At 70.6% G+C, this 57312-nt stretch carries 51 protein-coding genes and 2 pseudogenes (1 of these 53 only partly in view); 32 read left to right on the top strand and 21 right to left on the bottom strand.

Annotated elements, in window-relative coordinates:
* The 10 genes from AB0D31_RS11375 to AB0D31_RS11330 form a co-directional block, all read left to right on the top strand.
* A protein-coding gene (locus tag AB0D31_RS11375) for a histidine kinase (RefSeq protein ID WP_362720228.1) crosses the window boundary here: on the top strand, positions 1–853 show its 3' portion. The gene continues 434 nt to the left of window position 1, outside the view; the window shows 853 of its 1287 coding nt (coding positions 435–1287); its start codon lies beyond the left edge, outside the window; its stop codon occupies positions 851–853.
* A 23-nt stretch (positions 854–876) separates the two neighbouring features.
* Positions 877–1806 carry a response regulator transcription factor gene (locus AB0D31_RS11370; RefSeq protein ID WP_362720226.1) on the top strand — a complete coding sequence of 310 codons (930 nt, stop codon included), beginning with the start codon at positions 877–879 and terminating at the stop codon, positions 1804–1806.
* A gap of 110 nt (positions 1807–1916) precedes the next feature.
* A complete protein-coding gene (locus AB0D31_RS11365; protein WP_362720224.1) occupies positions 1917–2171 on the top strand; it encodes a hypothetical protein in 255 nt (84 codons plus the stop codon).
* Entirely contained in the window at positions 2168–2785 is a 618-nt protein-coding gene (locus AB0D31_RS11360) for a pilus assembly protein TadG-related protein (protein WP_362720438.1), read from the top strand. Before AB0D31_RS11365 ends, AB0D31_RS11360 begins: the two co-directional genes overlap by 4 nt.
* 69 nt (positions 2786–2854) lie before the next feature.
* Positions 2855–3415: a hypothetical protein gene (locus AB0D31_RS11355; RefSeq protein ID WP_362720222.1), complete on the top strand. Its 561-nt coding sequence runs from the start codon at positions 2855–2857 to the stop codon at positions 3413–3415.
* A gap of 7 nt (positions 3416–3422) precedes the next feature.
* Entirely contained in the window at positions 3423–4043 is a 621-nt protein-coding gene (locus tag AB0D31_RS11350; protein WP_362720219.1) for an OmpA family protein, read from the top strand.
* 235 nt (positions 4044–4278) lie between these two features.
* Complete coding sequence (locus AB0D31_RS11345) at positions 4279–4710, top strand: hypothetical protein (protein WP_362720216.1); 432 nt, start codon at positions 4279–4281, stop codon at positions 4708–4710.
* A 6-nt stretch (positions 4711–4716) separates the two neighbouring features.
* Positions 4717–6501, top strand: coding sequence for an alpha/beta hydrolase (locus tag AB0D31_RS11340; RefSeq protein WP_362720213.1), 1785 nt, complete (start codon positions 4717–4719; stop codon positions 6499–6501).
* A gap of 99 nt (positions 6502–6600) precedes the next feature.
* A complete protein-coding gene (locus AB0D31_RS11335) occupies positions 6601–7077 on the top strand; it encodes a hypothetical protein (RefSeq protein WP_362720211.1) in 477 nt (158 codons plus the stop codon).
* A gap of 224 nt (positions 7078–7301) precedes the next feature.
* Positions 7302–8057: a hypothetical protein gene (locus tag AB0D31_RS11330; RefSeq protein WP_362720209.1), complete on the top strand. Its 756-nt coding sequence runs from the start codon at positions 7302–7304 to the stop codon at positions 8055–8057.
* Here AB0D31_RS11330 and AB0D31_RS11325 read toward each other — a convergent pair.
* Positions 8047–8421 (bottom strand): DUF192 domain-containing protein, encoded by a 375-nt coding sequence (locus tag AB0D31_RS11325; RefSeq protein WP_362720206.1) that lies wholly within the window; start codon positions 8419–8421, stop codon positions 8047–8049. The genes AB0D31_RS11330 and AB0D31_RS11325 overlap by 11 nt on opposite strands.
* Before the next feature lie 46 nt (positions 8422–8467).
* Here AB0D31_RS11325 and AB0D31_RS11320 point away from each other — a divergent pair, with 46 nt between their 5' ends.
* Entirely contained in the window at positions 8468–9271 is an 804-nt protein-coding gene (locus tag AB0D31_RS11320) for a class I SAM-dependent methyltransferase (protein WP_362720204.1), read from the top strand.
* A gap of 28 nt (positions 9272–9299) precedes the next feature.
* Positions 9300–10844 (top strand): DUF2079 domain-containing protein, encoded by a 1545-nt coding sequence (locus AB0D31_RS11315; protein WP_362720201.1) that lies wholly within the window; start codon positions 9300–9302, stop codon positions 10842–10844.
* A gap of 407 nt (positions 10845–11251) precedes the next feature.
* Here AB0D31_RS11315 and mgrA read toward each other — a convergent pair whose 3' ends face one another.
* Positions 11252–12289 (bottom strand): L-glyceraldehyde 3-phosphate reductase, encoded by a 1038-nt coding sequence (gene mgrA / locus AB0D31_RS11310; RefSeq protein ID WP_362720198.1) that lies wholly within the window; start codon positions 12287–12289, stop codon positions 11252–11254.
* Positions 12290–12425: 136 nt separating this feature from the next.
* Here mgrA and AB0D31_RS11305 point away from each other — a divergent pair, with 136 nt between their 5' ends.
* The 4 genes from AB0D31_RS11305 to AB0D31_RS11290 all read left to right on the top strand — a co-directional run bounded on the left by AB0D31_RS11305 (position 12426) and on the right by AB0D31_RS11290 (position 17878).
* On the top strand, positions 12426–13187 hold the full coding sequence (locus AB0D31_RS11305; protein WP_114037243.1) for an isoprenyl transferase: 762 nt from the start codon (positions 12426–12428) through the stop codon (positions 13185–13187).
* A gap of 561 nt (positions 13188–13748) precedes the next feature.
* Positions 13749–15071 carry a PhoH family protein gene (locus AB0D31_RS11300; protein WP_362720195.1) on the top strand — a complete coding sequence of 441 codons (1323 nt, stop codon included), beginning with the start codon at positions 13749–13751 and terminating at the stop codon, positions 15069–15071.
* A gap of 385 nt (positions 15072–15456) precedes the next feature.
* A complete protein-coding gene (locus AB0D31_RS11295) occupies positions 15457–16170 on the top strand; it encodes a transglycosylase SLT domain-containing protein (protein WP_362720192.1) in 714 nt (237 codons plus the stop codon).
* A gap of 169 nt (positions 16171–16339) precedes the next feature.
* Positions 16340–17878 carry an AI-2E family transporter gene (locus tag AB0D31_RS11290; protein ID WP_362720189.1) on the top strand — a complete coding sequence of 513 codons (1539 nt, stop codon included), beginning with the start codon at positions 16340–16342 and terminating at the stop codon, positions 17876–17878.
* Positions 17879–17965: 87 nt separating this feature from the next.
* On the opposite strand, the gene AB0D31_RS11285 is transcribed toward AB0D31_RS11290, so the two are convergent.
* Positions 17966–18499, bottom strand: a complete 534-nt coding sequence (locus AB0D31_RS11285) for an alkyl hydroperoxide reductase (RefSeq protein ID WP_345253202.1) — start codon at positions 18497–18499, stop codon at positions 17966–17968.
* Between the two features lie 3 nt (positions 18500–18502).
* Positions 18503–19057, bottom strand: a complete 555-nt coding sequence (locus tag AB0D31_RS11280; protein ID WP_328310379.1) for a peroxiredoxin — start codon at positions 19055–19057, stop codon at positions 18503–18505.
* 152 nt (positions 19058–19209) lie between these two features.
* Between AB0D31_RS11280 and AB0D31_RS11275 the strand changes: the two genes are divergently transcribed.
* On the top strand, positions 19210–20163 hold the full coding sequence (locus tag AB0D31_RS11275) for a LysR substrate-binding domain-containing protein (RefSeq protein ID WP_362720185.1): 954 nt from the start codon (positions 19210–19212) through the stop codon (positions 20161–20163).
* A gap of 561 nt (positions 20164–20724) precedes the next feature.
* On the opposite strand, the gene AB0D31_RS11270 is transcribed toward AB0D31_RS11275, so the two are convergent.
* From AB0D31_RS11270 to AB0D31_RS11255, 4 genes are all read right to left on the bottom strand, one after another.
* Complete coding sequence (locus tag AB0D31_RS11270; RefSeq protein ID WP_362720182.1) at positions 20725–23055, bottom strand: FtsX-like permease family protein; 2331 nt, start codon at positions 23053–23055, stop codon at positions 20725–20727.
* Positions 23052–23744 carry an ABC transporter ATP-binding protein gene (locus AB0D31_RS11265; RefSeq protein ID WP_362720179.1) on the bottom strand — a complete coding sequence of 231 codons (693 nt, stop codon included), beginning with the start codon at positions 23742–23744 and terminating at the stop codon, positions 23052–23054. The genes AB0D31_RS11270 and AB0D31_RS11265 overlap by 4 nt, the downstream gene beginning before the upstream one ends.
* Positions 23741–24265 (bottom strand): PadR family transcriptional regulator, encoded by a 525-nt coding sequence (locus AB0D31_RS11260; RefSeq protein ID WP_362720176.1) that lies wholly within the window; start codon positions 24263–24265, stop codon positions 23741–23743. The genes AB0D31_RS11265 and AB0D31_RS11260 overlap by 4 nt, the downstream gene beginning before the upstream one ends.
* Before the next feature lie 62 nt (positions 24266–24327).
* Positions 24328–26706, bottom strand: a complete 2379-nt coding sequence (locus AB0D31_RS11255; protein ID WP_362720173.1) for an FtsX-like permease family protein — start codon at positions 26704–26706, stop codon at positions 24328–24330.
* A gap of 270 nt (positions 26707–26976) precedes the next feature.
* On the opposite strand from AB0D31_RS11255, the gene AB0D31_RS11250 reads away from it, so the two are divergent.
* Positions 26977–29268 (top strand): transglycosylase domain-containing protein, encoded by a 2292-nt coding sequence (locus tag AB0D31_RS11250; RefSeq protein ID WP_362720170.1) that lies wholly within the window; start codon positions 26977–26979, stop codon positions 29266–29268.
* A gap of 91 nt (positions 29269–29359) precedes the next feature.
* Here the strand turns inward: AB0D31_RS11250 and AB0D31_RS11245 are convergent, their stop codons facing one another.
* From AB0D31_RS11245 to AB0D31_RS11235, 3 genes are all read right to left on the bottom strand, one after another.
* Positions 29360–31495 (bottom strand): ATP-binding SpoIIE family protein phosphatase, encoded by a 2136-nt coding sequence (locus AB0D31_RS11245; protein ID WP_362720167.1) that lies wholly within the window; start codon positions 31493–31495, stop codon positions 29360–29362.
* A 290-nt stretch (positions 31496–31785) separates the two neighbouring features.
* Positions 31786–32463, bottom strand: coding sequence for a DUF402 domain-containing protein (locus tag AB0D31_RS11240; RefSeq protein ID WP_362720164.1), 678 nt, complete (start codon positions 32461–32463; stop codon positions 31786–31788).
* 116 nt (positions 32464–32579) lie between these two features.
* Positions 32580–33971, bottom strand: coding sequence for a class II fumarate hydratase (locus tag AB0D31_RS11235; protein WP_362720161.1), 1392 nt, complete (start codon positions 33969–33971; stop codon positions 32580–32582).
* 141 nt (positions 33972–34112) lie between these two features.
* Here AB0D31_RS11235 and AB0D31_RS11230 point away from each other — a divergent pair, with 141 nt between their 5' ends.
* A complete protein-coding gene (locus AB0D31_RS11230; RefSeq protein ID WP_362720158.1) occupies positions 34113–35636 on the top strand; it encodes a ricin-type beta-trefoil lectin domain protein in 1524 nt (507 codons plus the stop codon).
* Between the two features lie 22 nt (positions 35637–35658).
* Here AB0D31_RS11230 and AB0D31_RS11225 read toward each other — a convergent pair whose 3' ends face one another.
* On the bottom strand, positions 35659–36027 hold the full coding sequence (locus tag AB0D31_RS11225) for a hypothetical protein (protein ID WP_362720155.1): 369 nt from the start codon (positions 36025–36027) through the stop codon (positions 35659–35661).
* A 229-nt stretch (positions 36028–36256) separates the two neighbouring features.
* The gene (locus tag AB0D31_RS11220) at positions 36257–37915 is read right to left on the bottom strand and encodes a fumarate hydratase (protein ID WP_362720152.1); all 1659 of its coding nucleotides are present in this window, start codon (positions 37913–37915) and stop codon (positions 36257–36259) included.
* A 197-nt stretch (positions 37916–38112) separates the two neighbouring features.
* Between AB0D31_RS11220 and AB0D31_RS11215 the strand changes: the two genes are divergently transcribed.
* Both AB0D31_RS11215 and AB0D31_RS11210 read left to right on the top strand, forming a co-directional pair.
* A complete protein-coding gene (locus AB0D31_RS11215; protein WP_362720435.1) occupies positions 38113–38787 on the top strand; it encodes a DUF1707 domain-containing protein in 675 nt (224 codons plus the stop codon).
* Between the two features lie 151 nt (positions 38788–38938).
* Entirely contained in the window at positions 38939–39292 is a 354-nt protein-coding gene (locus AB0D31_RS11210) for a WhiB family transcriptional regulator (protein ID WP_267056074.1), read from the top strand.
* A 112-nt stretch (positions 39293–39404) separates the two neighbouring features.
* Here AB0D31_RS11210 and glpX read toward each other — a convergent pair whose 3' ends face one another.
* Entirely contained in the window at positions 39405–40436 is a 1032-nt protein-coding gene (gene glpX, locus AB0D31_RS11205) for a class II fructose-bisphosphatase (RefSeq protein WP_362720149.1), read from the bottom strand.
* A 126-nt stretch (positions 40437–40562) separates the two neighbouring features.
* On the opposite strand from glpX, the gene AB0D31_RS11200 reads away from it, so the two are divergent.
* Positions 40563–41108 carry a DUF4245 domain-containing protein gene (locus AB0D31_RS11200; RefSeq protein ID WP_362720146.1) on the top strand — a complete coding sequence of 182 codons (546 nt, stop codon included), beginning with the start codon at positions 40563–40565 and terminating at the stop codon, positions 41106–41108.
* A gap of 184 nt (positions 41109–41292) precedes the next feature.
* Here the strand turns inward: AB0D31_RS11200 and AB0D31_RS11195 are convergent, their stop codons facing one another.
* The 4 genes from AB0D31_RS11195 to AB0D31_RS11180 form a co-directional block, all read right to left on the bottom strand.
* Positions 41293–41883 carry a malonic semialdehyde reductase gene (locus AB0D31_RS11195; protein WP_362720143.1) on the bottom strand — a complete coding sequence of 197 codons (591 nt, stop codon included), beginning with the start codon at positions 41881–41883 and terminating at the stop codon, positions 41293–41295.
* Between the two features lie 360 nt (positions 41884–42243).
* Positions 42244–42477 (bottom strand): exodeoxyribonuclease VII small subunit, encoded by a 234-nt coding sequence (locus AB0D31_RS11190; protein WP_362720140.1) that lies wholly within the window; start codon positions 42475–42477, stop codon positions 42244–42246.
* A gap of 10 nt (positions 42478–42487) precedes the next feature.
* Entirely contained in the window at positions 42488–43702 is a 1215-nt protein-coding gene (gene xseA, locus AB0D31_RS11185) for an exodeoxyribonuclease VII large subunit (protein ID WP_362720138.1), read from the bottom strand.
* A gap of 9 nt (positions 43703–43711) precedes the next feature.
* The gene (locus tag AB0D31_RS11180) at positions 43712–45160 is read right to left on the bottom strand and encodes an APC family permease (RefSeq protein WP_362720134.1); all 1449 of its coding nucleotides are present in this window, start codon (positions 45158–45160) and stop codon (positions 43712–43714) included.
* A gap of 170 nt (positions 45161–45330) precedes the next feature.
* On the opposite strand from AB0D31_RS11180, the gene AB0D31_RS11175 reads away from it, so the two are divergent.
* Together AB0D31_RS11175 and ppgK are read left to right on the top strand one after the other, a co-directional pair.
* Entirely contained in the window at positions 45331–46359 is a 1029-nt protein-coding gene (locus AB0D31_RS11175; RefSeq protein ID WP_362720132.1) for a 4-hydroxy-3-methylbut-2-enyl diphosphate reductase, read from the top strand.
* 39 nt (positions 46360–46398) lie between these two features.
* Entirely contained in the window at positions 46399–47151 is a 753-nt protein-coding gene (gene ppgK / locus AB0D31_RS11170; protein ID WP_362720129.1) for a polyphosphate--glucose phosphotransferase, read from the top strand.
* A gap of 150 nt (positions 47152–47301) precedes the next feature.
* On the opposite strand, the gene AB0D31_RS11165 is transcribed toward ppgK, so the two are convergent.
* Complete coding sequence (locus AB0D31_RS11165; protein ID WP_362720127.1) at positions 47302–47892, bottom strand: DUF6542 domain-containing protein; 591 nt, start codon at positions 47890–47892, stop codon at positions 47302–47304.
* A 310-nt stretch (positions 47893–48202) separates the two neighbouring features.
* On the opposite strand from AB0D31_RS11165, the gene ychF reads away from it, so the two are divergent.
* The 3 genes from ychF to AB0D31_RS11150 all read left to right on the top strand — a co-directional run bounded on the left by ychF (position 48203) and on the right by AB0D31_RS11150 (position 50021).
* The gene (ychF, locus tag AB0D31_RS11160) at positions 48203–49291 is read left to right on the top strand and encodes a redox-regulated ATPase YchF (protein ID WP_362720124.1); all 1089 of its coding nucleotides are present in this window, start codon (positions 48203–48205) and stop codon (positions 49289–49291) included.
* 197 nt (positions 49292–49488) lie between these two features.
* Positions 49489–49770 carry a type II toxin-antitoxin system prevent-host-death family antitoxin gene (locus tag AB0D31_RS11155; protein ID WP_362720121.1) on the top strand — a complete coding sequence of 94 codons (282 nt, stop codon included), beginning with the start codon at positions 49489–49491 and terminating at the stop codon, positions 49768–49770.
* Positions 49767–50021 (top strand): Txe/YoeB family addiction module toxin, encoded by a 255-nt coding sequence (locus AB0D31_RS11150; RefSeq protein ID WP_362720119.1) that lies wholly within the window; start codon positions 49767–49769, stop codon positions 50019–50021. The genes AB0D31_RS11155 and AB0D31_RS11150 overlap by 4 nt, the downstream gene beginning before the upstream one ends.
* 484 nt (positions 50022–50505) lie before the next feature.
* Here the strand turns inward: AB0D31_RS11150 and AB0D31_RS11145 are convergent.
* Positions 50506–50940: pseudogene (locus AB0D31_RS11145) on the bottom strand (Uma2 family endonuclease); the annotation flags it as partial.
* A gap of 373 nt (positions 50941–51313) precedes the next feature.
* On the opposite strand from AB0D31_RS11145, the gene AB0D31_RS11140 reads away from it, so the two are divergent.
* From AB0D31_RS11140 to AB0D31_RS11125, 4 genes are read left to right on the top strand one after another with little or no spacing between them, the layout of a single operon-like run.
* Entirely contained in the window at positions 51314–51640 is a 327-nt protein-coding gene (locus tag AB0D31_RS11140; RefSeq protein ID WP_362720116.1) for a winged helix-turn-helix domain-containing protein, read from the top strand.
* Positions 51637–52023: a hypothetical protein gene (locus tag AB0D31_RS11135; protein ID WP_362720113.1), complete on the top strand. Its 387-nt coding sequence runs from the start codon at positions 51637–51639 to the stop codon at positions 52021–52023. Before AB0D31_RS11140 ends, AB0D31_RS11135 begins: the two co-directional genes overlap by 4 nt.
* Positions 52020–52826 carry an ABC transporter ATP-binding protein gene (locus AB0D31_RS11130; protein WP_362720110.1) on the top strand — a complete coding sequence of 269 codons (807 nt, stop codon included), beginning with the start codon at positions 52020–52022 and terminating at the stop codon, positions 52824–52826. Before AB0D31_RS11135 ends, AB0D31_RS11130 begins: the two co-directional genes overlap by 4 nt.
* A complete protein-coding gene (locus AB0D31_RS11125) occupies positions 52811–55381 on the top strand; it encodes an FtsX-like permease family protein (protein ID WP_362720108.1) in 2571 nt (856 codons plus the stop codon). Before AB0D31_RS11130 ends, AB0D31_RS11125 begins: the two co-directional genes overlap by 16 nt.
* Positions 55382–55566: 185 nt before the next feature.
* On the opposite strand, the gene AB0D31_RS11120 is transcribed toward AB0D31_RS11125, so the two are convergent.
* Entirely contained in the window at positions 55567–57129 is a 1563-nt protein-coding gene (locus AB0D31_RS11120; RefSeq protein WP_362720105.1) for an amino acid adenylation domain-containing protein, read from the bottom strand.
* 96 nt (positions 57130–57225) lie between these two features.
* Here AB0D31_RS11120 and AB0D31_RS11115 point away from each other — a divergent pair.
* Positions 57226–57312, top strand: a pseudogene (locus AB0D31_RS11115) (oxidoreductase); the annotation flags it as partial.

Raw genomic sequence — 57312 nt, 5'->3', positions numbered from 1 at the left:
CGCGACGGGCCCCCGGCACCAACTCGACGACACCTCGGCCCTGTTGCTGCCGGGGTTCTGTGTGATCGTCGGCGCGATCGGGGTGACCATCCGCAACCTCCTGTTCCGGTTCGGCGCCGCGAGCCAGGCCCTCACCGAGACCCGGGCCCGGCTTGCCGTGCACGACGCGGTGGAGGAGGAACGGGCGCGTCTGGCCCGGGACATGCACGACTCGGTGGCCAAGACCCTGCACGGTCTGGCTCTCGCGGCGGACGGCCTGGCCGCGTCCGCCGACCGCATGGACCCGGCCGCCGTCCGTGACCGGGCCGCCCTGGTGGCACGCGCCGCGCGCCGCGCGGCCGCGGAGTCCCGGGAGCTGCTCGGCGACCTGCGCCGCACGCAGGGCGAAGTGGACCTCCTGCCCGAACTGGCCGCCCTGGTGGCCGACTTCACGGCTCGCACCGGCATGCGGACGGAGTGGAGGGCGCTCGGGACCGGACCGTCCCCGACGCTCCCGGCGGGGGTGGCCCGCCAGCTACTGACGATCGCGAGCGAGGCCCTGGACAACGCCCACCGGCACGCGGGGCCGGCGAGGGTGGCGGTGTCGGCCGGGGTGATCGAGGAGGCGGGGATCCCCGGCGGCGGGACCGGGTTCCGCCTCCGCATCCTGGACGACGGCCGGGGCCTGCCGCCCGGCACCACCCTGGACGCCCTGAAACGTACGGGACACTTCGGCCTGGTCGGCATGGTGGAGCGGGCCGCGACGATGGGCGCGCGCATCAGGATCGGCCGGGGTACGGCGTCGACGGGCACGGAGGTACGTATCGAACTCCCGTTGCCCGACAGGCATGGGCCGGGCGGCGCGAAGCCATGAACCCCTGGACAGGAGGTGCCGCCATGCCCGACGCGACCCCACACCCCCACCCACACCCGGCCCGGGGTTCGGCCCCGGGTTCGGCCCCGGGCTCGGCTGTGCACCCGGCCCCGGGTTCGGCCCAGCAGCCGGCTCCGCACGCAGCGCCGCATCCGCACCCGCATCCGCTCCGGCCGCCGCGCGTTCCGCTTCGCGTGCTCGTCGCGGACGACAACCCGGTCGTACGGGCGGGCCTGGCGGCGCTGCTGCACGGCCGCCACGACATCGAGGTGGCGGCGGAGGCAGCCGACGGCAACGAGGCGTACGAGGCCGCGGTACACCACCGCCCGGACGTGATCCTGCTGGACGTCCGCATGCCGGGCGTCGACGGCATGACCGCCCTTCCGCACCTGGTGCGTCTCGCTCCGGTCATGATGCTGACGTACAGCAGAGAGAGCGAGATCGTACGAGCGGCGCTGCGCCTGGGCGCCGGGGGCTACCTGGTCCACGGCGAGTTCACGGCGGACGAACTGGTCGCGGCGGTACGGGGGATGAGGGAGGGGAGGGCCGCGTTCACCGCCACGGCGGCGAACGCCCTGCTGGCCCATGTCCGCGAGCACCCGCCGCCGACCGCGTCGCCGGGCCCGCCGCCGGTCCTGCCGCCGCCCCTCGGCCCGGATCCGCTCTCCATCATTTCCGCACAATCCCTTTCGCAACTGCAACCGGTTGTGGCACAGTCTTCAACTGCACGGCGGGCAGCGCCCATGCGCAACAGGAAAGATTCCAGGCTGAGTTCACGGGAGGCCGAGGTGATGGAGTTGATCGCTGCGGGCATGAGCAATCAGCAAATCGCGGCCACGTGCTTCATCAGCGAGAAGACGGTCAAGAACCACATCAACCGCATCTTCGCCAAGCTGCACGCGGCGACGCGCAGCGAGGCGATCGCGTGCTGGCTGGGGGCAGGCCATGCGTAACCCCCGTATTTGGGCCCGCATTTGGGCCCCTGGGCCCTCGGCGCAGACCCGGACCCCGGCTTACGTTCCCGCTGACGTACGCGATGCCGTAACCGGAGGAGAGCCGCGAGATGCCGCAGGACACGCTGCTGAAGACCGCCGTCGCTGCGCAGATGCGGGCGAGCGGGTGGAGGGACACGGCCATCGACCGCGTTCGACGCCGGTATGCGGCGGGGGGGCGGGATCGGGGGCAGACGTCGTTCGAGTATCTGGGGATCATTTTGGTGGTGGTGGCGATCATCGCGGGGATCATGGCCACGGGGATCGGGAACAAGATTACCGATCGCATCAAGGACCAGATCGACCAGGTCAAAGCCGGCGGCTGAGCGCAAACTTACGCCAGGACCGAGGGCAGGCTTTCCCCATCTACGTGGTGATGGTGGCGGGCCTGCTCTTTCTTGCGTTCGCGTTCTTCGCTGTCGGACAGGCCTCGGCGACCCGCAACGGGGCGCAGGGGGCGGCCGACTCGGCGGCGCTGGCCGCTGCGCAGCGGGCGCGGGAAGAGCTGGGGCCGAGGGTGATGTTGGCGCTCACGACTCCCGGCGGTCTCGACAACCTCTTCACGGACGGCGTCGTCCTCGCGGATGCACGCGCCGAGGCCGCGAACTTCGCAGCGAAGAACCATGCCGACCTGCTGACTTTGGACCCTCGCCCCGGAGGAGTCGGCAAATTCACCTTCAAGGCAAGCGTTCAAACCAAGTACACGGTGGGCAAATCGGTGATCCCAGGCACTGAGCAGGACCATGGCACCGCCACCGCCACCGCGATGATCGAACTACGGTGTGGTCTGCCGCCCGATGGCGGCGTCGGTGCCAGTCCGACACCGGCGCCCACGTCGACGCCGCCACCTCCAGTCACGATCACGTGTGACGGTCAGGACTTGCCCGTCGACCCCGTGCCCGATGTGGAGAAGCTTTTCAGCGTGAAATTGGTCGACTGACAGCGAGTGACGAATAGAGGAATGGCACCGATGAATGTTCGGTATGCGTTGAAGGCCCGGAGGGGGGCTATGGCGGCGACGATGGCGGTCGCCCTGGCCTTCACCATGGCCGGATGCGGGGACAGCGGTACGGGTAAAAAGGCGGGCGCCGACACCTCGGGCCAAGTGAAATCGGGTTCGGCAGGCATTCCGCAGAAATCGGATGGCTCCACCCCGAAGACCGACCCGTCGGTCAAACTCGCTGAAGCCACCGGCCAAGGCGGGGTCGTACTCACGGTCAACAGCGTGACTCGCGACTCGGGCGGATTCCTCACTGTGTCAGGCCAGCTCAAGAACTCGGCCAGTGAGAATTTCAACCACACAAGCGCATGGGCCGGTACCGAGCGCGACGTCCTGGCCAGTGGTGACTCCGTCGCCGGTGCCACACTCGTGGACAAGGTGGGCAAGAAGCGGTACTACGTGCTGCGCGACACGGGCGGCAAATGCCTCTGCACGATGGGGATTTCCAGCGTAGATGCAGGTCAGAGCCTCCCCTTCTTCGCCCAGTTCCCCGCCCCACCCAACGGCACCAAGGAAGTGGACTTCCAACTCCCCACCTTCCCCACCATGACCGTCCCCGTCTCCGGGTGATCACGCCATGACCAGAACCCGGCACGCAGCCGTAGCGTTCGCCGCCGCGCTAGTCCTGGCCGCCGGCGCCGGCACCACGTACGCCGACGACACGCCCAGCAGCCCCCCGCTGCCCGGCACGGAGGCGACGAGCGATCCCTCGATGAAGGTCGACGCGACGTCGCCGAATCTGAAGCTCCCCGAGGGCGGCACGCTCGCCGCGCCCAAGGTGCTGGACATCAAGTCGATCGTCGAGGACCAGGGCGGCGAGGAGCGGCGCTCCGACACCAATACGAGCGTGACGTTCGCGCTGCAGGCGGAGGTGCTGTTCGCGATGGACAGCGCAGCCCTGTCGCCCGACGCCAACGACCGCATCCAGGGCATCGCGACGGAGATCAAGAAGCAGAAGGCGACGAGCGTCCGCGTCTTCGGCTTCACGGACAACCTCGGTACGCATGAACACGGCGTGGTCCTGTCCAAGGAACGGGCGGACGCCGTGCAGAAGGCGCTCTCGCTCTCCCTCGGCCCCGATGTGACCTTCGAGATCCGGGGCTACGCCGAGGACTACCCGATCTCCGACAACTCGACGGAGGACGGCCGCAAGAAGAACCGCCGCGTCGAGGTCAGTTTCACGCGCAGCAACGGCTAGGCGGTCGACGCCCTCTACGTGTGCCGACGTACGTGCGCCGACGACCGAGCGTGAGCTCGGGCCGCCGCCGCACCGCGACGTCCTGAGTACGGATACTCAGACCGCTTGAGTGATCGCACGGACGTCTTGAGCCGGGCTGCTCGGCTAACCTCCATGCCGCCAGCCTCAATGGGCGGCAACGCAACCTGGTGACGCGCCTCCGAGGTCGCGCTTGACCGAGGGGGAGGAGCCACGGATGCCGTGGGACGAGTGGGAGCAGCTGAAGGCCCAAGCGGCCGACCGGCACAGCACCCGTATGCAGATCAATGGGCTTCCGTCAGCCGGGGCCGGGAGCGGCGGGTCCGACTTGCTGATTACCGCCACGCCGTGGGCCGGCGCGGCCGGAGTGGCCAGGGAGCTTCACAAGTCCACTCATGACGGCCTGACTGAACTCAAGGAGTCGCAGGACGGGCTGGGCAGCGGTGCCGAGGGCTTCGACTGCACGTCCGCGTTGAGTGAGATACAGCCGACCTGGGAAGCACGGCTCGGGTCCCTGCGCGATGAGTGTGACCGGCTGAACGAGACCCTGGGCAAGACCGGCAAGCACTTCGGCGAGGTGGACCACGACGTCCACGACCACGTGGGCCCCTCTGTGCAGAGCCCGACCAAACCCAGCTGGGCCAGGTGATCCCGGATGCCCACGTGGCAGCAACTGCGTGATGTGAAGATAACCGAGTTCGAGGAGGCCGCTGATGGCTGGGGAAAGGTCAGCCACCGCGCCGACGCCGCACGCATCAGAGTCGACCAGGAGATGTCGATTCCTGTTCGCAGCACCCAGAACGGTGAGACCCCTGATGCGGCCGTCGGCCGGCTCAACCGGCTCAGCGACAACTACCAGTACCTGCACAGCGAGTGTGGATTGGTACGCACCTCGCTGCACGCCCTCGCCGTAGAACTCTGTGCGCCGCAAAGGAAGTTGAAGCAAGCTCTCGAAGACGCACACTCGCTGGGTTTCACGGTGAATGCGGACGGGTCGGTGACGTACCCCAACTCTGCCCCTCTCCTGCCCGGTGCGGGTAAGGCCACTCCGGGTGCCCCCTTCCCCTTGCTGCCCGGCAAGGGTGAAGGGCAGGGCAACGCCAACAAAGGCAAGGCCGAGGACATAGCCGAGCGCATTTCCACCGCTGTCAGCGAAGCCAACGACATCGACAGCCGCTACGCGGGGGTACTGCGCAAACTCAAAGCTCCCGCCGGCCTGGACGTCACTAAGGAGATGCTCGCCGATGCCGGCCAGGACCTGGAGGCTGTGCAGAAGGCGGCGGGAGGAGTCGTCCACAAGGACGACATTCCGCACGGCAAGACGCCGGCAGAGAACAAGGCCTGGTGGGAGGGCCTGACCGACGAGCAGCGCGACGAGTACGCCACGCTGTATCCAGTTGAGGTGGGTGCTCTCGATGGCCTGCCCGCCGTCGCGCGGGACACCTCCAACCGTATGGTGCTGGCTGAAGCGCACGCTCAGGTGCAGATCGATCTGGCCAAGCTCGGCCCGGAGCCGCAGAAGACCACGCAAACCACGACCGGACCGGTGATCAACCCCCTGTGGAGCATGTGGGACAAGAAGAGCGGTCCGCTCAAGAAGCAGCTCGCGGGCATGGATGCCATTCAGGCTCGATTCGATGCAAGCGGCATGCCGGGGGAGAACGGCAAGTCAGGTTTGCCGCAGGCGTATCTCCTGGGCTTCGACACTCAGGGCATCGGCCACGCCATCGTCTCCAACGGCAACCCCGACACGGCCGACCACACCGCCGTCTACGTGCCGGGGACGACTTCGAACCTCGCGGGGATCGGCGGAAACATCAATCGGGCGACCCACTTGTGGCAACAGGCACAAGCCCAGGCCCCCGGGGAGACGACAGCCACCATCACGTGGCTCGGCTATGACGCTCCGCAAGGACTCGTCTCTGATGCGACGTCCGACGACTACGCCTACGCCGGGGCTCCCAAGCTGAATAACTTCCTGGACGGACTGCAAGCGACCCAGGGCGGGCCGGACAAGAGTCACACCACCGTCATCGGCCATAGTTACGGATCGACCGTGATCGGTGCCGCCGCGATGGAACACGATCTGGCAGCGGACGACGTCGTGACGGTCGGTAGTCCGGGAGTGCTGGTCGGCTCGGCCGACGAGCTCGATGTGGGTAAGAATCATGTGTGGTCCGAGGCAGCCCGATCCGATCCCGTCCCCTTCCTCGGTAGAGATTTTCTCGCGGGATGGAAGTGGGGCGTCAACACGTGGAACGGAATTCCCTATGACGCCGGGTACATCGAGTCGATCCCCTCTGACGAATCGTTCGGAGCGCATCGCATGGATGTCGACACGAGCGGGCACAGCGACTACTGGAACCAGGACTCGCAGTCATTGAAGAATCAGGCATGGGTCGTAGTGGGCCGCTACAACCGCGTAGAGGAAGACGACTAGATGCTGAGCCGCACCGGCCCGAGGATCCGCAGGTGCGCCGCGAGCGCTTTGCCGCTCTTTCTCGGCGTCCTACTTTTCGCGACAGGATGTGCTGACGACGTGAACAACAACCCCGCCGACACCCCGGAGACCCTGTCCGTGGGAAAGGCGCGCGAGAGGACCAGCGGTGTGTCCAGCCAGATCCTCGAAATGATCGGGATCAAGGAGGGGAAGGTGACGGAACCGGGGCCGGGTATCGCCCCGTGCGAGGAAGACCCGCATCACCTGTACCGGGCCAACCATCCTTGGTCCGTCTACTCCGTCTCCTCCGAAGAGGTGCTGAAGGACGGATTTCAGCGGCTCCGCGAAAGTCTGCCCGAGCGCGGATGGAAAATCGTCGAATACGGTCCGAACAAGAGCAGGGCGAAGACGCTTGAACTCACCGCCGATTCGACGAAGGAGCGTTACTCGATCAATGCCGAACTGGTGGTGTCCAGCCCGACAGCGGGTAAGGAATCCAACCCGCTCATCCTGGTGACCGTGACATCAGGCTGCTTCCGCGCCCCCGAGGGGACCAAGCTGGACCAGGAGTTCTGACCCGACGACTCGTTCGGAACAGTTCGACCCCCGGCGTTCGCCCTGCCCCGGGCCTGGCCGCACCACCACCGACCTGTCCTACCCGCCCAACCCGGCTCCGAAGTCGGCGTTGGTTCCGCTCCGGTCCGGGTACCCGGGAGACTTGTGGTGTCACCATTGGTCGAGCGGAATTGGGCGGGGCAGGACCCAGCCAATCCACAGGAGTGGTTGTTACGGTGCTGGGTATGAAGCCAAGGCTGCTACGGAGCCGTGCGGCGACGGCCGGGGTGTGTCTCGTCGCGCTCGCCGCCGCGGCCTCGTGTGGGCCCGCCGACGCGGGAGCCAAAGGTGCGGGGGGCTCGGTGCGGGAGACCGGCGTCGCGCCCGGTGCGAGTGCGAGTACCGAGGTCCGGGCGGCGCCCGGGGCGCTCAACAGTGACCAGCTCGCCGCCGCCGCGCTCGTGACCGGCGATGTGAAGGGCTTCTCGGCGGAACCCATGGAGGGCGGCACCCCCACCAGCAACTCGCGGACCTCGAAGGACGCCTGCATGCCCTTCGTGTCCGTCATCAACGGCACCCCCCAGCCCACTCCCTCCGCGACCGTCTTCCGCCGGCTCACCGACACCGCCGAGGACGGGCAGGCCGACCAGACTGTCGTCACCGAGGTGCTCGGGGCCCACCCGTCGGGCGCCACCGAAGTGCTGCCCCGGCTGCGTACCGCCATCGAAGCGTGCGCCGACGGGTTCACGACCAGGGGCGGCGACCTGGAGCCTTCGGCCTTCACCGAGGTCAAGGAGCTGCCCGCGCCGAAGGCCGGCGACGAGGCCCTCGCGTACGAGCTGATGGGCGAGGCCCAGGGCGACCCGGTGCCGATGGTCTTCCTGGTGGTGCGCAGCGGCACGACCGTGGTGACGTACTACGCCGTCGACGTGACCGGCGACGACACGCCCCAGATCCCGCCCCGGCTCGCCGTTGCGCAGGCGGCCAAGCTCAAGTCCTGAGATCCTGACCGGTCGCGACCGAGACGACGACACCCGGCCGCAGCCCCCACCCCGCCATCGCGCCCGCCTCCGCCTCCAGGACGTGCCGCGCGCGCGGCCGGAGCGCGCCGAGCCGGCCCGGCGCCATGGTGCGTACCGCGAGCACCCGCAGATGCCGGTCGAGATGGGCCACGTCGATCGCGAAGCGCATCCGGAAGGTGTGCACGCTGCTCGCCGGGGTCAGCAGGAGCGCGCCCTGGATGCCGTCGCGCCCGAGCAGGCCCCGCGTGCGGGCCCGGTAGGACGCCGCGATCTCCAGCGCCACCTCCGTCCCGGCGCCGTCGAGCACGCGCAACACGCCCGTTCCGTCCCTCCATCGGCCCATGGATAAACGGTAGTGGCTCGCGGGGCCGCCGCGTAGGGTCCGCAACATGGGCCGAAACATCAGGAACCACAACAACCGCCCCTTCGAGGAACTGATCGACGAGGCCGCGTCCGTCTCCGTCGACGGCTGGGACTTCTCCTGGCTGGACGGCCGGGCCACCGAAGAGCGGCCGTCCTGGGGGTACGCCCGTGCGATGGCCGGACGGATGGCCAAGGCCACGGCCGCCCTCGACATCCAGACCGGCGGTGGCGAAGTCCTCGCCGCCGTGCCGCAGCTGCCCCCGCTCGCCGTCGCGACGGAAGGCTGGCCGCCCAACGTCGCCCGCGCCACCGGCCTGCTCCACCCGCGCGGAGTCGCCGTCGTCGCCGACGAGGACAAGCCGCCGCTGCCGTTCGCCGACGGCGCCTTCGACCTCGTCGTCAGCCGGCACCCCGTCACCACCTGGTGGGCCGAGATCGCCCGCGTCCTCTCCCCGGGCGGCACCTACTTCTCCCAACAGGTGGGCCCGGCCAGTGTGTTCGAGCTCGTCGAGTACTTCCTCGGGCCGCAGCCGCCGGAGGTGCGCGGCGGGCGCGACCCCGGCAAGGCGCGCAAGGAGGCGGAGAGCGCGGGGCTCGAAGTCGTCGACCTGCGCCTTGAGAAGCTGCGGACCGAGTTCAACGACATCGGCGCCGTCGTCTACTTCCTGCGCAAGGTGATCTGGATGGTGCCCGGCTTCACCGTCGAGGAGTACCGCGACCAGTTGAAGGTGCTCGACGAGCAGATCCGTACCGAAGGACCCTTCGTCGCGCACACGACACGCTTCCTGATCGAGGCGCGGAAGCCCCTGAGGCCGACCCGCGCTTCCTGAGGCCTGGCAGGCCCTAGCATCGGGACACATGGGGACAATCGCTGACCAAAGGGTAGGGCGGGGTGCGCAGTCGCCGAGCATGCCGCTGCCCGCCGCCTTCCGTATCCCGCGCGTACGCATCGGCAGGCCCGCCCTCCTGTGGTGGGGGTGGGCCGCCGCGCTCTTCCTCCTGTACGCGGCCGTCTCCGCCCGGCGGCAGGCGCTGGTCCGCACCACCGGCTACGACCTCGGCATCTTCGAGCAGGCCGTCCGCGCCTACGCCCACCTCGACGCACCCGTCTCCCCCCTGCGCGGCGACGGCTTCAACCTCCTCGGCGACCACTTCCACCCCGTGCTCGCCGTCCTCGCCCCCCTCTACCGCCTCTTCCCCTCCCCGTACGCGTTGCTCCTCGCGCAGGCCGCACTGCTCGCGCTCGCCGTGGTGCCACTCGCCCGGCAGGCCGCCCGGGTCGTCGGACGCAGGGCCGCCCACGTCGTCGCCCTCGGGTACGGGCTGAGCTGGGGCATCGCATCGGCCGTCGGCTTCGACTTCCACGAGGTGTGCTTCGCGGTCCCGCTCGTCTCGTACTCCCTCGAAGCGCTGGCCCGCCGCAACTGGCGGCGCGCGGTCGCCTGGGGCGTGCCGCTCCTGCTCGTCAAGGAGGACCTCGGTCTCACGCTGGCCGCGATCGGCGCGTACGTGGCCTGGCGCGGGCCGCGCCGGCTCGGCCTCGCCGCCGCCGCGCTCGGACTCCTGGGCAGCGCCCTCGAATTCAAGGTGGCGATGCCGTTCTTCAACCCGGCGGGCACCTACGCCCACGCAGCGAACCTGGCACCCGCCCACCACTCCCTGCTCACCACGCTCCTGCTCGCGCCGCTGGACGCGGTGCGCCCCGAGGTGAAGGCGACCACCCTCGTCCTGGTCTTCGCGCCCGCCGCGCTGATCGCCCTGCGCTCGCCGCTCGCCCTGATCGCCGTGCCCACGCTCGGCTGGCGGATGCTCTCCACCAACGCCTTCCACTGGGGGACCGCCTTCCACTACACGGCCGTCCTGATGCCCGTCGTGTTCGCCGCCCTCATCGACGCCCTGCGCCCCTATGCCGCCGCAGGTGATCCGCTGGCCCGGCGCCATGTGCGGGCCTCGCTCGCGACGGTCGCCGCCGTCACCCTCGTCCTCGTGCCGTCCTTCCCGCTCGCCCAGCTCGCCCACCGCTCCACCTGGCGCACCGACCCGCACGTCCTCGCCGTACGCGGTCTGCTGCGGAACATCCCCGACGGCGCGACCGTCGCCGCCTCCAACCGCCTTGCCCCCCAGCTCACTTCACGCACCACGGTCGTCCTGTTCCCCACCTTCCCGGTGGCGGGCAGGCTGTACGAGACGGGCCGCGCCATCCCGCGCCCCACCGCGCAGTGGATCGCCTACGACCGCCGGCCCGCGCCGTCCTGGCCGTACCCGCCCGGCACCTGGCCCTACCCGGCCGACCGTCAGGAACGGGAGTACGCCCTCGCGCTCGCCAGGTACGGATACGTACGGGTGGCGCAGGCGGACGGGGTTTCGCTGCTGCGGCGCGTGGCACGAGGCGCCGCCGGCTAGGCGCGGTAGCGCAGGCAACCCCTGTGCTGAGCCCTCGTGCAGGCTCCGTCGTGTACGGAGCGACACCACACGGTCACATGACGCCGTGCCCCCAGGGCCAGAGGGGTGAAGCAGGGCCGGAGCGAATTCTCGGCCCCGCAGAACGGCGTCCGACGCCGCCTTACTCCGACGCCACCCCCTCTGACCTGCACGGTCAAGGCGAGGGCCGACGGCCGGGTCACCCCTGCGGGGGACCGCGAAACCGTACTGGCCCGGTTTCGGAGCGTAGTTCTGGAGCGTCATGGCACCCAGCAGTACTTACGAAGGGTTATGGTGGAAACCCCCCTCGGGCCGGTCCGTATCCCCCCCACGGACCGGCCCGTTTTTTCATGTCCGGCGCTCCGTCCTTCCGCGCCCTTCCTCGCGCGTCAGCCGCGCCCGGCCCAGATGTTGGTGCCCTCGGTGTCCACGGCGAAGGCGTCGATCTCCTTCAACTCCCCATCGGTGAGCGCCGGTCCGGCCAGCGCCGCCACGTTCTGCTCCAACTGCCGCACGCTGGACGCGCCGATCAGCGCCGACGTCATCCGCGGGTCACGCAGCACCCAGGTCAGCGCCAGCTCCGCGAGCGACTGGCCGCGCCGGGCGGCGATGTCGTTCAGGCCGCGCAGACGGCGTACGACGTCGTCGGAGAGCAGGTTCGGGTCGAGGGACTTGCCCTGGCTGGCGCGGGAGCCCTCCGGGATGCCGTCGAGGTACTTGTCGGTGAGCAGACCCTGGGCGAGCGGCGCGAAGGAGATGCAGCCCATGCCGGCCGCCTCCAGGGTGTCGAGCAGTCCGTCCTGCTCCGTCCAGCGGTTGATCATCGAGTACGACGGCTGATGGATCAGGGCCGGCACACCCATCTCCCGCAGCATCCGCGCCGCCTGCCCGGTCTGCTCGCTGTTGTACGAGGAGACACCCACGTACAGCGCCTTGCCCTGCTGGACGGCGGAGGCGAGCGCGCCCATCGTCTCCTCCAGCGGGGTGTGCGGGTCGAAGCGGTGCGAGTAGAAGATGTCGACGTAGTCGAGGCCCATGCGCTTGAGCGAGGCGTCGAGCGACGACATCAGGTACTTGCGCGAACCCCACTCGCCGTACGGCCCGGGGTGCATCAGATAGCCGGCCTTGGTGGAGATGACGAGCTCGTCCCGGTACGGGGCGAAGTCCTGGCCGAAAATCTTGCCGAAGTTCAGCTCGGCCGAGCCGGGCGGCGGGCCGTAGTTGTTGGCCAGGTCGAAGTGGGTGACGCCCAGGTCGAAGGCGCGGCGCAGGATCGCACGCTGGGTGCCGAGGGCCCGGTCGTCACCGAAGTTGTGCCACAGGCCGAGCGACACGGCGGGAAGCTTGAGGCCGCTGAGGCCGGTGCGGCGGTACTCCATGGAGTCGTAGCGGTCGGCGGCAGGGAGGAAGCGGAGCGATTCAGTCACGTTTCCCTGCTTATCACGGACTTGTGACAGACCGAGTTGGGCCGCCATGACCCGTGCGCAGTACTGTGCTTTCCCTGGGGCGGCTGGTGAGCGGGGCGGCGGCGGGCCCCCGGAAGGCAACGAGAGGGTGAAATCGGTGAGTTTGCGCGACCTGGTCTACAGGCTCTATGCGCGCCGGGTGGAAGGCCGCCTCGACCACGACCAGGTGCCCAAGCACATCGGCGTCATCCTGGACGGCAACCGGCGCTGGGCCAAGGCATCGGCCCGCAGCCCCGAGCAGGGCCACCAGGCCGGCGCCAGCAAGATCCAGGAACTGCTCGGCTGGTGTGCCGAGACGGACGTCGAGGTCGTCACCCTCTGGCTGCTCTCCACCGACAACCTGGACCGCCCCGAGGATCAGTTGATCCCGCTGCTCGGCATCATCGAGGACGCGGTACGGGACTTGGCGGCGGACGGGCGCTGGCGCGTGCACCACGTCGGCAACGCGGATCTGCTGCCGGGCCACACCCAGGCCGTCCTCAAGGAGGCCGAACAGGCCACGCACGACATCGACGGGATACTGGTCAACGTCGCCGTCGGCTACGGCGGCCGCCAGGAGATCGCGGACGCGGTCCGCTCCCTGTTGCTGGAGCACGCGGCGAAGGGCACGTCCTTCGAGGAGCTCGCGGAGATCGTCGACGTCGAGCACATCTCGGAGCACCTGTACACGCGGGGGCAGCCCGATCCCGACCTGGTGATCCGCACGAGTGGCGAGCAGCGTCTGTCGGGCTTCATGCTGTGGCAGTCGGCGCACTCCGAGTACTACTTCTGCGAAGTGTTCTGGCCGGCCTTCCGCAAGGTCGACTTCCTGCGTGCCCTGCGCGACTACGCGGCGCGGCACCGGAGGTACGGCACCTGACGGTGCGTCTTCACCCCGCTGCGGCTGAACCCCGCCCTCTGCCCCGCTGCGGCTGAACCCCGCCCTCTGCCCTGCTGCGGCTGAACCCCGCCCGCGCAGTTCCCCGCGCCCTTGAGTACCCGGCGCCGGGGCCCGCATGGACGTACTCAGCCTGTCCGGCGTTTGAGGACCAGCGCCCCTGTAGGGGACCCGGTGCCGGCCGGTCGTGCCCCCCCGCGGCGGAGCCGCGAAATGGCGCAGCCCCGCGCCCCCAGGAGGGCTCCCGGGGTCCGGGGCGGAGCCCCAGGGGGAACTCCAGGCATACGACGGGGCATGGCTTCGCGTGTTCGAGGGCATAACCCACCCAGGTCGACGTCCGGACCACGGGCGTCGGATCTCAGTGGGTGACGGCAACGCCACCCGCCCGGGAGGCCCTTTGCACCAGGACGACCGCGCACCGCGCGCGGGCGACGTGGAGGGCCGGAGCTCGGCCCGCGCAGCGCGGTCGAAGCCCGGTCCCCGTTTCCGCGACGCCGTCGCACCCCGTTCTCATGCGCCTCTTACGAGGGGGTACGTCCTTCCGTGGTGACCAGCACAAAGCGCCGCATGCCCGACCGGCGCACCTACGTCCTCGACACCAGCGTCCTGCTGGCCGACCCCAACGCGATGACCCGGTTCGAGGAGCACGAAGTGGTGCTCCCCATCGTCGTGGTCACGGAGCTGGAGGCAAAGAGGCACCATCCCGAGCTCGGTTACTTCGCCCGGCAGGCGCTGCGCCTGCTCGACGACTTCCGGGTCCGGTACGGACGTCTCGACGCCCCCATCCCCATGGGCGAGCTAGGCGGCACCCTCCGTGTCGAGCTGAACCATTCCGATCCCGGCGTGCTGCCCGCCGGCTACAGGCTGGGGGACAACGACTCCCGAATCCTCGCCGTCGCCCGGAACCTCCAGGCGGAGGGATACGACGTCACCGTCGTGTCGAAGGACCTGCCGCTGCGGATCAAGGCGTCGTCGGTGGGCCTGCTCGCGGAGGAGTACCGCGCGGAGCTGGCCATCACCGACTCCGGCTGGAACGGCATGGCCGAACTGCCGCTCAGCGGCGAGCAGGTCGATCTGCTCTTCGAGGAGGAGACGCTCTACGTACCGGAAGCGGCGGAGCTTCCCGTGCACACCGGGCTCGTGCTGCTCTCCGAGCGCGGCAAGGCGCTCGGCCGGGTCGCGCCGGACGGCAACGTCAAACTGGTGCGCGGCGACCGTGAGGCGTTCGGCATCCACGGCCGCAGCGCCGAGCAGCGCATCGCGCTCGATCTGCTGCTCGACCCCGACATCGGGATCATCTCGATGGGCGGCCGGGCCGGCACGGGCAAGTCGGCGCTCGCGCTCTGCGCGGGCCTCGAAGCGGTTCTGGAGCGCAGGCAGCACAAGAAGGTGATGGTCTTCCGGCCGCTGTACGCGGTGGGTGGTCAGGAACTCGGCTACCTCCCGGGCTCCGAGGCCGAGAAGATGGGCCCCTGGGCCCAGGCCGTCTTCGACACGCTGTCCGCGGTGACGAGCCGTGAGGTCATCGAGGAGGTCACCTCGCGCGGCATGCTCGAAGTCCTGCCGCTCACCCACATCCGGGGGCGCTCCCTGCACGACGCCTTCGTGATCGTGGACGAGGCGCAGTCCCTGGAACGGAACGTCCTGCTGACCGTTCTGTCCAGGATCGGGGCCAATTCGAGGGTGGTGCTCACCCATGACGTGGCCCAGCGCGACAACTTGAGGGTCGGCCGGTACGACGGTGTCGTCGCGGTCGTCGAAAAGCTCAAGGGACACCCGCTGTTCGCGCATGTCACCCTCACCCGGTCCGAGCGTTCGCAGATCGCGGCGCTGGTGACCGAAATGCTGGAGGACGTCTCGATCTGAAGCAGTACGCACCAGTTGGCGCCGCCGGGCAAGCGCAGCAGCCTAGCCGGGCGGCGCCTTCGCGTGCGGGAGATCGGAGGAAATTCGAGGGCCCAATGGGGTGTGAGGTTTCACACGCGGCAGGGAATTGCCACCCGGCTCCGGCTTCCGGCAGAGTCTTGCATCCGTCAGGCCCCGCATACGGCACCCCTGTACCCCGGGTACCCCGGTACCCACGCAACTCAATAGCTGAGCCGTATGCCGCCCGCGCATCACGCGGCACTCCCCGCAAGGGAGTTGCCCACCGGGTCAGATCCTCCCGTGACCCAGCAGTTGGGAGGAGAGAGCCAGGGGCACGATTGCGTCCGCGAGGTCACCCGTGCGGACGCTGCTGGAAGGAAACCGTGTGAGCCGGATCTCGGTCCGGGGGTTCGCGGTGGCGTCTGCCACTGCCGTGACCACCGTTGGCGCCGTCGTCGGCGTTGCCGCAGGCAGCCCCGCCGCCGCCTCGAACGACAACTTCGAGGCCACCGCCGCCGATTCGACGCTCCTGGCGGACATCCCCGCAGGACAGCAGGCCCAGGTTCAGACCGCGTCCCTGACGCAGCAGGCGGACGCGCAGGCCGCGCAGGCCAGCGCCGCCGCCAAGAAGTCCGCCGAGGAGGCCGCGCGCGTTCAGGCCGCGCAGGACGCCAAGGCCAAGAAGGACGCCGCGGACAAGGACAAGGCCGACAAGGACAAGGCCGCGCAGGACGCCAAGGCCCGCGAACTGGAGACCGAGGCGAGCCGTTCCGCCGCACGGACCGACTTCGCGGTCAAGAGCTCCTACTCGATCGACGAGATCCAGTCGATCGCCCGGCAGATAGTGCCGGCGGGCCAGTTCCAGTGCTTCAGCCACATCGTGAACAACGAGTCGAGCTGGAACTACACGGCGACGAACTCCGGTTCCGGTGCCTACGGTCTCGTCCAGGCGCTGCCGGGCTCCAAGATGAGCTCCGTGGGCTCCGACTGGCGTACCAACCCGGCCACGCAGATCAAGTGGGGCCTCAACTACATGAACGACCGCTACGGCAGCCCCTGCGGCGCCTGGTCGTACTGGCAGTCCCACAGCTGGTACTAGAGACCGCTCGGTAGGCCGGCCCGGCGCAGAAACACTCCGGGACCGCTCAACCTTCCGGAGCCCCGCACCGTCCTTCGGTGCGGGGCTCCGCCCGTGTACGGTCATCTGCACGGTTCGGGGGTAGGCGGTGGGGAGACTCAACTGCGGGGACAAGGGAAACGGCGGGAACATGTCGAGAGTGCCCAATTTGCTCGGACGGCTCGGCGCCGGGCTCACGCGGATGGGGGAGCGCCTTGAGGAGCGAAGGGCGGAGGCGGACGCCGACGCCGGGCATGACCCGGTGACCGTCGCCCCCGCGTCGCCTGCTCCCACGTCGTCCGGTTCCGTACAGACCGTCCCCGCGAACGCCGCTCCCGCGAGCGCCGTCAGCGACAAGGCCGTTCCCGACAACGCCGCTCACGGGAAGACCGTTCCCGACAACGCCGCTCACGGGAAGACCGGTCTCGTGAAGGCGGGCCCCGCGTCCGGCCCGGGCTCCGCCGCGGCGGAGCCCGGCTCCGCGGACGACCAGGCCCCCGAACACGTACCGCCGCCACCCTCGTACGCGCCCGCGGTCGCCGCCCGTCCCGACCCGGTCGACGCGGTGCCGTGGAGCATGCGGGTCGCGGCCGCCGTCGGCTGGCGGCTGCTCGTGCTCGGCGGCGCCATCTACGTACTGACGCAGATCATCAGCGCGGTCAGCCTGGTGGTCCTCGCATTCGTCGCGGCCCTGCTGATCACCGCGCTGCTCCAGCCGACCGTGGCCCGGCTCAAGCGGATGGGGCTGCCGCGCGGCCTCGCCACCGCGGTCACCGCGATCTCCGGGTTCGTCATCATGGGCCTCGTCGGCTGGTTCGTGGTGTGGCAGGTCATGGACAACCTCGACGACCTGTCCAGCAAGGTGCGGGCCGGTATCGAGGAGCTCAAGCGCTGGGCGCTGAACAGCCCGTTCCACGTCACCGAGGACCAGATCAACCAGATCGCCAAGAACCTCAGCGACACCATCGGGGCCAACACCAACGAGATCACCTCGGCCGGCCTCCAGGGCGTGACCGTCCTCGTCGAGGTGCTCACCGGCATCCTGCTCGCGATGTTCTCGACGCTGTTCCTGCTGTACGACGGCCCGAAGATCTGGCAGTGGGTCCTCAACCTGGTGCCGGAGGCCGCCCGCCCGGGCGTCGCGGGCGCGGGCCCCAAGGCGTGGCGCACGCTCACCGCCTATGTGCGCGGCACGGTGATAGTGGCACTGATCGACGCGATCTGCATCGGCATCGGCATCTACTTCCTGGGCGTGCCCATGGCGGTGCCGCTCGCCGTGTTCATCTTCCTGTTCGCCTTCATCCCGCTGGTCGGCGCGGTCGTCTCGGGCGCACTCGCCGTCGTGGTCGCGCTGGTCACGGACGGCGTGTTCAACGCCCTGATGGTGCTGCTCGTGGTCCTGGCCGTACAGCAGATCGAGGGGCACGTCCTGCAGCCCTTCATCCTGGGCCGCGCGGTACGGGTGCACCCGCTCGCCGTGGTCCTCTCGGTCGCCGCGGGCGGCCTGGTCGGCGGCATCGGCGGCGCCGTCGTGGCGGTCCCGCTGGTCGCGGTCACCAACACGGTCGTCGGCTACCTGCGCAAGTACGCCCGCGACAACGCCCTGCGCAGCGCCCGGGCGGTCGAGGCGGGCCCGCCCGCGCCGGCGCCCGCCCCGGTGGCCGCCGCGTCCGGGGGCGAGCGCGAGTAGCGGCCGAGCCGGCCGTACGCATGCGGAAGGGCCCCGCCGGATCGTTTCCGGCGGGGCCCTTCTCGGTCGTGCGGTCCTTACGCGGTCCTACTGGGCCAGCGCGGCCTCGGAGTCGAGGGTGACGCCCACGGCCTGGATCACCGCGGCGATCTTGAAGGCTTCCTGGATCGTCTCGCGGTCGACACCGGCCTTGCGCAGCACCTGCTCGTGCGAGTCGAGGCACTGGCCGCAGCCGTTCACCGCGGAGACGGCGAGCGACCACAGCTCGAAGTCGACCTTCTCCACGCCCGGGTTGCCGATGACGTTCATCCGCAGACCGGCCCGCAGCGTGCCGTACTCCGGGTCGGAGAGCAGGTGGCGGGTGCGGTAGAAGACGTTGTTCATCGCCATGACGGCGGCGGCGGCCTTCGCGGCCGTGTACGCCTCGGGCGACAGGTTGGCCTTGGCCTCCGGCTCCAGCTCACGCAGCACGATCGGGCTGCGCGAGGCGATGGCGGTGGCGAGCACCGTGCCCCACAGCTGCTGGGCCGGGAGCTCGGAGTTGCCGATGACCGAGCCGAGGTTCAGCTTGAGGTCCTTGGCGTAGTCCGGCACGGCGGACTTCAGCGCGTCGAGGGACATGGGTCACTCACCGGCCAGCAGCGCGACCGGGTCGAGGGTGGTCTCGCCCTTGGTCCAGTTGCACGGGCACAGCTCGTCGGTCTGCAGGGCGTCGAGGACCCGCAGGACCTCCTTGGGGTTACGGCCCACGGAACCGGCGGTCACCATCGTGAACTGGATCTCGTTGTTCGGGTCGACGATGAAGACGGCGCGCTGCGCGAAGCCGTCCTCGCCCTCGATGCCGAGGTCACGCATGAGCTCGTGCTTCGAGTCGGCCAGCATCGGGAAGGGCAGGTCGGTCAGGTCCGGGTGGTCCTTGCGCCAGGCGTGGTGCACGAACTCGGAGTCGCCGGAGAAGCCCAGGATCTGGGCGTCACGGTCGGCGAACTCGTCGTTCAGCTTGCCGAACGCGGCGATCTCGGTCGGGCACACGAAAGTGAAGTCCTTGGGCCACGCAAAAACTACGCGCCACTTGCCCTCGTAGGTCTTGTGGTCGATCTGCTGGAACTCGTTGCCGCTCTCCAGCGACACGCAGGCAGTCAGGTCGTACGTGGGGAACTGGTCACCAACAGTGAGCACGCGCTCTCCTTGCAAAAACGAGGAAGCCCGAATCGAGCGGATTCGGGAAGCTTCCTGCGGGGTTGGACGGATTACCGATCCTGGCACAGCCCTCATTGATCAGGGAAATAGCTAGACTGGGTCACCGTGATCGGAGGTGCCTATCAGTGACCATGACTAATAGGGGTATGGGCAACAGGGGCAAACAGCCCAGCCTGGCGCAGCTGCGCGCGTTCGCGGCCGTCGCGGAGCATCTGCACTTCCGCGACGCGGCGGCGGCCATCGGCATGAGCCAGCCCGCCCTGTCCGGCGCGGTCTCCGCGCTTGAGGAGGCGCTCGGGGTGCAGCTCCTGGAGCGTACGACCCGCAAGGTGCTGCTCTCCGCGGCGGGGGAGCGGCTCGCGGTGCGGGCCAAGGCGGTGCTCGACGCGGTCGGCGCGCTGATGGAGGAGGCCGAGGCGGTACGGGCGCCGTTCACCGGGGTGCTCCGGCTCGGCGTGATCCCCACCGTCGCGCCCTATCTGCTCCCCGCCGTCCTGCGGCTCGTCCACGAACGCTACCCGGAGCTCGACCTCCAGGTGCACGAGGAGCAGACCTCCTCGCTGCTCGAAGGGCTCGCGGCGGGCCGGCTCGACCTACTGTTGCTCGCGGTGCCGCTCGGGGTGCCCGGGGTCACCGAACTCCCCCTGTTCGACGAGGACTTCGTGCTCGTCACCCCGCAGGACCACTGGCTCGGCGGCCGCGCCGGGATTCCGCGCGAGGCGCTGCGCGAGTTGCATCTGCTCCTCCTCGACGAGGGGCACTGCCTGCGCGACCAGGCGCTCGACATATGCCGGGAGGCGGGGCGGACCGAGGGGGCGCCGGTGACGACGACCGCGGCCGGCCTCTCCACGTTGGTGCAGCTGGTGGCGGGCGGGCTCGGCGTGACGCTGCTGCCGCGTACGGCGGTCGAGATCGAGACGGGCCGCAACGACCGCCTGGTCACCGGGTACTTCGCCGAGCCGGCGCCCTCGCGCACGATTGCCCTGGCGATGCGGGCGGGGGCGGCGCGGCAGGGTGAGTTCGAGGAGTTCGCCGCCGCTCTGCGGGGGGCGCTGCGAGGCCTTCCGGTACGGGTTTCCGCGTGACCGGGTTACCCGCTGTCCGGCGTGGGCCGGTCCCACCTCATGCGCAGTTCCCCGCGCCCCTGGCTACTCGGTGCCGGCCCACATCGGCATAGCCGGCCCGTCATGGGGGTGCCCCCTGGCCCGCGCAGCCCCAGGAGCATGGACCTCGGCCCCACTCTCACCCCCGGAGGGTTTCGGGGAAGGGGCGGGTGGGGCCTCCCGGGGCCAGGGGCGAAGCCCTAGCAACCCGCCTTTCGGCTGCGGACCGTGCTGGGTCACCCGCGCAGTTCCCCGCGCCCCTGTAGGGCACCCGGTGCCGAGCAGTCGCCCGGACCGCGGGGGAGAGCCGGTAGGGCATCCCCCACCGAGCAGTCGTGCGGGCGGTGGCGGAGCCTGTAGGGCACCCGGCACCGAGCACTCGCCCGGACCGCGGCGGAGCCGGTAGGGCATCCCGCATCGAGCAGTCGCCCGGACCGCGGGGGAGCCGGTAGGGCATCCCGCATCGAGCAGTCGTGCGGGCCGTGGCGGAGCCGGTAGGGCACCCGGTGCTGGCGCCGCCCCCATGCCGAGCGCGCCGCACGGCTACTCCGTGCGGAGGCCGTCCGGACGCATCAGGCGCCACAGAGGCGGCAGGGACAGGGCCGTGACGAGGAGGACCACGCCCGCGCCGATCCCCACCATCGACACCGCCGGAACCCAGTCGACCGCCACCGCACGACCCACCATCCGCAGCAGCACCGAGCCGAGCCCGAGGCCCACCCCCGCCGCGAGTGCCAGGCCCAGGGCCACCGGCACCGCGGTCTGCCACAGGACCGAGAAGCTCAGGGTGGAACGCCGGGTGCCGAAGGCGACCAGTGCGGAAAGGAGCTTCCTGCGTTCGCGCAGCTGCTCCAGCATCGACACGAGCAGGCTCGCCCCGATGAGCATCAGGACCGCCGCGGCCCCGATGTACAGGCCCTGGCGTACGCCCGCGAACCGGGCGTTGGTCTGCGTGCCGGTCAGTGCGCGCGCCGAGCTGAGCGGGTCGGCCTCGGCGGCCAGGTTCAGTACCCGCTCCTTGGCGAGGGCGTCGCCGGGGGCGGTCGACACGTACACCGTGGAGTGGACCGGCAACCCCACGCCGTGCGGCAGCGCCGCCGGGGTGACCAGAATGCCGGGGCGGCGCTGACCCCCCGGGTCGGGGCGGGCCGCGACCTTGCGGGTGGCCGCGGGAACGGCCCAGCGGACCTCCGCACCCTTGGTGTCGGAGCCGCCGTTGGTCGGGTCGAGGTAGAGCGTGCCGCCCGGCGCGGGCAGCCCCTCGGGCTGCCAGTCGGCGCCGGTCGCGATGAAGACGTCGCCGTCCTTGCACGACGGCAGGGTGGCGGCCTCGCCCAGGTCCGTACAGGTGCCGACCGTGACCGGGGTGTAGTGCTGTGACTCCTTCGCCTTGTCGCCGCCGTCGAGCGAACCGAACACGACCGCGGCGGACACACCCTCCGTGCCCTTCAAGGCGCTGATCTCGCGGGCCTGCTCGTCGGGCGAGGCGTCACCGAGCGGAACCACCACCTGCGCCCGATGGGTGTCCTCGCCGTTCGACTTCACGTAGTCGCCCTCCACGGCGCCGAACAGCATCTGCAGGGCGATCGCCCCGGCCACCGCGACCGCGATGCCGTTCACCATGCGGGCCGCCGAACCGGACGTCAACTGGAGCCTGCGTACGGCTAGTTGCCAGCCGACCGGGCCGCCGCCGAGCCTGCGGACGACCGCCTCCACCAGCCAGGGCAGCAGCGCCGTCACGCCGATGAGCAGCAGCACCGTGCCACCGATGACTTGAGCCTGGTTGAACATGCCGTGATCGCGGCCCCGGCCGACCATCGGCAGCAGCAGTCCCGCGCCGGCCAGCGGCGGCAGTACCCGCCACCACATGCGGCGCCTGCGCGGCACCGAGGTGCGGACGACACCGAGGGGCTCCACGACCACCGAGCGCATCGCGAACAGGGTCACCGCGACCGCCGACGCGGGCACCGCGAGCGCCACAGCCACCGCGAGCAGCGGGTTCGGGTCGAGGTCGGCGGGGAAGACGTTGAGCCCCGCCACCGAGACGTCGCCCACGTACTGGCGGCCGATCGCGAAGAACACGGCGCCGATGACGACGCCGACCGCGGCCCCGGCCAGCGCCTCGCCCGCCGCCATCCAGCGCGTCATGCGGCGGTCGGCGCCCGCAAGGCGCAGCGCCGCCAGTCTTCGGTCGCGCCGGTCGCCGCCGAAGCGTACGGCGGCCGCGATGAACACGCCGACGGGCATGAGCAGCACCACGAAGATGATGACGATGAGCAGTGCCAGGATCGGATCGAGCTTCTCCTGGACGGCGTCGACGAACGCCGTGACCCGCAGCACCTCGCCGCGGTCGCTCACCTCGTTCTTGCGCTGCGTGAGGATGTCGCTGCCCGCGTAGTAGGCGAGTTCGTGCGGTCCCATCAGGCCCTGGTCGGCGATGGTGGACGTGATCTTGTACGGGATGCGCTCGCGCAGCAGCGCGCCCTCGGGGGAGGCGAGCAGGTCGCGCAGGGCGGGCGAGGCGACCATGGTGCCGGGCGCCGGAAGCGTCGAGACGCCGGGCGGCACCGGCGCCTTGGGGCCCTCCGGCTGGACCAGCCGGCCCCGCACGTCGGCGCCCTGGTACTCGGTGTCGGCGCGCCCGATCAGGAGGGTGTTCCGCGCGGGGCCGCTGTTGACCGAGGCCCCGTAGTCGTTGCGCGCGTTGTCGCGGTCCTGCCGCGCGGTGAGCGCGCCCGGCAGCGCGGTGGTGCCGAGCAGCAGGGCGACGCCGAGACCCACGCCGACCGCGGTGAGCAGGGTGCGCGTCCAGCCTTCGCGGCCCCCCGCCAGGGCGAACCGGGCGCCGAAAGCGAGATCGCGGAGCAGGCTCATACGGAGTGCTCCAGCATCATGTCGCGGGACTTTCCGTCGCGTACGACGATCTCGCGGTCCGAGTAGGCCGCGACCCGCGCCTCGTGGGTGACCAGGACGACCGCCGCGTTGGTGGAGCGCGCCGCCTCGGTGAGCAGCTGCATGACGCGCTCGCCGTTGAGGGAGTCGAGCGCGCCGGTCGGTTCGTCGGCGAAGACGACACGGGGCTGGGTGACGAGCGAGCGGGCCACGGCCACCCGCTGGCCCTGGCCGCCGGAGACCTCGCCGGGCCGCTTGTTCCCGAGGTCGGCGACCTCAAGGCGCTCCATCCACTCCAGGGACCTGCGCTCGGCCTCCTTGCGCTTGACGCCGGTCAGCCGCAGCGGAAGCGCCACGTTCTCCACGCATGTCAACTCGGGCACCAGCTGGCCGAATTGGAAGACGAAACCGAACTCGGTGCGGCGCAGCGCGCTGCGCTCGGCGTCCGGCATCGCGGACAGCTCGCGCCCGTCGTACGTGATCGTGCCCGAGTCCGGGGTGACGATCCCGGCGAGGCAGTGCAGCAGCGTCGACTTGCCGGAGCCGGACGGGCCCATCACCGCGACGACCTCGCCGGGGTGGATGGAGAACCCGGCGCCGTCGAGGGCCGGGGTGGGGCCGTAGGCCTTGTGCAGGTCCTTGGCGATGAGCAGGGAGCCGGCGGGCGTCATGCGCGTACCTCCGTGGCGAGCTGGGTGAGGCGGGCGGCGGTCAGTTCGAGCCACCGCAGATCGGCTTCCAGGTGGAACAGGGCGTGGTCGCAAATGAGTTGGTCGCTGAGGTCGCCGCGGCGCTTGCGGTCGGTGAGCACGCGCATCAGGCGCAGGTGTTCGGCGCGCTGGGTGTCCAGCATGTCGCCCGCGTCGCGGCCGGTCAGCAGGGCGAGGACGACCTTGGTGTAGAGGGTCGACTGGAGGTAGGGCTCGGGCTTCTCGGGCTGCCTGAGCCACGTCTCGACGTCGGTGACGCCGGCCTCGGTGATGGCGTACCGCTTGCGCTCGGGGCCGCCGCCGGCCTCCACGCCGTCGACCTCGACGAGCCCGTTCTTCAGGAGCCGGGACATCGTCGAGTAGACCTGCCCGTAGTGCAGCGGACGGTCGTGCCCGAACTTCTCGTCGAAGGCGCGCTTCAGGTCGTACCCGTGACGTGGGCCCGATTCGAGGAGCCCGAGGAGGGTGTGTCCGATGGACATGGTGCCTTCCTTTCCTTCTCAACTACCGCTGGTGGTCCGAGTGTTGGGAGAGCTGTGGGGTGTCATTCGGTACGCAGCCCGTCGGAGCGCATCTGGCGCCACAGGACCGGCAGGCTCAGCAGGGTCACCGCGAGGATCACCGCGGCGCCCGCGCCCGCCAGCGGCACGAAGAGCCACCAGCTCGTCACGGTCTTGCCGATGATCCGCAGCATGAGGGCGCCGAGCGCGGTGCCGCCCGCCACGGCGAGCGCGATCCCGAGGGCCACCGGCACCGCCGTCTGCCACAGGACGGATCCCGCGAGCGTGGCGCGCCGGGTGCCGAAGGCGACCAGTGCCGCCAACAGGCGCCTGCGCTCGCGCAGTTGCTCGACCTGGGAGACGAGCATGCCGGCCGCGATCAGGCCGAGCGTGGCGAGCGACGCGGCCTGCAGCCCGGTCTGGATGCCGGCGTACTGACGGTCGCGTTCGATGGTGCGTACGGTGGCGACGCGCAGCTGCGGGGAGAGCGCGGCCGCGGTGTTGCGGATGTGCTCGGCGGCGTCCGGCACCCGCTGGTCGACGGTGAGCATCGCCGAGGTGCGGGCGCCGGAGGTGAGCAGCGAGGTGTCCATCGCGCCGGGCGTCACGAAGACGCCGTCCTGCACCTCGCCCGTGGGGTCCGGGCGTCCCATGACGGTGCGGGTGGCGGCGGGCAGCGTCCACAGCTTCGGCGGGATGCCGCTCTCGTCCGACGTGGTGTTGAGCGGCTTGCCCGGCCGGGCCGTGCGGTCCACCCAGGCGGCCTGCTCGGGGTCGGAGGGGTGCACCACGAAGGTGTCGCCGTCCTGGCACGTGTCGATACGGGCCAGCTCGCGCAGGGTCGCGCAGTCACCGAGGGTCAACTGGGTGGTGGGCCGGATGTCGTCGGCGGTGAGCGGCCCCGGCTTGGTCACATAGCTGCTGACGGAGCCGATCACCTGGCTCACGCCCGGCGTCCCGCGGAACGCCCCGATCATGCGCTCGGCGAGCGCCGCGTCGGGATAGTCGGCGAGCACGGTGTACTGGGCGCGGCTCGCGTCCGCGCCCGTCACCTTGTTGAAGTCGTCATGGATACCCACGAAGAACATGTGGAGCGCCACCGAACCGGCGACCGCCACCGTGATGCCGCTGACCGCCCGCGAGGCGGCGCCACTGCTCAACTGGAGCCCGCGGACGGCCAGTTGCCAGGACGGCGAGCCGCCGCGCAGCAGCCCCATCACCGCCTCCACCAGCCAGGGCAGCAGAGTGATGAGCCCGGCCAGTACCAGGGTGGCGCCCGCGGCGATGGTGACCGGGCCCATGGCGTCCATCAGCTGGACCCCGATACCGGGCGGCGCCACCGAGAGGGGCGCCGTGCGGGCGTCCGGGTTCTGGGAGACGAAGAGCAGCACCACACCGAGGCCGGGCATCGCGAGCCGCCACCACAGCCTGCGGCGCCGGATGCGTCCGCCCCGTACGACACCGAGAGGCTCGACGCTCACCGAGCGCATCGCGGCCAGGGTCACACCCACCGCGAGGGCGGGCACCGCGACGGCGACGAGCAGCGCGAGCCACGGCAGCGGCCTGAGGTCACCGGGGAAGAAGCCGAAGCTCCACAGGCCGAGGGGGCCGATGAGTTCGGCGAGGCCGAGGAAGAGCAGGGCGCCGACGGCGAGGCCGAGCGCGGCCCCCGCGAGCGCCTCACCGCCGGCGACCCAGCGGGTGGTGCGGGCGTCGGCGCCGACCAGCCGCAGAGCCGCGAGCCGCCGGTCGCGCCGCTCGCCGCCGAACCGTACGGCGGTCGCGATGAAGATGGCGACGGGCATGAGGAGGACGACACAACTCAGGATGACGAGCACCACGAGCATCGGATCGAGCTGCTGCGTCTCGCCGATGTTGCCGAAGCCCGCCGCCGACGAGGCGCCGGCGTCGGTGGAGAGGGCGGCGTCGCCCGCGTAGAAGTAGAGCTCCGACGGTTCGACGAGTCCCGCGTCACCGATCGTCGCGGTGATCTTGTACGGGAGCCGTGGGCGCAGCAGTTCGCCCTCGGGGGAGGCGAGCAGATCGCGCAGTGCGGGGGAGACGGCCATGGTGCCGGCGGCGGGTATCGCCGTCAGGCCGGGCGGGAGCACCGGGTCGGCGTTGGCCGGGCGCAGCACCTTGCCGCCGATGGTGGAGGAGCGGTACTCGGTGTCGGCGACGGCATAGAGGAGCGAGACCGTGCGGTGCGCGGCGTTCCTGTCGGAGCCGGCGGAGAACGGCTGCCGGGCGTGGATGCGGTTGGCCCGCTCGTCGTCGAGGTGCGGCACGGAGGCCGCGCCGAGGAGCATGGCGACACCGAGGCCGACGCCGACCGCGGTGAGCCAGGTGCGGACCCAGCCCTCGCGGCCACCGCTGACGGCGAACCGGATGCCGAGGCCCAGATCGTGGAGGCGTCGCTTCATGGGAGAGGACTATACGCACGAGGTATACCCGCTGTGTATACCCGGGGTGCATAGCGCCGGAGAGGCATGTCATTACGGGACATAAAGGGGCGGTGTCCGGAACTCTCGCAACCCTTGGGACGATTCGATCGTCGGTTCCCATGGGGCAGGTGCTGATTCTCACGTACGGAAAAGACGTGATCGAATCCGTTATGTCCATACGTGCGGTGTTAGTTTTCTGAGCTGATCTGGCGAGTCTGGTGAGTCATATGAAGGCGAGCGACTGAGGTTATGGGCCGAGCGGAAGAGCGGCGCGCCCGGCAGGGCGGGGCGCGCCGAGGCAAGCAGAAGGTGAAGAAGAAGGGCATACGCCGGTTCTTCACCTGGAAGACGATGCTCGGCACGTTCTTCGGGCTCTGCCTTCTCGCGATGGGCGCGTTCTACGCCATCTACCTGATGGTGCAGATCCCCAGCGACAACGCCGAGGCCCACATGGAGAGCAACGTCTACAAGCTCTCCAACGGCCAGATGCTCGCCCGCTCGGGCCAGGTGAACCGCGAAGCCGTCAAGCTCGACCAGGTGTCGCCAGAGATCCAGCACAGCTTCGTCGCGCTGGAGAACAAGACGTTCTACGAGGACAAGGGCGTCGACTTCAAGGGCACCACCCGCGGCATCCTCAAGACCCTGATGGGCAAGGGCGCCCAGGGCGGCTCGACCATCACTCAGCAGTACGTCAAGAACAACTACCTGACGCAGGAGCAGACGGTCACCCGCAAGCTGAAGGAGATCGTGATCTCCCTCAAGGTGGACCAGCGCTTCAGTAAGAACGAGATCCTCGCCGGGTACATGAACACCAGCTACTACGGCCGGAACGCCTATGGCATCCAGGCCGCGGCGCAGGCGTACTACGGCAAGGACGCCTCCAAGCTGACGCTGTCGGAGGGCACGTACCTCGCCGCGCTGCTCCAGGCGCCCAGTCAGTACGACTGGCAGACGGCCGGCCCCGTCGGCAAGCAGCTGGTGGAGGGCCGCTGGAACAAGGCCCTCGACAACATGGTCGAGAAGAAGTGGCTGACCCCGGAGGATCGCAAGAACACGAAGTTCGAGCCGCCCATGGACGCCAAGGCCGCGCCGGGCCTGGAGGGACAGACCGGTTACCTGGTCGACGCCGCCAAGGACGAGTTGCGGGCCAACGGAGTCAGCGACGCCCTCCTGGCTCGCGGCGGCTGGACGATCACGCTCAACATCGACCCCGCCAAGCAGAAGCTTCTGGAGAACGCGGTCAAGGAAAAGCTCACCGGCAAGCTCGACCCGAAGAAGCGCAAGGTCGACGCCGATCTCCAGGCCGGCGCGGCGTCGGTGGACCCGAAGACCGGCTCGGTGGTCGCCCTCTATGGTGGGCAGGACTATCCCAAGCACCAGCTCAGCAACGCCACCAACGAGACCTACCAGCCCGCCTCGACGTTCAAGCCGGTCATCCTCGCGACCGCCCTCAACCAGGGCGCCGAGACGCAGGACGGTCAGCCGATCAAGGCGAACACGGTCTACGACGGCAAGAACAGGCGACCGGTCAAGGGCAGCAAGATCGCCTTCGCCCCGCCGAACGAGGACGACGTCAGCTACGGTCCCATCAGCGTCCAGGTCGCGATGAACAAGTCGGTCAACTCCGTCTTCGCGCAGATGGGCGTCGACGCCGACCTCTCCAAGGTGCGCGACACCGCCGTGGAGATGGGCATGAAGTCCCTCGACGGCAGAGCTCCCCTGCCGTCGATGACTCTCGGCTCCTACGGTGCGAGCCCGCTCCAGATGGCCGCGGTCTACGCCACGCTCGACAACCACGGCAAGAAGGTCACGCCGTCGATCGTGAAGACGGCCGTGCACAAGGACCACAAGTACAACAAGCCCGACCCCGTCGGCAGCCAGGTCATCAGCCGGGACGCGGCCGACGCCGTCACCTCGGTGCTCACCGGCGTGGTCGACGACGGTACGGCTCATGATTCCGTGGCCGCCGCCGACAACCGCGACGGCAAGCAGGTCGCGGGCAAGACCGGTACCTCCGACGACAACAAGTCGGCCTGGTTCACCGGCTACACCCCCGACCTCGTCACCTCCGTCGGGATGTGGGGCGAGGCTGCCTCTCCGCGCGTGGTGAAGGTCGACGGCAAGGACGTGAACATCCCCAAGGGCGGCCAGGTCACGATGGCCCATGGCGCAGGGGAGGACGGCCGTATCAACGGTGGTTCCATACCGGCCCGCATCTGGGCCGCGTACACCTTCGACGCGGTCAAGGGCGGCGCCGACAAGTTCGACCTGGAGACCGACCAGGGCGCGGCCGTCGAGCCCGCCTACACGCCGTCGAAGACGCCCAGCGGCACCCCGTCGAAGTCGACGAGTCCGACGCCGTCCAAGTCGACGAGTCCGACGCCGTCGAAGTCGACCAGCCCCACGCCGTCGAAGCAGCCGAGCGGGACGCCGAGCGGGACGAGTTCGCACCGCCCGCCGAAGTCGCCGCCGGCGACGCCGACCAACTCGGGCGGTCCGAGCCTGCCGGACGATCCGTTCAACCCGGCCGGGCCCAACTGACCCGGCCGCCCCACCGATACGGCCGACGGCCCCCGTTCCCGGGAAACCGGGAACGGGGGCCGTCGTGTGTCGTGGGCGGGTGCCCGCGGTGTCAGGGGCCGGTGGGCAGTTCGAACCAGACCACCTTGCCGCCGGAGAGCCGGGTCGCGCCCCAGCGCCGGGCCAGGCGGTTGACGAGGAAGAGGCCGCGGCCGCCCTCGTCGGTCTCGCGGGCCCGGCGCTGGCGCGGCAGTTGGGGCGAGTCGTCGCCGACCTCGCAGCGCAGGACGTCCGTCTTGAGCAGCCGCAGCGTGACCGGCCGCTCGGCGTACCGCACGGCGTTGGTGACGACCTCGCTCACCAGAAGCTCCACCGAGTCGGTGAGCTCTTCGAGACCCCAGCGCTCCAGCGCCCTGCGGGCCAGCCGCCGGGCCCGGCCGGGGGCGGTCTCCTCCGGGTCGAGGAACCAGTACGCCACGTCGCTCGGCGCGATCCCGTCGAAGCGGGCGGCGAGCAGCGCGATGTCGTCGTCCCGGTCGCCGGGGCCGAGCATGTCCAGCACGTCGTCGCAGAGCGCTTCGAGCGGCGGCGAGTGGTCGGGGCCGGTCAACTGGGCGGTGGCGGCGAGGCGTTCGCGCAGCTGCTCGATGCCGGTCCACACGTCGCGCAGGCGCGACTCGACCAGGCCGTCGGTGTAGAGGAGCAGCGTCGCACCCGCCGGGGCGTCCAGTTCGACGGCCTCGAAGTCGACGCCGCCGACGCCGATCGGGGCGCCCGGCGGCACCCGCAGGACCTCGGCGCGGCCCCCGAGGTGGAGCAGCACCGGTGGCGGGTGGCCGGCGTTGGCGATGGTGATGCGGTGCGCGACCGGGTCGTACACCGCGTACAGGCAGGTCGCCATCCGGTCGGTGCCGAGCCGCTGGGCCTGCTCGTCGAGGTGGTGCAGGACCTCGGCGGGCGGCAGGTCGAGGCCGGCCAGGGTCTGTGCGGTGGTGCGGAGCTGGCCCATGATCGCGGCGGAGGTCATGGAGTGGCCCATGACATCGCCGACCACGAGCGCGACCCGGCTGCCGGGCAGCGGGATCGCGTCGTACCAGTCGCCGCCGACCCGGGCGGTCTCGGCCGCCGGAAGGTAGCGCGAGGCGAGCCGCACGCCGGTGGGCTGGGGGAGGCTGTCGGGCAGCATGGTGCGCTGGAGCTCGTCGGCGATGTACGCCTCACGTCCGTACAGCACCGCCTTGTCGATGCCGAGCGCGGTGTGGGTGGCCAACTGGGCCGCCACGAGAAGGTCGTTGGCCTCGAAGGCGGGGCGTTCGGGGCCGCGCACGAAGACGGCGGCGCCGATCACCCGGCGCCGGCCTCGGAGCGGTGCGAGTATCGCCCGCCGGCCGCCGGGCACCGTACGGTCGGGCCCGAGCAGCTCGGCCAGGGCGGCGCGGGCGGCGGGGGACTCCGCGAAGACCGGACGCACCCCGCGCAGCACCTCGTTGAGCTCGCCGCCGGTGCGTACCTCGCACAGTTCGGAGGCGGGGGTGAGGTCGGGGCCCGCGCCGCCGAGCACGGTGAGGCCCTCGGCCTCCGCGCTCTCGCTCAGCGCCTCATCGACTAAACGCAGCCGGTCGGTGCGGCGAAGGCGCAGCACGAACGGGGTCGCCGGGCGCTCGTCGCCGACCGGCAGCGGGTCGCGCAGATGGACCAGGATCGCGTCGGAGAAGGTCGGCACGGTGGCCCGGCACAGGCCGAGCACGATCTCGTCGAGGTCTATGCCGCGGGCGATCCGCCGGGTCGCGGCGCCCACGAAGCGCAGTCGGTCGCCCTCGCGCCGCGCCACGTCCACGCCGTCACCGGACGCCGGGACGCCGGATCCACCGCCGCCCGAGGGGTCTGCACCGGGTCCACCGACGCCGGTCGCGCCGATGCCGGGCACGGCCGCCGCGGCCGCCGCGTCCCGGCCGGCGCGCTCGGGCTGGCCCGGCACGGAGGCGGTCACGCCGCTGCTCCGGTCGGTCGCGCGACCGGCCGGCCGGCCGCGCCGGCCGGGGCCGCGCGCCGTGTCCTGGGCCGCGGGCGCGGCGGCGTGTTCGCCTCCGCCCTGCCCGGCGCGCGGGTCGGCGCCCGCCTCCGCGGCGGCCGGTGTGTCTGCATGAGGCCTCCCCTGCTCCTCAAGAGCGTGCGGAAGGGTCTGCTCGGAGGGCCGGGCGCGTTCCTTGTGCCGGCTCTCGTGCGAGGTGGGCTGGGGCTCCGTCACGCGTCGGGTTCCGTCCGTCCGGGATGAGACATCCGCCCTGCCGCGAGCGGCGGCAGCGGCAGCGGCAGGGTAAGGCTGCGTGAGGCGGTCGCTTCACGCGGAGTACCCTCCCCCAGGTCCTTGAGGTGTGGGGGGAGCCCCGTCCGGGCGGCGACACCGGGCATGCTCCACCCCCCTGTGGTGACATACGGTCAATTGTTGCACCGAGACCGCCGATTGGCGCGGGTAGGCCGTGCACGGCCCCGCGGAGGACGATCCTACGTTTGAACCCCGGGGGCGCATCAAGGGTCTCACGACGTCATGTGCGCCGGAGTGCGATCCCAGTCCACCGGGAGCGCGGGAACGGGCCAGCGCGGATCGGGACGCCAGGCCTCCCAGCCGTCCGAGAACGGATGGCCCCACGCCTCGATCACCTCGACCGCGGCGTGCCCGGCCGCCCGGATCCGCCCCGCCTGCCCGCCGTCGATCAGGCCCACCTGCTGGGCCTGGGCGAACTCGTCCTCGTCCAGCCAGCTCCACCCGCGGTCCGGGTCGACCGCGATGTCGAGGAAGTGGTCCGTGGAGTCGATGCCGCCCGACCATCGCACGCGCGGCTCCTCCAGGTTCACGTACCAGTTCTTGAAACGCCAGCCCCGCTCCCAGAACAGCCACACCGACCAGGGCTCGCCGGGGCGGGCGAGCTTGAGCACACCGGTGCCGAACCACTGGGAACGCTCCGTGGTGCGCGGCGCGGTGTAGCGGGTGGCCAGTGGTTCCTGATACACCGGGCGGCCGTCCGCGAGCACCGGCCGTACGCACTGGGTGCCGGGCGCCATCCACACCGCGAGTATCTCGTCGGTGTCCTGGACGACGGTGACGGGGCGGCAGATGTGCACACGCCCCTTCACGCCGGGACCGTGGTCGCGATAGCGCCAGAGGATCTGGTCCCCCGGCGCCCAGTGTGGGGTGCCGCCTCCTGTGCCTGCCATGTGCAGATATTACGGAGTGCGGTCAAGACCCCGCTGCGACGTGGATCACGGGCGGCCGGAACACGGACGGCCGGATCACGGACAGCGGGATTACGGACGGCCGGATCACGGGCGGCTCAGGGCCGGGTCATCCGCAGGACGTCGAGCGCCTCGTCGAGTTGCTCGACCGTCAGGTCGCCGCGCTCGACGTACCCCGATTCCAGGACCACCTCGCGGATGGTCTTCCGTTCGGAGAGGGACTTCTTGGCGACCTTGGCGGCCTCCTCGTACCCGATGTACTTGTTGAGCGGGGTGACCACCGACGGCGAGGACTCGGCGTACTCGCGGGCCCGCTCCACATGGGCGGTGATGCCGTCGACGGTGCGGTCGGCGAGCAGTCGGGAGACGTTGGCGAGCAGCCGCACCGACTCCAGGAGGTTCTTGGCGATCACCGGGAGCATCACGTTGAGCTCGAAGTTGCCGGCCGCGCCCGCCGTCGCGACCGTCGCGTCGTTGCCGATCACCTGGGCCGCGACCATGAGGACGGCCTCCGGAATGACCGGATTGACCTTTCCGGGCATGATCGACGAGCCCGGCTGGAGGTCGGGAAGGCTGATCTCGGCCAATCCCGTACGCGGGCCCGACGCCATCCAGCGCAGGTCGTTGGAGATCTTCGTGAGCGAGACCGCGATGGTGCGCAGCTGACCACTGGTCTCCACCAGGCCGTCACGCGCGCCCTGCGCCTCGAAGTGGTCCCTCGCCTCGGTCAGCGGAAGCCCGGTGGTGCGCGCGACCTCGGCGATGACGGCCGCCGAGAAGCCGTGCGGGGTGTTGATGCCGGTGCCGACCGCCGTGCCGCCGAGGGGGAGTTCGGCCAGGCGGGGCAGGGCGGAGCGCAGCCGCTCGACGCCGTAGCGCATCTGCGCCGCGTAGCCGCCGAACTCCTGGCCGAGGGTGACCGGGGTGGCATCCATCAGATGCGTACGCCCCGACTTGACGACGTCGGCGAACTCGGCCGACTTGCGCTCAAGGGCGCTCGCCAGATGGTCGAGGGCGGGGATCAGGTCGGCGGTGACGGCGGCCGTCGCGGCGATGTGGATGGAGGACGGGAAGACGTCGTTGGAGGACTGCGAGGCGTTCACATGGTCGTTGGGGTGGACGGCGCGGCCCAGCTTCTCGGTGGCGAGCGTCGCCACGACCTCGTTCATGTTCATGTTCGACGAGGTGCCGGATCCGGTCTGGAAGACGTCGACCGGGAAGTGGTCGTCCCAGCGGCCCTCGGCGACCTCGCCTGCCGCCGCCTCGACGGCGCCCGCAATGTCCTTGTCGACGACGCCGAGCTCGGCGTTGACCTTGGCGGCGGCCGCCTTGATGCGGGCCAGCGCCTCGATGTGGGCGCGCTCAAGACGCTGCCCGGAGACGGGGAAGTTCTCCACCGCCCGCTGGGTCTGGGCCCGCCACTTGGCGTGCGCGGGGACCCGCACCTCACCCATCGAGTCGTGCTCGGTCCGGTACTCGCTGTCGTTCATGGGGTTGAACCTCCTGCAAAAGTTGAGCAGTTGTCTTGTTCTACCTATTCCCAACACGCCCTACCGGCCAGTAAATACCGGTGGGCCGCATTCTCCCGGGGGGACGACCCTCGTACCCCCGGAGCCCACCAGGGAGGCGTAATGAGGCGCACCAGGCACAGACTCCGCTGTACGTTCGCGGCGGCGGTGGCCGCCGCGGCGGCGTTCGGCGGCATGGCAGTGGGCGCGCCCGGCGCCCAGGCCGCGTCCGCACCGTCCGTCCAGTCCACCCCGCTCCCGCCCGACCTGGAGAAGATCCGGGCGGCGGAGGCCACCCAGCTGTACGGGGGCCCGGCCGAGCGGCCCATGGCCGACCGGAAGACCGGTCTGATCTCGCTGGGGGACAGCGAGATATCCGGCGAGGGCGTCGGCACGTACGAGGCCGGCACCAACGGGCCCGACAACTGGTGCCACCGCTCGCCCGACTCCGCGATCCACCGCACCGGCATCCCGGCCGACGAGACGTACAACGTCGCCTGCTCGGGCGCGTACACCGGCAACATCAGGATCGGCGGGACCAAGCAGTACGCCGACGAACTCGTGCAGAGCGACAGCCTCGCCATCAAGGCGCGCAACACCCGCATCAAGATGGTGCTCCTGGTCGCGGGCGCCAACGACGACCTCCAGTTCGGCCCGGTCATGACCGACTGCGTCGAGCGCTATCTGCTGCTCCAGGGCCCGTGCCAGTCGAAGTACGAGCCCGGCTGGCAGGCCCGGGTCGACGCGCTCGTGCCCAAGGTCGAGGGGACCGTGAGCGACCTCAAGACCGTGATGCGCGACGCGGGGTACGCCGACGGCTCGTACAAGCTCGTCGTGATGGGCTACCCGAGCCCGATCGGCCCCGACTTCCACGACAACCCCGGCTTCCCCGGCAAGCTCGTCTGCGGCGGGCTCGGCTACGACTCCGACACCGTATGGGGCCGCAACACCGCGGTGCCCGCCTTCGAGGTCGGCATGCGCAAGGCCGCCCAGGACACCGGTGCGACCTACCTCGACGACTCGCGGCTCTTCAACGGCCACGAGGTCTGCATGGAGGACACCTGGGCCCGGGGGCTGTTCATCGACGTCTCCAAGCCCGGTCTGCCGGACGAGAACTCGGTCCGCCAGTCCTTCCACCCCAACTACCGGGGCCACGGCGCCTTCGCCTCCTGCCTCACCCAGCTCTACAACTCCGGTGCGCAGGAAGGTAGTTGTGCTGACCCGGCCTCCACCGGGAGCCCGACGCTCTACCCGCTCGCCTGGGACGACGCGTACCGGCCGCTGAAGAACGAGGCGACCGGAAGCTGCGCCGACGTCACCGCCTCCAACAGCGCCAACGGCACGGCGGTCATCGGCTGGGACTGCCACGGCGGACGCAATCAGGGCTGGTGGTACGACGCCGGGCGCAAGTCCGTCCACACCCAGCTCACCCAGGACCGCTGCCTGGACGTGCCGGGGGCGAAGTACACCGCCGGCGCCCAGCTGATCATCTGGAACTGCTCGGGCTCGGCCAACCAGGAGTGGGTGCGCGCTTCGGGCACCCTGCGCCCGGCCGCGGCCACCAGCCTGTGCGCCACCCTCGGCGCCGCGAAGGACCCGCTCACCCTGCGCGGCTGCGACGGCAGCGCGAGTCAGCGCTTCGCCTGATCCGTACGGAAGCCCGGCCCCGTCACGGACGACTGTCCGCGGCGGGGCCGAGGTGCGCCACCTCGATCGCGGAGGGGGACAGCGCCGCCGATACGCGGACGCGGGCGCCGAGACCCAGCGGAACCCGGGCCCGCGCCGCGTACTTCAACGGCCGCCCGTGCACACAGAACAGCACCTCGCCGTAGCCGCCCCGCGGGATCGGCGTGACCACGTGCCCCGCCGCGCCGACCATGGCGTCCGCCGCGGGCGAGGCCTTCGCGCGCCGCCGCAGGAGCGTCCGGTCGAGGCCCGTGAGTAACCCGCGGGACTGGCTGAACCACCCCAACTGCGCCACCCCTCCCGGTGGTTGAACCGCCCCGGCCGAGACGGCGACCGGGGCGATTACGGACACATGCCAGGATAGGCAGCCAATTCACCAGGCCCTTAGGGCCTTTGGACCCTATTCGCGCACCGGTTTCGGCAGGGGATCAGCGTCGGAGGGGGGATCGGTCCCGGATGAGGATCAGGCCCGCACGGGATCAGGCCCGCACGGGGATCAGCCCCGCACGGGGATCAGCCTCCGAGGGGGATCAGCCCCGCACGGGGATCAGCCTCCGAGGGGGATCGGCCCCGCACGGCGATCAGCCGCGGACGGGGATGTTCAGGAACGTCGGGGGCTCGGCCGGGGCCTGGAAGAAGTCGTTGCCCTTGTCGTCGACGACGACGAACGCCGGGAAGTCCTCGACCTCGATCTTCCACACCGCTTCCATGCCGAGCTCCTCGTACTCGACGACCTCGACCTTCTTGATGCAGTCCTGCGCGAGCCGTGCCGCCGGGCCGCCGATCGAGCCGAGGTAGAAGCCGCCGTGCGCGTCGCAGGCGTCGGTGACCTGCTTCGAGCGGTTGCCCTTGGCCAGCATCACCTTGGAGCCGCCCGCCGCCTGGAACTGCTCGACGTAGGAGTCCATCCGGCCGGCCGTGGTCGGGCCGAACGAGCCGGACGCGTACCCCTCGGGGGTCTTGGCCGGGCCCGCGTAGTACACCGGGTGGTCCTTCAGGTACTGCGGCATCTCCTCGCCCGCGTCGAGCCGCTCCTTGATCTTGGCGTGCGCGATGTCGCGGGCCACGACCAGCGGGCCGGTCAGCGAGAGGCGGGTCTTGACCGGGTGCTTGGTCAGCTCGGCCAGGATCGCGTCCATCGGCTGGTTGAGGTCGATGCGTACGACGTCCTCTTCGCCCGCCGAAAGGTGCTCGTCGGTGGTCTCCGGCAGGAAGCGCGCCGGGTCGGTCTCCAGCTGCTCAAGGAAGACGCCCTCGGCGGTGATCTTCGCGACGGCCTGGCGGTCGGCCGAGCAGGAAACGGCGATCGCGACGGGCAGCGAGGCGCCGTGCCGCGGCAGGCGCACCACGCGGACGTCGTGGCAGAAGTACTTGCCGCCGAACTGCGCGCCGATGCCGATCTTCTGGGTCAGCTCGAAGACCTTCTTCTCCAGCTCCTCGTCGCGGAAGCCATGGCCCAACTCCGAGCCCTCGGAGGGCAGTTCGTCGAGGTAGTGCGCGGAGGCGTACTTCGCGGTCTTCAGCGCGAACTCGGCGCTGGTGCCGCCCACCACGATCGCCAGGTGGTACGGCGGGCACGCGGCGGTGCCGAGCGAGCGGATCTTCTCCTCCAGGAACTTCATCATGGAGGCCTCGTTCAGGACGGCCTTCGTCTCCTGGTAGAGGAACGACTTGTTGGCCGAGCCGCCGCCCTTGGCCATGAAGAGGAACTTGTAGGCGCCGCCGTCGGTCGCGTACAGCTCGATCTGCGCGGGCAGGTTGGAGCCGGTGTTCTTCTCGTCCCACATGGTCAGGGGCGCCATCTGCGAGTACCGCAGGTTGAGGTTCAGATAGGCGTCGTAGATGCCGCGCGACAGGGCCGCCTCGTCGCCGCCCGGGGTCAGCACGTTCTGGCCGCGCTTGCCCATGACGATCGCGGTGCCGGTGTCCTGGCACATCGGCAGGACGCCCGCCGCGGCGATGTTCGCGTTCTTCAGGAGGTCGAGCGCGACGAACTTGTCGTTGCCCGAGGCCTCCGGATCGTCGATGATCTTGCGGAGCTGGGCGAGGTGGGCCGGGCGCAGGTAGTGCTGGATGTCGTGGATCGCCTCGGCGGCGAGGGTGCGCAGCGCCTCCGGCTCGACCTTGAGGAACGTACGGCCGTCGGCCTCGAAGGTGGAGACACCCTCGGCGGTCACCAGGCGATACGGCGTGGTGTCCTCTCCCAGGGGGAGAAGGTCGGAGTACTGAAACTCTGGCATTACGGCCATTCCTCACTCGGCAGACAGCTGCCGTACCTCCATTGGCACAGCACCCTCCAGCGTATGCCGCGACCCCGCCGCCGTTGCTGTGAGGTAAGGCTCAGTTGCCGGGCCCGTCGAGCGATCGCGCCCGCGACTAGTCGCGATCTATCGCGTTTGGGTACGCTGCCTCCGTGGACCTCGAAAAGCACGCCAAGGTGGACCCGGCCGAGCCCGCGAAGCCCGATCTCACCCAGCACGCCGAGCCCCCGGCGCTGCGGGCCTCCGACGCCGACCGGGACCGGATCGCCGACATCCTGCGCGACGCGCTGGCCGAGGGGCGCCTCGACGCGGCCGAGCACTCCGAGCGGATCGACGCGGTCTACCGCGCCAAGACCGTCGGTGAACTGGAGCCCCTGGTAAGGGACTTGCCCGCGAGCGGGGCGCGCCCACGTCCGGTCGTCGCCCCCGGCCCGCGCGAGGCCGAGGAGACGGGCGCGGCGGTCGACGCCGAGAACCTCGTCGCCGTCTTCTCCGCCTCCACCCGCAAGGGCCGCTGGCGGGTCGGCCGGCGCACCAATGTCTTCTCCCTCTTCGGCAGCGTCGAGATCGACCTCACCGAGGCGCTCTTCGAGCAGCGTCTGACCGTCATCAACGCGACCGCGATTTTCGGCAATGTGGAGGTGCGGGTACCGGAAAACCTGAACCTGCGCGGCAGCGGCACCGGAATTTTCGGCAACTTCGAGGTGCACACCCTGGAGTCCGAGGATCCCGAGGCGCCGGTCGTCGTCGTCCATGGATACTCGGTCTTCGGCAACATCGAGGCCAAGCCGAAGCGGGGCAAGCTCATCGCCGACCTGCATCAGCGGCTGCGCAAGCGGCTCGAATCCTGACGTCGGGACCGGCGCACGGCGACGACGAGTTCAGGCCATCGCGCACCCGAGCGCAGTTCCGCCTGTCGGAACTCAGTGCATAGGCCCGCGCACAGCGGGTAGGGACTGTGCCATCGTCGCTCGCTCGCGAAGCCGTCGTCAGGAGTAGACCGTGCTGCATCCGCCGCATCATTCCCTGCAGGTCGCCGCCGTTCCGCCGCAGCGTGGTCAAGCCAGGGAGGATCAAGCGGGCCCGTGGCACGCGGAGGCGGTCTGCCGCCGGGACGAGGCGGGCCTGTTCTTCGCCCCCTCGAAGGAGCCGACGGCTGCGAGGCTCTCCCGCGAGGAAGCCGCCAAGCGCGTCTGTGCCCGCTGTCCGGTCATGGTGGAGTGCCGCGAGCACGCCCTGCTCATGCCCGAGCCGTACGGCGTCTGGGGCGGCCTGACCGCGGCCGAGCGCCGTGTCGTGATCGCCCGCCGCCGGCGGCGCGAGGTCGACTTGAAGAAGTCCGCGTCCGCCGCGTAGCCCTGCCTCCTGCGGCCCGCGTAGCTCCGCGTGCGTGAAGGGGCGCCCCCGCCGCACAACGGGGACGCCCCTTCACCTACGTACGAAGCGCTGAACTACCGTGCTCCCGGGCCTACTTGGCCCGGTCGAAGTCGATCGCGCTGTACGCGCGCAGCTTGGAGAGCCGGTGCGTGGAGTCGATCTGGCGGATCGTGCCCGACTTCGAGCGCATGACGAGCGACTGGGTCGTCGCGGTCGCCGAGCGGTAGCGGACGCCGCGGAGGAGCTCGCCGTCGGTGATGCCGGTGGCGACGAAGAACACGTTGTCGCCGCTGACCAGGTCGTCGGTGGAGAGCGTACGGTCCAGGTCGTGCCCGGCGTCGAGCGCGCGCTGACGCTCCGCCTCGTCCTTGGGCCACAGCTTGCCCTGGATCACACCGCCCAGGCACTTGATCGCGCAGGCCGAGATGATGCCCTCGGGGGTGCCGCCGATGCCCATGAGCAGGTCGACGCCGGTGCCCTCGCGCACGGCCATGATCGAACCGGCGACGTCGCCGTCCGAGATGAACTTGATGCGCGCGCCGGTCTCCCGGATCTCCTTGACGATGCCCTCGTGGCGGGGGCGGTCCAGGATGACCACGGTGACGTCCTCGGGCGAGGAGTTCTTGGCCTTGGCGACCCGGCGGATGTTCACCGAGACCGGGGCGTTGATGTCGACGAAGTCGGCGGCCTCGGGGCCGGTGACCAGCTTGTCCATGTAGAACACCGCGGACGGGTCGAACATGGCGCCGCGGTCGGCGGCGGCGAGCACGGCGATCGCGTTCGGCATGCCCTTGGCGTTGAGGGTGGTGCCGTCGATGGGGTCGACGGCGATGTCGACCTCCGCGCCGGTGCCGTCGCCGATGCGCTCCCCGTTGTAGAGCATGGGGGCCTCGTCCTTCTCGCCCTCACCGATGACGACGATGCCGTTCATCGAGACGGTGGAGACGAGGGTCCGCATGGCGTTGACCGCGGCGCCGTCCGCGCCGATCTTGTCCCCGCGGCCGACCCAGCGGCCGGCGGCCATGGCGGCCGCCTCGGTGACCCGGACCAGTTCGAGGGCCAGGTTGCGGTCGGGAGCCTCGGGGGAGACCTCGAGTTCGGACGGCAGATGATGCTCGGTCATCGGAGCGCACCTTTCTGTACGGCGACGGCCGCAAGGTAAGAGGGTGCTAGGACTCTATCGGCACGTCGACAAATTGAGCAGAGGGGCCCACGTATGAGCGGCGACATGACCTGAGAACATAGGGTCGTGGCAGGAACGCGCAGCAGCAAGCAGACAGTCCGGAACATGCTGCAGTCGCTGGCGGTGATCGGCATCGCGGCGGCTGTGATCTATGTGTTCATCCCGCACGACGAATCGGACGCACCCCCGCTCAAGGCGGTCAACTACACGGTCGAGCTCACGACCGTGCGCCGGGCCGCGCCCTACCCCGTGGCGGCCCCGGTCGGCCTGCCCGACCAGGACAAGTGGAAGGCGACCTCGGTCTCGTACGACGGGACCAAGGACAACGCCTGGCACCTGGGCTTCCTCGACCCCCACAACCAGTACGTCGCCGTCGAGCAGTCGACCGCGCCCTCGGAGAAGTTCGTCGCGGAGGTCAGCAGGAACGCGGCGAAGACCGAGAAGTCGCAGCAGATCGGGGGCGCGACCTGGACGTTCTGGGACGGCCCCAAGTACGACGCGCTGGTCCGCCAGGACAAGGGTTCCACCACGGTGGTCACCGGCACGGCGCCGTACGGTCAGCTGGTGGCGATGGCGGGGGCCCTGGAGTCGAAGAGGACGCCGGCCGCCTGAGGTTTGGCAGCACGGCATACGGCGAGGGCCGCCGCACCGGAGTGGGTGCGGCGGCCCTCGCCGTATGCCGTGCTGCGCTGAGGGTCGCGCTCAGACGGTGGTGACGACGTCGTAGGCCAGACGCGGGCTACGGGGGCTGTGTCGTCCCGGGGGCAACCCCCGGACCCCCGGCCGAGGGGGTGCCTCAGACGGTGGTGACGACGTCGTCGTAGGCCAGACGCGGGCTACGGGGGAACCAGGCGTCCTCGCCGGGCTTGCCGATGTTGACGACCATCAGCGGGGTGTGGTCGTCGTCCAGGAACTCCTTCTGCACACCGGCGGCGTCGTAACCCGTCATCGGGCCGGCGGCCAGACCGGCGGCGCGGACGCCGACGATGAAGTACGCGGCCTGCAGCGCGGAGTTGAACAGGGCCGCGCCCTCGCGGACCGGGCGCTCCGAGAAGAAGGCGTCCTTGGCGGCGGGGAAGTGCGGGAAGAGGGTGGGCAGTTCCTCGTGGAACTCGTTGTCGGCGGAGAGGATCGCGACCAGCGGCGCCGCGGCGGTCTTCGGACGGTTACCCTCGGCCATGTGCTTGACGAGGCGCTCGCGGGCCTCGGGGGAGCGGACCAGGGTGACGCGCAGGGGCGACTGGTTGAAGGCGGTCGGGCCGTACTTGACCAGGTCGTAGATCGCCTGGACCTGCTCGTCGGTCACCGGCTCGTCGGTGAACGTGTTCGCGGTGCGGGCCTCGCGGAAGAGGAGGTCCTGGGCGGCGGGGTCAAGAACGAGAGACATCTGGGGATTACCTTCCGGGGTGCTGATCAACCGATGGGTTCGACGGTACGACAGGTTTAGGTTAACTTTCAACTAAGTTGCGGGACGGGTGAGCAGGGTCACAGGGGTGCGGGGTACGGGGTGCGGCCTTGGGGCGCGGGCTCGGGGCGCAGGTCGGGGCGTGGGCTCGGGGCGTGGGCACTCGGGGTGAGGTGGGCCCGCGCGGTTCCCCGCGCCTCTGGCAGGGTTGACCTCGGCAGGGTGCCCCGCAGAGGCCACCTCAGCCTGTCCGGCGTTTGAGGACGAGCGCCCTTGAGGCGCGACGGGGTCCGGGGCGGAGCCCCAGGGGCTGGCGGGGGCAGACCTCGGCCCCCGGAGTGGTCAGGAGTCGGCCGGGTCCGCCAGCGCCGCGTCGAGGCGGGCCCGCGCCCCCTCGAGCCACCGGCGGCACACCTTCGCCAGCTCCTCCCCCCGCTCCCAGAGCGCAAGGGACTCCTCCAGCGTCGTACCCCCCGCCTCGAGTCGCCGTACGACATCGATCAACTCGTCCCGCGCCTGCTCGTACCCCAGCGCCGCGTCACCCGACACGACCGCGTCCTCGTCCGTCTTGGCCATGCGGTCCACCCTAAGGGCGGGGTACGACAGTGACGTGCAGCTCGCCCTCGGCGACCCGAGCGCGCAGATCCTCGCCGGGGGAGAGTTCGCCGGGGGAGCGGACCACTTCGCCACCGGCCCGCTGGAGCACCGCGTACCCCCGCTCCAGGGTCGCCTTCGGCGACAGGGCCACCACGCGCGCGTGGGTGTGCGAGAGCTCGGAGTCGGCCCGGTCCAGGTGGTGGCCGAGCACCCGGCGCGAGCGGTGCAGCAGCGCGTCGACCTCGTCGGCCCGGTCGTCCACCATCCGCTGCGGACGCTCCATCCACGGCCGCCCCAGCACCCCCGCCAGGCCCCGCTCCTCGCGGTCGACCACGCCGACGACATGGCGGCGCGCCCGGTCCCGCAGCAGCCGGACCCGGTCCAGCTCCTCGCCGACGTCCGGCACGACCTTCTTCGCGGCGTCCGTCGGCGTGGACGCCCGCAGGTCCGCGACCAGATCGAGCAGCGGCGCGTCCGGCTCGTGCCCGATCGCCGACACCACCGGCGTACGGCACCGGCCGACCGCGCGTACGAGCTCCTCGTCCGAGAACGGGAGCAGGTCCTCCACACTGCCGCCGCCCCGCGCCACGATGATCACGTCGACGTCGTCCAGCTCGTCGAGCTCCTTCACCGCCCGCACGACCTGCGGCACGGCGTGCACCCCCTGCACCGCCACGTTGCGTACCTCGAAGCGCACCGCGGGCCAGCGCCGCCGCGCGTTCTCCAGGACGTCCCGCTCGGCCGCCGATGCCCGGCCCACGACGAGCCCGACGAGCTGCGGCAGGAAGGGCAGCGGACGCTTGCGGTCCAGGGCGAAGAGGCCCTCCGCCGCCAGGCTCCGCTTCAACTGCTCAAGTCTGGCGAGGAGTTCACCGATGCCGACCGGCTTTATCTCCACCGCCCGCAGCGAGAGCTGACCGCGCGGCGCGTACCACTCGGGCTTCGCGTGGACGACGACCCGCGCGCCCTCGGACACCACGTCGGCCACCGCGTCGAAGACCTGGCGGTAGCAGGTGACGCCCACCGAGATGTCGTGCGAGGGATCGCGCAGGGTCAGGAAGACCACGCCCGCGCCGGGCCGCCGCGAGAGCTGGGTGATCTGCCCCTCCACCCAGACCGCCCCGAGTCGGTTGATCCACCCCCCGATGAGGCGCGACACCTCGCCGACGGGGAGCGGCGCGTCCGCACTCGTATTCAGAGCCATGTACGCAGGCTAGCCCGCGCCACCGACACCCCCGCCCGGTGCGGGTGACTCGGGGCCCGATCCGCCCCGGCGGCCCCACTGCATGGCGAGCACCACCAGGCCCACCGCGAGCCAGCCGAGGCCGACCAGCTGGGCCGTGGCCGTCGCCTCCCAGATCACCGCGACGATGACGGCCGCGCCGAGCACCGGAACCACCACGTGGCTCATCCAGTGGGGGGCGCCCTCCATGCGGCGTACCGCGTACCAGGCGATGACCGAGACGTGCAGCAGGAAGAACGCGGTCAGCGCGCCCATGTCGACCACGGACACGAGATGGTCCATGCCGTCGTCGCGGCGGGCCGCCCACACAGCGGCGACCAGCGTGACCACCGCGGCCAGCAGCAGCGCGGGCCGCGGCACCCCGGAGCCGGTGTGCGACAGAACGCGCGGCAGCCGTCGGTCGCGGGCCATCGCGAAGACGAGCCGGCCCGCCGCGGCCTGCCCGGCGAGCGCCGCGAACGCCGCCCCGATCGCCTTGCTGACCGCTACGAGGGTGTGCAGCCAGCCGCCGACCGAGGCCTCCACGGTGTCGTAGAAGGCCGAGCCCTGCTTGACGGGATCGGCCGCCAGCTGCGCAGACGTCATCGGTTCGAGGAGCGCCGCCAGATACGACTGCACGATGAACAGCGACCCGGCCAGCACCAGGCAGAACAGCACCGCCCGCGCCACCTTCGCCGAGCCGCCCGTCACCTCCTCGGCGAACGTCGCGATTGCGTCGAAGCCCAGATAGGAGAGGACCGCGACGGACACCGCACCGAGGACCGCGCCGAGCGTGAACCCGGCGTCCCCGCTCAGCGGCGAGAGCCAGCCCCGCTGCGCCCCGTCCCGTACGAGCACGACCACCGCGGACACGACGAAGACGAGCAGCACCACGATCTCCATCGCGAGCACCGCGAAGCCGACCCGGGCCGCGGCCCGTACGCCCCACAGGTTCAGGAGAGTGGTGATCACCACGGCGAGCGCGGTCCACACCCAGCGCGAGACCGACGGTACGAGGGAGTTCATCGCGATGCCCGAGAAGAGGTAGGCGACGGCCGGGATGAGCAGATAGTCGAGCATCGCCATCCACCCGGCGATGAATCCGGGCCCCTCGCCGAGCGCCTTGCGCGCGTACGCGAAGACCGACCCGGCCAGCGGGACGACCCGCACCATCTGCGCGTAGCTGAAAGCGGTGAATCCCATGGCGATCGTCGCCACCAGATAGACCAGCGCGACCGCGCCGTGCGACTTGGCGTCCAGGGTGCCGAAGATGCCGACCGGGGCCATGGGCGCGATGAAGAGGAGGCCGTAGACCACCAGGTCCCGGAAGCCGAGACTCCGCCGCAGCTGCCCGGCCCCCTCGCCCGCGCCGCCCGGGCCGGCCCCCTCGGGGCGGCGGGGCCCGCCGGAATCCTCGTGCTCCTCGCGTACGCCACTCATGCGGCCAGTCTCACCGGCCGGGCGATCTTTGGCCCGCCGGGCACGCCAGTCGGGCGCGGGGGCGGGGGTGTGGGCGGGGCGCGGCGCGCCCGGGCGCGAGGTGTGGCGGGGCGGTGCGCACGCCAGGCGGGACGGCGGGGCTGTCGGCGCCAGCCCCTACCATGGACGACATGACTACTGCCGCCCACTCGTCGCCCACCACCGCCCCCAGTGGAGACGCTGCGCGCCACAGTGACAAGCGGGTCCTGCTCGCCGCTCCCCGCGGTTACTGCGCGGGCGTGGACCGTGCCGTCATCGCCGTGGAGAAGGCCCTGGAGCAGTACGGGGCGCCCGTGTACGTCCGGCACGAGATCGTCCACAACAAGTACGTCGTGCAGACCCTGGAGAAGAAGGGCGCGATCTTCGTCGAGCGGACGGAGGAGGTGCCCGAGGGCTCCATCGTGATGTTCTCCGCCCACGGCGTCGCCCCGACCGTCCACGCGGAGGCCGCCGAGCGCAAGCTGGCCACCATCGACGCGACCTGCCCGCTGGTCACCAAGGTCCACAAGGAAGCCGTGCGGTACGCGAAGGAGGACTACGACATCCTCCTGATCGGCCACGAGGGCCACGAGGAAGTCATCGGCACTTCGGGCGAGGCCCCGGACCACATCACCCTCGTCGACGGCCCGGACGACGTGGCCAACGTCGAGGTCCGCGACGAGTCGAAGGTCGTCTGGCTCTCCCAGACCACGCTCTCCGTCGACGAGACGATGGAGACGGTCGGCGCGCTCAAGAACAAGTTCCCGAACCTGCTCTCGCCGCCCAGCGACGACATCTGCTACGCCACGCAGAACCGCCAGGTCGCGGTGAAGAAGCTCGCCGAGGACGCGCAACTGGTCATCGTCGTCGGCTCCAAGAACTCCTCGAACTCGATCCGCATGGTCGAGGTCGCCCTCGACGCGGGCGCCCCCGCCGCCCACCTGGTCGACTTCGCCGACGAGATCGACGAGGCCTGGCTCGAAGGCGTCACCACGGTCGGCCTGACCTCGGGCGCCTCCGTACCGGACGTTCTGGTGGACGGCGTCCTGGAATGGCTGGCCCAGCGTGGCTACGGCGACGTCGAGACGGTGAAGACGGCGGACGAGTCGATCACCTTCTCGCTCCCCAAGGAGCTCCGCCGCGACCTGCGCGCGGAGGCGGCCGAGCTCTCGGGCGAGTAGCCCCGCCGGTCCGCCCCGTCCACCCGTACGGTGGGTTCCATGAACGCCATGAGGAACGTGTTCGGAGTGGACGTCGGCGGAACCGGCATCAAAGGTGCCCCGGTCGACTTGGCGAAGGGCGATGTGGCGCAAGAACGCCACAAGGTGCTGACCCCGCACCCCGCGACGCCCGAGGCGGTCGTGGAGGGCATCGCGGAGGTGGTCGGCCACTTCGGCTGGTCGGGCCCGGTCGGCATGACGTTTCCGGGGGTGATCGCCGCGAACACCGTACGGACGGCTGCGAACGTGGCCAAGGAGTGGGTGGGCGTGGACGCGGCCCGCCTGGTCGCCGACCGCCTCGGTGGCATGCCGGTCACCGTCGTGAACGACGCGGACGCGGCGGGCGTGGCCGAGATGAACTTCGGTGCGGGCCGCGGCCGCAAGGGCACGGTGATCCTGCTGACGTTCGGTACGGGCATCGGCAGTGCGCTCTTCGTGGACGGCCGCCTCGTCCCCAACACCGAGCTCGGCCACCTCGAACTCCACGGCCGCGAGGCGGAGAAGCACGCCTCGACCAAGGTCAAGGAGGACGAGGACCTGAGCTGGTCGCACTGGGCGCGCCGGGTCCAGAAGTACCTGGCCCATGTGGAGATGCTCTTCTCGCCCGAGCTGTTCATCATCGGCGGCGGCGTCAGCCGCAAGGCGGAGAAGTTCCTCCCGCTGATCGAGGGCATCGCGGCCGAGATCGTCCCGGCGGAGCTCCAGAACAACGCGGGGATCGTGGGGGCGGCGATGGTGGCGGCTGAGCGGTAGCCCTGCGGGGTGCCGGAGTGGTGCCGGGGTGAGTGCGAGCTCGGGCACGCGGTGGGCCGGGGCCGGTTGTTCCGGTGGGGGCAGGGGTGGCGGTGCCGCGGCCTGCCGCTTGGGGGCGGGGCCGCCGGCGGTGGGGTGAGGGTGCCCTCCCTACCGCTTGGGTGCGGGCCCGCCGGGGTTCCTGAGACTGCGCCGACGCCCCATCAGCCGGACCTTGCGTACGGTCGCGATGACGCCGGCCACCAGCGTTCCGGCGTAGAGCCAGCCCGCGTGCAGGGCGAGCGCCGTCACCACGGCCATCGTCTGGCCCGCGAAACCGCCGGTGCCGCCCGCGATCGGAACGATCCCGACCGCGAAGGCGATCGGTACGCAGATCGGCGCGGTGACGAGGTCGGCGGGCCGCACCCAGCGTGCGGTCACCGCGCTGACCAGCAGGAACAGCACCCCGTACACGGCTGGTGAGCCGTCGAGGAGCAGCCAGTCCAGGATGCCGAGCGCGAACATCAGGGCGGCGGCGAAGAGGCCGCCGCCGAGCCCGGTGAGCCGGGGGGAGGGGAGTCTGCGCAGCGCGAGGACGAGGGGAGGCACCGGCCGGGTGCGTCCGGCCGCCCGGTAGACGGCGGCGCTCTCACCGCTCACCGCCGCCCCGGCGGCCCCGCCGGCGGGCGCCTGGGAAGCCGCCGGCCCCGGTGTCCGGGGTCGCTGTCCGCGCTGCGGGGTGCGTGTCCTGTATTGCTCCACCGCACCAACGTAGGTCGCCGCAGGGGAGTAACCGCCCATTGGACACGCCTTTTGGCCGAGCTTGCCCACACGTTCGACGGCGCGAGGCGGTCGGGATGCTGCCGGACCTGGCGCCCGGGGCTCTGACGGGCGGGGTTCGCGGGTCGGGGTGGGCCGGGTTCGCGAGGCGGGGCGGGCCGGGTTCGCGGGCCTGGACGGGTGGGGCCGGGGGTGGTGGCCGGGGCCGTCACCGCCGGGAGCGGGCGCCCGTAAACTGGTGGGCGGTCCACTCTCCGGACCGTCCACCGCCCTCGTACCGGGAAGTCGCCACGTGTCGCTCACGATCGGAATCGTCGGTCTGCCGAATGTCGGCAAGTCGACCCTGTTCAACGCCCTGACCAAGAACGACGTACTGGCGGCCAACTACCCGTTCGCCACCATCGAGCCGAACGTCGGCGTCGTCGGCGTCCCCGACACCCGCCTGGCCAAGCTGGCCGAGGTCTTCAGCTCCCAGCGGATCCTGCCCGCCACCGTCGACTTCGTCGACATCGCCGGCATCGTGCGTGGCGCGAGCGAGGGCGAGGGCCTGGGCAACAAGTTCCTCGCGAACATCCGCGAGTCGGACGCGATCTGCCAGGTCATCCGCGCCTTCAAGGACGAGAACGTCGTCCACGTCGACGGCAAGGTGTCCCCCAAGGACGACATCGAGACGATCAACACCGAGCTGATCCTCGCCGACCTCCAGTCCGTCGAGAAGGCGGTGCCGCGCCTGACGAAGGAGTCCCGCCTCCAGAAGGACAAGATCGCGGTCCTGGCGGCCGTCGAGAAGGCGCAGAAGATCCTCGAAGCGGGCGACACCCTCTTCTCGCACGGCATCACCAAGGGCACCGAGCAGGGCGACCTGCTGCACGAGCTGCACCTGCTGACCACGAAGCCGTTCCTGTACGTGTTCAACGTCGACGAGGACGAACTGGTCGACGAGGACTTCAAGAACGAGCAGCGCGCCCTGGTCGCCCCGGCGGAGGCGATCTTCCTCAACGCGAAGATCGAGTCCGAGCTGATCGAGCTGGACGACGACGAGGCGCTCGAACTCCTCCAGTCCATGGGCCAGGAAGAGCCGGGCCTCGCCACCCTCGGCCGCGTCGGCTTCGCCACCCTGGGCCTCCAGACCTACCTGACGGCCGGCCCCAAGGAAACCCGCGCCTGGACCATCCCCCAGGGCGCCACGGCCCCCGAGGCGGCCGGTGTCATCCACACCGACTTCCAGAAGGGCTTCATCAAGGCGGAGGTCATCTCCTTCGACGACCTGATCGACGCGGGCTCCGTCGCAGAGGCCCGCTCGCGCGGCAAGGCGCGGATGGAGGGCAAGGAGTACGTGATGCAGGACGGGGATGTGGTGGAGTTCCGCTTCAACGTGTAGTGGCTGAGGTATCACCACGTCGCCGATCTGGCAAACATGCAGGTCAGGAGGGGTTCGGCTCTTCGGAGTCGGGCCCCTTCGTTTTCCCCGTGCTGGATCGGTGCTGGGGCGGCTGATCGTCCGTCAGTCGTTTTCCTCTCCTGAACGGCACCAAGAGTGGTACGTTATTACGTACCAGTTAATGGAAGGGGCAGGGCATGTCCATAACCGCGAGTGAAGCCCGCAAGGAACTGTTCCCGCTGATCAAGAAGGTCAACGAGAACCACGAGGTCATTGAGATCGTCTCGAAGCACGGCAACGCCGTGCTTGTCTCGGCCGATGACTATGCGGCGTTGCGTGAGGGGTCGTACCTGCTGCGCTCGCCGGCGAACGCCCGGCGTCTGCTCAAGGCGTACGAGAACGCCCTGTCCCACATCAACGTGTCGGAGCGTGAGCTGATCGATCCGGGCTCGTCGGACGCTGGTGCGGGTGCCGCGTGAGGCTCGTCTTTGAGGATCAGGGCTGGGAGGACTACACGTCCTGGCTCAAGAACGACCGCAAGATGCTCGCTCGGATCAACAAGCTCATCGAGGACGTCAGGCGCGACCCCTTCTCGGGAATCGGCAAGCCTGAGCCGCTGAAGTACCACTTGCCGGGGGCTTGGTCGCGACGGACCGACGACGAGCACCGCCTCGTCTACCTGGTGACGGCCAAGGAGATCGTCATCCTCGCCGCCAGGTACCGCTACTGATCGCTGAGTTGTCGGTGTGGGCTGGGATGCCCTCCCGAGCTGAGATGACCTCCTCGAAATCTCCGTTTTCGCAGTTGACCAGCGCGGACAGCTTGCCTAGGACGCGCAGCGCCGTGTCGCCATGGATCTTCCGCAGCCGGGCCTGCGCTTCCCGTCGCAAGTCGGTCGGTAGTTGCGCACCGCGCGCCAGCGTCTCCCTGGCGATGTCCTCGATCGGGTGACGGTGGGAGGGCCTCTCATCGCGGTCGTGGGTGCTGGATGTGCTGGGTGAGCAGCTACCGTGCTGGATCGGTGCTGGATGCGGCCCTCTCGAAGCCTGTTTCCGCAGGTCGGAGCTCTGCGTTGAACGTTCCGCTTCAACGTGTGATCGATTGGCTACCGTGCGCTAGGTAACGCGTCAAGCGTGCAGGTCAGAAGGGGCTGAGCTCTCGGCGAGCTCGGCCCCTTCTGCGTTCCCGTGCTGACTTGGTGCTGATTTCTCGTTGCTCCGCGGCGGAGTGAGTTTGTCGAGATCGAGACTGATCGCGAAAGGCACCGGGCGCTTCAGGGTGCCTCGGAAGATGCCGGCGGGCGCGTAGACGCTACTCGGCTCGTCGAGTTCATCGACGTGGACGACGGGGGTGCCGCCTGCGTCCTCGATGCACCAGTAGTGCGGGATGCCGGCCTCCGCGTACTTGCGCAGCTTGACCGTGCGGTCCCGGTGCGCGGACTCGGGTGAGACGACCTCGATGACGAGTCGCACCTCGTCCGGCGCGAACCAGGTGCGGTCTCCGTCATAGTTGGCCGTCGTCAACAGTAGATCCGGCTCGGGTCGATTTCGCCCGTCGAGCTTTATGGTCATCTCCCGACCGACCCTGACATCGCCGGGCGCCTGCTCCATGAGAGCGACGGTGAGCATGGTGACGAGGTGGCCGTGCCACCGATTCGACGAGGCGCGGGCCGCGAGATCGCCAACGGGCGACTGCCCTTCCTATCGTCCTAGAGCCCCGGTACAGGAACTATCGCAGCGTCCTTGGTGGCGCGCGGCCTGCCCCGCATCCGGAGCGGGGAATGTGTGGCCATCCCGTCGCCGCGTGGGCGGCAGCAGTGTCGAAGGGCGGGCGGAAGGGGCCGGGCTCTGGGGAGTCCGGCCCCTCCCGCGTTCCTCGGCTGACGTGGTGCCGACACGTCCTGGGGGGTGTGACGGCATGTCGGTCGGACACCAGAAGCTCACCCCTAACGCTTGACAGCTATTCCAGGCATCTGTAAGTCTCAACTTACAGGCTTTTCCGGGATGCCAGAGAGGGTGAGTCGTGACGAGCGAGGATCTGCTGGCCGTCCTGGGTGCCATGGGTCACGCGCTGCGCCTGCGGATACTCGCCGAACTCGCCGCGGGCCGCAGGTATGTGAGTGAGCTGGCTCGCGGGCTCGGCATCTCCCGGCCCCTGCTGTACATGCACCTGGAACGGCTGGAGAAGGCAGGCCTCGTCGTGGGCAGCCTGGAGCTCTCCGACAGCGGCAAGGCGCTCAAGTACTTCGAACTGGCGCCGTTCGAGCTGCACTTGAACATCGGGGTGATACGCGCGGCCGTCGCGGCGGAGGCGGGTGGGTCGGGCGGCGTGCGGGAGGACCACACATGATCGCCACCGCCCCGGCCCTTTGCCGTCACCCCGGGGGGCCGCTCGGCCCCGCCGAGATCGCCAAGACCGCCGACACCGCTGGCGCAGCCGACACCGCTGGCCCCGCCGAGATCGCCAAGACCGCCGACACCGCTGGCGCAGCCGACACCGCTGGCTCCGCCGAGACCGCCAAGACCGCCGACACCGCTGGCGCAGCCGACACCGCTGGCTCCGCCGAGATCGCCAAGACCGCTGGCGCCGCGAACGTTCAACCCGCCTACAGCGACCACGCTGTGGTTTGCGACTTGTTACAACTCCCGTCCGTACGGCGTGAGTTGCTCTACAGACAACACATCCGCCGGCCCGCTCACGGGCCCACCGTCTGCGAAGGACGCCGCTCATGAACGGGACCCCGAGTCCGCACAGCCAGGAAGTCGTACGGCTTGACTCCGTGCGCAAGATCTACGGTGGGTCCAGGCACCACCAAGTAGCCGCGCTCGACGGCGTCAGCATCGGTCTGCACCGGGGCACCTTCACCGCGGTGATGGGCCCCTCGGGTTCGGGCAAGTCCACGTTCCTGCACTGCGCGGCCGGGCTCGACCGGCCGACGTCGGGGTCGGTGCACCTGGACGGTGTGGATCTGTCGCCGCTGAAGGAGCGCGAGCTGACCAAGTTGCGCCGCGAGCGGATCGGCTTCGTCTTCCAGGCGTTCAACCTGCTGCCCGCCCTCAGCGTGCTCGACAACGTCACGCTGCCCCTTCGGCTCGCCGGCCACCGGCCCAAGAAGGCCGCGGTGAACGAGGTCATCGAGCGCGTCGGCCTCGCGGACAAGCGGAACAGCCGGCCGGGCGAGCTCTCCGGCGGCCAGCAGCAGCGCGTCGCCATCGCCCGCGCCCTGATCACCAAGCCCGCCGTCGTCTTCGGTGACGAACCGACCGGCGCTCTCGACACCTATACCGCGCGCGAGGTGTTGCTACTGCTGCGCGAGGCCGTCCAGTGGGGCGGCCAGACCATCGTCATGGTCACCCACGACCCGGTCGCCGCCTCGCACGCGGACCGTGTGCTGTTCCTGGCCGACGGACGGATCGTCAGCTCCCTCGAGCGGCCCACCGCCGAACTGGTCGCCGAACGAATGACCCACCTCGGCGCCTGGGGCACCGAGAGCCCCGCGCCCGCGGCACAGTCCGGAGGGTGGGCCCACCGATGATCAAGATCGCGCTGCGCACCCTGCGCTTCCACAAGGGCGGTTTCATCGCCTCGTTCATCGCGCTGTTCTTCGGCGCGGCCATCGTGATCGGCTGTGGCGGCCTCTTCGAGACCGGCCTGCACAACGCCGCGCCGCCGCAGCGGCTTGCCGCCGCCCCGATCGTGGTGACCGGCGACCAGAAGTACCCCGGCACCCGGCGCGACATGTTCCCCGAGCGCCTCCACCTGGACGACGCGCTCCTCGACCAGATCAAGGCCGTGCCCGGCGTCGACGCCGCCCTGCCCGACCTCTCCTTCCCCGCCGCGCTCACCGGCGACGGCGCCAAGCAGCCCGGCCCCCAAGTCACCGGCCACGGCTGGTCGTCGGCCCGTCTCGCCCCCGAGCGGCTCAGCGCCGGCGCCCCGCCGTCCGGCACGGGCCGCGTCGTCCTGGACGCCCGCCTGGCTTCCCGGACCGGGCTCGCCCCCGGCCAGAGCGTGACGCTCCTCGTCCACGGCACGGCGCACAGGTACGTGATCTCCGGCCTGGCCGGCGGAAACGGTGACCCGAACACCGTGTTCCTCTCCGACGAGGAGGCCGGGCAGGTCGCCGGGCGTCCCGGCAAGGCCGACTCGATCGGAGTGCTCACCGCGCCCGGCGCCGACACCGGCCGGGTCGCGTCGCAGGTGACGAAAGCCGTCGCCGGCTCCGGTACCCGCCTCCAGGTCCTCACCGGCGACGAGCGCGGCTGGGCCGAGAACCCCGATGTCGTCGCCAAGGGCAGCAAACTCGTCACGCTGGCCTCGGTGTTCGGCGGGCTCTCCGCGGCCGTCACCATCTTCGTCGTCTCCAGTACCCTCGGCCTCTCCATCCAGCAGCGCCAGCGCGAGATGGCCCTGCTGCGGGCGATCGGCACCACCCCCGGGCAGCTGCGCCGGCTGATCCTCGGCGAGACACTGTTCATCTCCGTCATCGCCACCGCGCTCGCCTGCTACCCCGGCCCGCGCATCGGCAGGTTCCTGCTCGGCGCCTTCTCCGACGCCGGGGTGGTACCGGACACCATCGTCTTCCGGGCCGGCATCGTGCCCGTGTTCATCGGTGTCGGGGCCGCGCTGCTCACCGCGGTGGCCTCCGCCTTCATCGCCGCGCGCGCCGCGTCGCGCACCCGGCCCACGGAGGCGCTGGCCGAGGCGAACCTGCAACGGCGCTGGTTCAGCGGCACTCGCCTGGTCTTCGCCCTGCTCTTCCTCGGCGGGGGACTGGCGCTCGCGCTCGTCACCGCGAACATGGACGGCCCGTCGGCGGGCAGCACGGCGACCCCGGCCGCGATGCTGTGGACCGCCGGATTCGGACTGCTCGGCCCTGCCCTGGCCAAGGCGATCACCGCGATGCTCCGGGGCCCGATCCGGTCCGTGTCCGGTCTGGCCGGCCGGCTGGCGACGCTCAACGCCAAGGCCCGTACCGGCCGGATGGCGGGCGCCGTGATGCCGGTCATGCTCGCCTCCGGTCTCGCCATCGCCCTCATCTACCTGCAGACGACCCAGTCGAGTGGCTCGCGCAAGGCCTTCGACGACGCCCTGCGGGCCGACCTGGTCGTCACCTCCGTCGCCGGCGGCCTGCCGCTCGACGCCGTCGACACGATTCGTCACCAGCCCGGCGTCGAGGCCGCCTCCGGGCAAGTCGCCAGTCTCGGCTACGTAGAGCCGCCGAACACCCGCGCCGACGGCACCACCGGCGACGACAGCGCCGACCCCACCAAGGTCCCGCTCCTCGGCGTCACCTCCGAAGGCCTCTCCCGCACCACCGCATGGAAGGCATCGGCGGGCAGCCTCGACGATCTGCGCGGCGACACCGTCGCCCTGCCCGCGGCGTTCGCGTCCGACGCAGGGAAGCACATCGGAGACGCGGTGCCGATGCGGCTCGGCGACGGCAGCCGGATCCAGTTGAAGCTGGTCGCCACCGTCGAAGGGGCGCGGGGGTACGAGACCGCGCTGCTGCCCGCCTCGCTCCTGCTCCAGCACACCGACACCGGGCTGCTCCCGCAGATCATGGTCAGCAGTGCGCCCGGCACGGACCGGACCCAGCTGACCCGGACGCTGTCCGCCCTCTCCGCCGGCGTGCCCGGGCTGCGGGTGGCCGACCGGGCATCGGTCAGCGCCGTCCACGCGGAATCGGACCAGACCCAGACCTGGATGTCGTACCTGCTGCTCGGCATGGTCGTCGGATACGCGACGATCGCCCTGGTCAACACCCAGGTGCTGGCCACCAACGAGCGGCGGCGGGAGTTCATGCTGCAGCGGCTGATCGGCGCGACCCGCCGGCAGGTGCTCCAGATGATGACCGTGGAGGCGGCCCTGGTCTCGGTGGCCGGCATCCTGCTCGGCGTCCTGGTCGCGGGGCTGACCCTGGTGCCGCTGAGCGAGGCGGTGCTCGGCTCGCCGGTGCCGGACGGCTCGCCGTGGATCTTCATCGGCGTGGTCGGCGCCGCCTGTGCGCTCACCCTGGGCACGACCCTGCTCGCCGCGATGATGGTGCTGCGCAACCGGCCCGGCGACGCGGTGGGCCTCCGCGAGTGACCCGGCCCGGCGCATGTCGGCCCGGTGCGCACCGGGCCGGCGTGGGGTGGCACCCCGCCCGGGCCACCCCGCCGAACGGCCGCGGGGCCCGGCGCACCATCCGGTGCGGCCGGGCCCCGCAGGGGGTTCACCCCCAGGAACCTGTCCGGGAGGCGAAACCTCCGGGACAAGGGAAAGGGAACCTGTCAGTCCGACTCGTCCGCGAGGCGCCGAGTGGCCGCGACATCGCACTTGCCGTTGGCGTTGAACACGATCTCCCCGACGACCCGTACGGACTGCGGCACCAGGGCCGAAGGGAGCGCCGCGGCAAGGGACTTGAGCACCTCGTCGGCGAGGTCCTCCTGGTCGGCCCGGTCGGCCCCCCGGTGGCCCGGCCGTACGAACAGTTCCAGGCTGTCCACCGGGCCCCGGCTGATGTCGAAGGCCGCGTCGGCCACGCCCGGCACCGCGAGGACGTGGTGGCGCAGTTCGCCGAGCTCGACCCGGTGCCCGTTGACCTTCAACTGGTCGTCCCTGCGCCCGAGATAGAGCAGCGCCCCTTCGGGCAGCAGCTCGACGACGTCTCCGGTGCGGTAGGCCCGGCCGGGAGCGCCGCCGAGTTCGCGCTCGTCGATGAACTTCTCGCCGAAGCCCTCCTCGCCGATGTACCCGGCGGCGACCGCGCGGCCGGCGATCACCAGCTCACCGGGGTGCCCCGGCGCCACCGGCCGCAACTGCTCGTCGACCACGTAGGCCCGGGTGTTCCAGGCGGGTACGCCGATGGGCACCGTCGGGGTCGACGGGACACGCGTGTTGTCGAACGGGTAGGCGCAGCAGCCGATCGTGGTCTCGGTCGGACCGTAGTGGTTGACGAGACGCACCCCGTCGATGCGCGGCCCGAGCGCGGAGATCAGCGCCGGGTCGAGCCCCTCGCCGCCGAACATCAGCAGCCCGGTCGCCCGGTTATAGCGGGGCGCTGTCTCCAGGACGTCGAAGAAACGGGCGTGCGACGGGGTCAGCTTGATGAAGGTGTACAGCTCGTGGCGGGCGTCGAAGAGCGTCGCCTGGTCCCACGGGCCGGCGACGGTCACCACCCGCCGCCCCTGGGAGAGCGGCACCCACAGCGAGGTCATCGCCAGGTCGAAACCCAGGCTGGCGAAGAGCGGGCTGCCGATGCCGTCGGTGCCGACGATCGACCCGCACCACGACACGTAGTTGGCCAGGGACGCGTGCGCGACCATGACGCCCTTGGGCGTCCCGGTCGACCCGGAGGTGAAGACGGCGTACGCGATGTCCTCACCCCGCGGCAGCGGCCGTTCCGGCGGCAGCGGAAGGTCGGACAGGGCGCTCACGTCGACGGCCGGAAGGCCGGGCGGGAGCAGCCCGGCGGCGCCGTCGTGGAGCAGGGCGGCCGGCTGGGAGCCGGCGATGACGGCGCCGGTGCGCTCGCCCGGGTGCGTCGGGTCGATCGGCACATAGGCGGCGCCGAGCGCCATCACGCCGAGGGCGGCCGCCGTCACGCCTGCCGTCCGGTCGGCCCACAGGGCGACCCGGTCGCCGGGTCCGACACCGGCCTCGTCGAGCGCGGCGGCCACGACGAGCGCGCGGTGCCACAACTGGCCGTACGTCGTCAGGGACGTGCCGGACTGTACGGCCACGGCGTCCGGCCGCAGCATCGCATGGCGGCGCACCATGCGCACCACCGAGTCGTCTTCTACGGTGCGCACCAGGCCGGCCAGTGAGCTCGGGTGTTGCCGGGACGAGGACATCGCTGCTCCTTCTGCTCGCTGAGCGGCGGACGTCACATCCGTACCGGCGGTCGCGGACCGGGGGCGGGGGACGGGCCGCTCGGGGGGGTCGGGGGGGGTCGCGCGGCGTACGCGGCGGCCCTCGACGGCTATGTGTCCGGCACCCCGCAGGGGATGGCCGCCTGGATCACCCACTGCGGCAAG

It is taken from the genome of Streptomyces sp. NPDC048361, from assembly GCF_040651795.1.
GTDB lineage: Bacteria > Actinomycetota > Actinomycetes > Streptomycetales > Streptomycetaceae > Streptomyces.
The sequence above is the reverse complement of the archived record's forward strand: the minus strand, read 5'-3'. Positions and strand labels throughout refer to the sequence as shown.

Bases quoted from the DNA above. Each gene is read 5' to 3' on its own strand.
- AB0D31_RS11180 (WP_362720134.1), bottom strand. From the start codon at position 45,160: ATGAGTGGCGTACGCGAGGAGCACGAGGATTCCGGCGGGCCCCGCCGC.
- AB0D31_RS11345 (WP_362720216.1), top strand. From the start codon at position 4,279: ATGCCGTGGGACGAGTGGGAGCAGCTGAAGGCCCAAGCGGCCGACCGG.
- AB0D31_RS11275 (WP_362720185.1), top strand. From the start codon at position 19,210: ATGACTAATAGGGGTATGGGCAACAGGGGCAAACAGCCCAGCCTGGCG.
- AB0D31_RS11120 (WP_362720105.1), bottom strand. From the start codon at position 57,129: ATGTCCTCGTCCCGGCAACACCCGAGCTCACTGGCCGGCCTGGTGCGC.
- AB0D31_RS11330 (WP_362720209.1), top strand. From the start codon at position 7,302: ATGAAGCCAAGGCTGCTACGGAGCCGTGCGGCGACGGCCGGGGTGTGT.
- AB0D31_RS11230 (WP_362720158.1), top strand. From the start codon at position 34,113: ATGAGGCGCACCAGGCACAGACTCCGCTGTACGTTCGCGGCGGCGGTG.
- AB0D31_RS11155 (WP_362720121.1), top strand. From the start codon at position 49,489: ATGTCCATAACCGCGAGTGAAGCCCGCAAGGAACTGTTCCCGCTGATC.
- AB0D31_RS11190 (WP_362720140.1), bottom strand. From the start codon at position 42,477: ATGGCCAAGACGGACGAGGACGCGGTCGTGTCGGGTGACGCGGCGCTG.
- AB0D31_RS11250 (WP_362720170.1), top strand. From the start codon at position 26,977: ATGGGCCGAGCGGAAGAGCGGCGCGCCCGGCAGGGCGGGGCGCGCCGA.
- AB0D31_RS11235 (WP_362720161.1), bottom strand. From the start codon at position 33,971: ATGAACGACAGCGAGTACCGGACCGAGCACGACTCGATGGGTGAGGTG.
- AB0D31_RS11260 (WP_362720176.1), bottom strand. From the start codon at position 24,265: ATGTCCATCGGACACACCCTCCTCGGGCTCCTCGAATCGGGCCCACGT.
- AB0D31_RS11240 (WP_362720164.1), bottom strand. From the start codon at position 32,463: ATGGCAGGCACAGGAGGCGGCACCCCACACTGGGCGCCGGGGGACCAG.
- AB0D31_RS11135 (WP_362720113.1), top strand. From the start codon at position 51,637: ATGATCGCCACCGCCCCGGCCCTTTGCCGTCACCCCGGGGGGCCGCTC.
- AB0D31_RS11265 (WP_362720179.1), bottom strand. From the start codon at position 23,744: ATGACGCCCGCCGGCTCCCTGCTCATCGCCAAGGACCTGCACAAGGCC.
- AB0D31_RS11175 (WP_362720132.1), top strand. From the start codon at position 45,331: ATGACTACTGCCGCCCACTCGTCGCCCACCACCGCCCCCAGTGGAGAC.
- glpX (WP_362720149.1), bottom strand. From the start codon at position 40,436: ATGACCGAGCATCATCTGCCGTCCGAACTCGAGGTCTCCCCCGAGGCT.
- xseA (WP_362720138.1), bottom strand. From the start codon at position 43,702: ATGGCTCTGAATACGAGTGCGGACGCGCCGCTCCCCGTCGGCGAGGTG.
- AB0D31_RS11285 (WP_345253202.1), bottom strand. From the start codon at position 18,499: ATGTCCCTCGACGCGCTGAAGTCCGCCGTGCCGGACTACGCCAAGGAC.
- AB0D31_RS11270 (WP_362720182.1), bottom strand. From the start codon at position 23,055: ATGAGCCTGCTCCGCGATCTCGCTTTCGGCGCCCGGTTCGCCCTGGCG.
- AB0D31_RS11320 (WP_362720204.1), top strand. From the start codon at position 8,468: ATGGGCCGAAACATCAGGAACCACAACAACCGCCCCTTCGAGGAACTG.
- AB0D31_RS11290 (WP_362720189.1), top strand. From the start codon at position 16,340: ATGTCGAGAGTGCCCAATTTGCTCGGACGGCTCGGCGCCGGGCTCACG.
- AB0D31_RS11370 (WP_362720226.1), top strand. From the start codon at position 877: ATGCCCGACGCGACCCCACACCCCCACCCACACCCGGCCCGGGGTTCG.
- AB0D31_RS11130 (WP_362720110.1), top strand. From the start codon at position 52,020: ATGAACGGGACCCCGAGTCCGCACAGCCAGGAAGTCGTACGGCTTGAC.
- AB0D31_RS11195 (WP_362720143.1), bottom strand. From the start codon at position 41,883: ATGTCTCTCGTTCTTGACCCCGCCGCCCAGGACCTCCTCTTCCGCGAG.
- AB0D31_RS11220 (WP_362720152.1), bottom strand. From the start codon at position 37,915: ATGCCAGAGTTTCAGTACTCCGACCTTCTCCCCCTGGGAGAGGACACC.
- AB0D31_RS11340 (WP_362720213.1), top strand. From the start codon at position 4,717: ATGCCCACGTGGCAGCAACTGCGTGATGTGAAGATAACCGAGTTCGAG.
- AB0D31_RS11350 (WP_362720219.1), top strand. From the start codon at position 3,423: ATGACCAGAACCCGGCACGCAGCCGTAGCGTTCGCCGCCGCGCTAGTC.
- AB0D31_RS11315 (WP_362720201.1), top strand. From the start codon at position 9,300: ATGGGGACAATCGCTGACCAAAGGGTAGGGCGGGGTGCGCAGTCGCCG.
- ppgK (WP_362720129.1), top strand. From the start codon at position 46,399: ATGAACGCCATGAGGAACGTGTTCGGAGTGGACGTCGGCGGAACCGGC.
- AB0D31_RS11365 (WP_362720224.1), top strand. From the start codon at position 1,917: ATGCCGCAGGACACGCTGCTGAAGACCGCCGTCGCTGCGCAGATGCGG.
- AB0D31_RS11355 (WP_362720222.1), top strand. From the start codon at position 2,855: ATGGCGGCGACGATGGCGGTCGCCCTGGCCTTCACCATGGCCGGATGC.
- AB0D31_RS11325 (WP_362720206.1), bottom strand. From the start codon at position 8,421: ATGGGCCGATGGAGGGACGGAACGGGCGTGTTGCGCGTGCTCGACGGC.
- AB0D31_RS11255 (WP_362720173.1), bottom strand. From the start codon at position 26,706: ATGAAGCGACGCCTCCACGATCTGGGCCTCGGCATCCGGTTCGCCGTC.